General features: G+C 70.9%; 61 protein-coding genes and 2 pseudogenes (1 of these 63 running past the window's edge). 33 read left to right on the forward strand and 30 right to left on the reverse strand.

What is annotated here, in order from left to right:
* Window positions 1-66: 66 nt before the first annotated feature.
* From AC3EN4_RS25930 to AC3EN4_RS25945, 4 genes and pseudogenes are all read right to left on the reverse strand, one after another.
* Window positions 67-1,947: an ABC transporter ATP-binding protein gene (locus tag AC3EN4_RS25930; protein ID WP_435208514.1), complete on the reverse strand. Its 1,881-nt coding sequence runs from the start codon at window positions 1,945-1,947 to the stop codon at window positions 67-69.
* A 158-nt stretch (window positions 1,948-2,105) separates the two neighbouring features.
* A pseudogene (locus AC3EN4_RS25935) lies at window positions 2,106-3,953 on the reverse strand (ABC transporter ATP-binding protein); the annotation flags it as partial.
* 37 nt (window positions 3,954-3,990) lie between these two features.
* Window positions 3,991-4,500, reverse strand: coding sequence for a methylated-DNA--[protein]-cysteine S-methyltransferase (locus AC3EN4_RS25940; protein WP_435208516.1), 510 nt, complete (start codon window positions 4,498-4,500; stop codon window positions 3,991-3,993).
* Window positions 4,497-5,969, reverse strand: a complete 1,473-nt coding sequence (locus tag AC3EN4_RS25945; protein WP_435208518.1) for a DNA-3-methyladenine glycosylase 2 family protein — start codon at window positions 5,967-5,969, stop codon at window positions 4,497-4,499. Before AC3EN4_RS25945 ends, AC3EN4_RS25940 begins: the two co-directional genes overlap by 4 nt.
* 259 nt (window positions 5,970-6,228) lie before the next feature.
* On the opposite strand from AC3EN4_RS25945, the pseudogene AC3EN4_RS25950 reads away from it, so the two are divergent.
* Both AC3EN4_RS25950 and AC3EN4_RS25955 read left to right on the forward strand, forming a co-directional pair.
* Window positions 6,229-6,654, forward strand: a pseudogene (locus AC3EN4_RS25950) (hypothetical protein); the annotation flags it as partial.
* Window positions 6,655-6,915: 261 nt separating this feature from the next.
* The gene (locus AC3EN4_RS25955; protein WP_435208520.1) at window positions 6,916-7,650 is read left to right on the forward strand and encodes a Type 1 glutamine amidotransferase-like domain-containing protein; all 735 of its coding nucleotides are present in this window, start codon (window positions 6,916-6,918) and stop codon (window positions 7,648-7,650) included.
* 7 nt (window positions 7,651-7,657) lie between these two features.
* Here the strand turns inward: AC3EN4_RS25955 and AC3EN4_RS25960 are convergent, their stop codons facing one another.
* Genes AC3EN4_RS25960 through AC3EN4_RS25985 form a run of 6 tightly spaced genes read right to left on the reverse strand, consistent with a single transcriptional unit; the run spans window position 7,658 to window position 10,390 of the window.
* Window positions 7,658-8,005, reverse strand: coding sequence for a hypothetical protein (locus tag AC3EN4_RS25960; protein WP_435208522.1), 348 nt, complete (start codon window positions 8,003-8,005; stop codon window positions 7,658-7,660).
* Between the two features lie 29 nt (window positions 8,006-8,034).
* On the reverse strand, window positions 8,035-8,589 hold the full coding sequence (locus AC3EN4_RS25965; protein WP_435208524.1) for a nucleotidyltransferase domain-containing protein: 555 nt from the start codon (window positions 8,587-8,589) through the stop codon (window positions 8,035-8,037).
* Entirely contained in the window at window positions 8,586-9,155 is a 570-nt protein-coding gene (locus tag AC3EN4_RS25970) for an exonuclease (protein WP_435208526.1), read from the reverse strand. Before AC3EN4_RS25970 ends, AC3EN4_RS25965 begins: the two co-directional genes overlap by 4 nt.
* On the reverse strand, window positions 9,152-9,643 hold the full coding sequence (locus AC3EN4_RS25975; protein WP_435208528.1) for a WXG100-like domain-containing protein: 492 nt from the start codon (window positions 9,641-9,643) through the stop codon (window positions 9,152-9,154). Before AC3EN4_RS25975 ends, AC3EN4_RS25970 begins: the two co-directional genes overlap by 4 nt.
* Window positions 9,644-9,651: 8 nt before the next feature.
* A complete protein-coding gene (locus AC3EN4_RS25980; protein ID WP_435208530.1) occupies window positions 9,652-9,969 on the reverse strand; it encodes a WXG100 family type VII secretion target in 318 nt (105 codons plus the stop codon).
* A gap of 4 nt (window positions 9,970-9,973) precedes the next feature.
* Window positions 9,974-10,390 (reverse strand): YbaB/EbfC family nucleoid-associated protein, encoded by a 417-nt coding sequence (locus AC3EN4_RS25985; protein WP_435208532.1) that lies wholly within the window; start codon window positions 10,388-10,390, stop codon window positions 9,974-9,976.
* 161 nt (window positions 10,391-10,551) lie between these two features.
* Here AC3EN4_RS25985 and ychF point away from each other — a divergent pair, with 161 nt between their 5' ends.
* Window positions 10,552-11,637, forward strand: a complete 1,086-nt coding sequence (gene ychF, locus AC3EN4_RS25990) for a redox-regulated ATPase YchF (protein ID WP_435208534.1) — start codon at window positions 10,552-10,554, stop codon at window positions 11,635-11,637.
* A 124-nt stretch (window positions 11,638-11,761) separates the two neighbouring features.
* Window positions 11,762-12,517: a hypothetical protein gene (locus AC3EN4_RS25995; RefSeq protein WP_435208536.1), complete on the forward strand. Its 756-nt coding sequence runs from the start codon at window positions 11,762-11,764 to the stop codon at window positions 12,515-12,517.
* A gap of 54 nt (window positions 12,518-12,571) precedes the next feature.
* Here the strand turns inward: AC3EN4_RS25995 and AC3EN4_RS26000 are convergent, their stop codons facing one another.
* From AC3EN4_RS26000 to AC3EN4_RS26015, 4 genes are all read right to left on the reverse strand, one after another.
* The gene (locus AC3EN4_RS26000; RefSeq protein WP_435208538.1) at window positions 12,572-12,745 is read right to left on the reverse strand and encodes a hypothetical protein; all 174 of its coding nucleotides are present in this window, start codon (window positions 12,743-12,745) and stop codon (window positions 12,572-12,574) included.
* 67 nt (window positions 12,746-12,812) lie between these two features.
* Window positions 12,813-13,214 carry an arsenate reductase ArsC gene (locus AC3EN4_RS26005; RefSeq protein ID WP_435208540.1) on the reverse strand — a complete coding sequence of 134 codons (402 nt, stop codon included), beginning with the start codon at window positions 13,212-13,214 and terminating at the stop codon, window positions 12,813-12,815.
* Window positions 13,211-13,948, reverse strand: a complete 738-nt coding sequence (locus tag AC3EN4_RS26010) for an aquaporin (RefSeq protein ID WP_435208542.1) — start codon at window positions 13,946-13,948, stop codon at window positions 13,211-13,213. Before AC3EN4_RS26010 ends, AC3EN4_RS26005 begins: the two co-directional genes overlap by 4 nt.
* Window positions 13,945-14,316, reverse strand: a complete 372-nt coding sequence (locus AC3EN4_RS26015) for an ArsR/SmtB family transcription factor (protein ID WP_435208544.1) — start codon at window positions 14,314-14,316, stop codon at window positions 13,945-13,947. The genes AC3EN4_RS26010 and AC3EN4_RS26015 overlap by 4 nt, the downstream gene beginning before the upstream one ends.
* A gap of 91 nt (window positions 14,317-14,407) precedes the next feature.
* Between AC3EN4_RS26015 and AC3EN4_RS26020 the strand changes: the two genes are divergently transcribed.
* From AC3EN4_RS26020 to AC3EN4_RS26030, 3 genes are all read left to right on the forward strand, one after another.
* On the forward strand, window positions 14,408-14,839 hold the full coding sequence (locus AC3EN4_RS26020; protein WP_435208546.1) for an ArsI/CadI family heavy metal resistance metalloenzyme: 432 nt from the start codon (window positions 14,408-14,410) through the stop codon (window positions 14,837-14,839).
* 105 nt (window positions 14,840-14,944) lie between these two features.
* Window positions 14,945-15,706: a class I SAM-dependent methyltransferase gene (locus tag AC3EN4_RS26025; RefSeq protein ID WP_435208548.1), complete on the forward strand. Its 762-nt coding sequence runs from the start codon at window positions 14,945-14,947 to the stop codon at window positions 15,704-15,706.
* Between the two features lie 221 nt (window positions 15,707-15,927).
* Entirely contained in the window at window positions 15,928-16,368 is a 441-nt protein-coding gene (locus AC3EN4_RS26030) for an SRPBCC family protein (RefSeq protein ID WP_435208550.1), read from the forward strand.
* 231 nt (window positions 16,369-16,599) lie between these two features.
* Here AC3EN4_RS26030 and AC3EN4_RS26035 read toward each other — a convergent pair whose 3' ends face one another.
* From AC3EN4_RS26035 to AC3EN4_RS26045, 3 genes are all read right to left on the reverse strand, one after another.
* Window positions 16,600-17,331: a class I SAM-dependent methyltransferase gene (locus AC3EN4_RS26035; RefSeq protein WP_435208552.1), complete on the reverse strand. Its 732-nt coding sequence runs from the start codon at window positions 17,329-17,331 to the stop codon at window positions 16,600-16,602.
* A 207-nt stretch (window positions 17,332-17,538) separates the two neighbouring features.
* Window positions 17,539-17,901, reverse strand: a complete 363-nt coding sequence (locus tag AC3EN4_RS26040; protein WP_355050625.1) for a PH domain-containing protein — start codon at window positions 17,899-17,901, stop codon at window positions 17,539-17,541.
* A 10-nt stretch (window positions 17,902-17,911) separates the two neighbouring features.
* Window positions 17,912-18,808, reverse strand: coding sequence for a LysR family transcriptional regulator (locus AC3EN4_RS26045; RefSeq protein ID WP_435208555.1), 897 nt, complete (start codon window positions 18,806-18,808; stop codon window positions 17,912-17,914).
* 117 nt (window positions 18,809-18,925) lie between these two features.
* Here AC3EN4_RS26045 and AC3EN4_RS26050 point away from each other — a divergent pair, with 117 nt between their 5' ends.
* A complete protein-coding gene (locus tag AC3EN4_RS26050; RefSeq protein ID WP_435208557.1) occupies window positions 18,926-19,279 on the forward strand; it encodes a DUF1801 domain-containing protein in 354 nt (117 codons plus the stop codon).
* A complete protein-coding gene (locus tag AC3EN4_RS26055; protein WP_435208559.1) occupies window positions 19,276-19,698 on the forward strand; it encodes a VOC family protein in 423 nt (140 codons plus the stop codon). Before AC3EN4_RS26050 ends, AC3EN4_RS26055 begins: the two co-directional genes overlap by 4 nt.
* Here AC3EN4_RS26055 and AC3EN4_RS26060 read toward each other — a convergent pair.
* The gene (locus tag AC3EN4_RS26060; RefSeq protein ID WP_355050624.1) at window positions 19,685-19,993 is read right to left on the reverse strand and encodes a 4a-hydroxytetrahydrobiopterin dehydratase; all 309 of its coding nucleotides are present in this window, start codon (window positions 19,991-19,993) and stop codon (window positions 19,685-19,687) included. The two genes, AC3EN4_RS26055 and AC3EN4_RS26060, sit on opposite strands and share 14 nt — an antisense overlap.
* Window positions 19,994-20,177: 184 nt before the next feature.
* On the opposite strand from AC3EN4_RS26060, the gene AC3EN4_RS26065 reads away from it, so the two are divergent.
* Complete coding sequence (locus AC3EN4_RS26065; protein ID WP_422736832.1) at window positions 20,178-20,618, forward strand: (deoxy)nucleoside triphosphate pyrophosphohydrolase; 441 nt, start codon at window positions 20,178-20,180, stop codon at window positions 20,616-20,618.
* Between the two features lie 159 nt (window positions 20,619-20,777).
* On the opposite strand, the gene AC3EN4_RS26070 is transcribed toward AC3EN4_RS26065, so the two are convergent.
* The 6 genes from AC3EN4_RS26070 to AC3EN4_RS26095 form a co-directional block, all read right to left on the reverse strand.
* On the reverse strand, window positions 20,778-21,842 hold the full coding sequence (locus tag AC3EN4_RS26070; RefSeq protein ID WP_435208562.1) for a succinate dehydrogenase/fumarate reductase iron-sulfur subunit: 1,065 nt from the start codon (window positions 21,840-21,842) through the stop codon (window positions 20,778-20,780).
* Window positions 21,839-23,767, reverse strand: coding sequence for a fumarate reductase/succinate dehydrogenase flavoprotein subunit (locus AC3EN4_RS26075; RefSeq protein WP_422736830.1), 1,929 nt, complete (start codon window positions 23,765-23,767; stop codon window positions 21,839-21,841). Before AC3EN4_RS26075 ends, AC3EN4_RS26070 begins: the two co-directional genes overlap by 4 nt.
* 12 nt (window positions 23,768-23,779) lie before the next feature.
* Window positions 23,780-24,586: a hypothetical protein gene (locus AC3EN4_RS26080; RefSeq protein ID WP_435208564.1), complete on the reverse strand. Its 807-nt coding sequence runs from the start codon at window positions 24,584-24,586 to the stop codon at window positions 23,780-23,782.
* Between the two features lie 244 nt (window positions 24,587-24,830).
* Window positions 24,831-26,228 (reverse strand): TldD/PmbA family protein, encoded by a 1,398-nt coding sequence (locus AC3EN4_RS26085; RefSeq protein WP_435208566.1) that lies wholly within the window; start codon window positions 26,226-26,228, stop codon window positions 24,831-24,833.
* A gap of 118 nt (window positions 26,229-26,346) precedes the next feature.
* A complete protein-coding gene (locus AC3EN4_RS26090) occupies window positions 26,347-27,783 on the reverse strand; it encodes a TldD/PmbA family protein (RefSeq protein ID WP_435208568.1) in 1,437 nt (478 codons plus the stop codon).
* A 32-nt stretch (window positions 27,784-27,815) separates the two neighbouring features.
* Window positions 27,816-28,364 carry a Uma2 family endonuclease gene (locus AC3EN4_RS26095; protein ID WP_435208570.1) on the reverse strand — a complete coding sequence of 183 codons (549 nt, stop codon included), beginning with the start codon at window positions 28,362-28,364 and terminating at the stop codon, window positions 27,816-27,818.
* Between the two features lie 217 nt (window positions 28,365-28,581).
* Here AC3EN4_RS26095 and AC3EN4_RS26100 point away from each other — a divergent pair, with 217 nt between their 5' ends.
* From AC3EN4_RS26100 to AC3EN4_RS26120, 5 genes are all read left to right on the forward strand, one after another.
* Entirely contained in the window at window positions 28,582-29,625 is a 1,044-nt protein-coding gene (locus tag AC3EN4_RS26100) for an ABC transporter ATP-binding protein (RefSeq protein ID WP_435208572.1), read from the forward strand.
* Window positions 29,622-30,632 (forward strand): ABC transporter ATP-binding protein, encoded by a 1,011-nt coding sequence (locus AC3EN4_RS26105; protein WP_435208574.1) that lies wholly within the window; start codon window positions 29,622-29,624, stop codon window positions 30,630-30,632. The genes AC3EN4_RS26100 and AC3EN4_RS26105 overlap by 4 nt, the downstream gene beginning before the upstream one ends.
* Window positions 30,629-31,636, forward strand: a complete 1,008-nt coding sequence (locus AC3EN4_RS26110) for an ABC transporter permease (RefSeq protein WP_435208576.1) — start codon at window positions 30,629-30,631, stop codon at window positions 31,634-31,636. The genes AC3EN4_RS26105 and AC3EN4_RS26110 overlap by 4 nt, the downstream gene beginning before the upstream one ends.
* 8 nt (window positions 31,637-31,644) lie before the next feature.
* Window positions 31,645-32,631, forward strand: a complete 987-nt coding sequence (locus AC3EN4_RS26115; RefSeq protein ID WP_422736823.1) for an ABC transporter permease — start codon at window positions 31,645-31,647, stop codon at window positions 32,629-32,631.
* A gap of 147 nt (window positions 32,632-32,778) precedes the next feature.
* Window positions 32,779-34,521 (forward strand): ABC transporter substrate-binding protein, encoded by a 1,743-nt coding sequence (locus tag AC3EN4_RS26120; RefSeq protein WP_435208578.1) that lies wholly within the window; start codon window positions 32,779-32,781, stop codon window positions 34,519-34,521.
* Between the two features lie 85 nt (window positions 34,522-34,606).
* On the opposite strand, the gene AC3EN4_RS26125 is transcribed toward AC3EN4_RS26120, so the two are convergent.
* The gene (locus AC3EN4_RS26125) at window positions 34,607-35,371 is read right to left on the reverse strand and encodes a DUF427 domain-containing protein (RefSeq protein WP_435208579.1); all 765 of its coding nucleotides are present in this window, start codon (window positions 35,369-35,371) and stop codon (window positions 34,607-34,609) included.
* 229 nt (window positions 35,372-35,600) lie between these two features.
* Between AC3EN4_RS26125 and AC3EN4_RS26130 the strand changes: the two genes are divergently transcribed.
* From AC3EN4_RS26130 to AC3EN4_RS26145, 4 genes are all read left to right on the forward strand, one after another.
* Window positions 35,601-35,894: a hypothetical protein gene (locus AC3EN4_RS26130; RefSeq protein WP_435208581.1), complete on the forward strand. Its 294-nt coding sequence runs from the start codon at window positions 35,601-35,603 to the stop codon at window positions 35,892-35,894.
* A gap of 1 nt (window position 35,895) precedes the next feature.
* Complete coding sequence (locus AC3EN4_RS26135; RefSeq protein ID WP_435208582.1) at window positions 35,896-36,573, forward strand: nucleoside/nucleotide kinase family protein; 678 nt, start codon at window positions 35,896-35,898, stop codon at window positions 36,571-36,573.
* Window positions 36,574-36,589: 16 nt separating this feature from the next.
* Window positions 36,590-37,135, forward strand: coding sequence for an ATP-binding protein (locus AC3EN4_RS26140; protein ID WP_435208584.1), 546 nt, complete (start codon window positions 36,590-36,592; stop codon window positions 37,133-37,135).
* A gap of 110 nt (window positions 37,136-37,245) precedes the next feature.
* Window positions 37,246-37,698, forward strand: coding sequence for an NUDIX domain-containing protein (locus AC3EN4_RS26145; protein ID WP_435208586.1), 453 nt, complete (start codon window positions 37,246-37,248; stop codon window positions 37,696-37,698).
* On the opposite strand, the gene AC3EN4_RS26150 is transcribed toward AC3EN4_RS26145, so the two are convergent.
* Window positions 37,687-38,430, reverse strand: a complete 744-nt coding sequence (locus AC3EN4_RS26150) for a helix-turn-helix domain-containing protein (protein ID WP_435208588.1) — start codon at window positions 38,428-38,430, stop codon at window positions 37,687-37,689. The two genes, AC3EN4_RS26145 and AC3EN4_RS26150, sit on opposite strands and share 12 nt — an antisense overlap.
* A gap of 149 nt (window positions 38,431-38,579) precedes the next feature.
* On the opposite strand from AC3EN4_RS26150, the gene AC3EN4_RS26155 reads away from it, so the two are divergent.
* From AC3EN4_RS26155 to AC3EN4_RS26170, 4 genes are all read left to right on the forward strand, one after another.
* Complete coding sequence (locus AC3EN4_RS26155; RefSeq protein ID WP_435208590.1) at window positions 38,580-38,744, forward strand: hypothetical protein; 165 nt, start codon at window positions 38,580-38,582, stop codon at window positions 38,742-38,744.
* Window positions 38,734-39,906 carry a helix-turn-helix domain-containing protein gene (locus tag AC3EN4_RS26160; protein WP_435208591.1) on the forward strand — a complete coding sequence of 391 codons (1,173 nt, stop codon included), beginning with the start codon at window positions 38,734-38,736 and terminating at the stop codon, window positions 39,904-39,906. The genes AC3EN4_RS26155 and AC3EN4_RS26160 overlap by 11 nt, the downstream gene beginning before the upstream one ends.
* Before the next feature lie 101 nt (window positions 39,907-40,007).
* Entirely contained in the window at window positions 40,008-40,649 is a 642-nt protein-coding gene (locus AC3EN4_RS26165; RefSeq protein ID WP_435208593.1) for a DUF7003 family protein, read from the forward strand.
* 98 nt (window positions 40,650-40,747) lie between these two features.
* Window positions 40,748-41,122, forward strand: a complete 375-nt coding sequence (locus AC3EN4_RS26170) for a DUF805 domain-containing protein (RefSeq protein ID WP_422736812.1) — start codon at window positions 40,748-40,750, stop codon at window positions 41,120-41,122.
* A gap of 63 nt (window positions 41,123-41,185) precedes the next feature.
* Here AC3EN4_RS26170 and AC3EN4_RS26175 read toward each other — a convergent pair whose 3' ends face one another.
* On the reverse strand, window positions 41,186-43,330 hold the full coding sequence (locus tag AC3EN4_RS26175; RefSeq protein ID WP_435208595.1) for a S9 family peptidase: 2,145 nt from the start codon (window positions 43,328-43,330) through the stop codon (window positions 41,186-41,188).
* 87 nt (window positions 43,331-43,417) lie between these two features.
* On the opposite strand from AC3EN4_RS26175, the gene mshB reads away from it, so the two are divergent.
* The 3 genes from mshB (at window position 43,418) to AC3EN4_RS26190 (ending at window position 45,382) form a co-directional block, all read left to right on the forward strand.
* The gene (gene mshB / locus AC3EN4_RS26180) at window positions 43,418-44,383 is read left to right on the forward strand and encodes an N-acetyl-1-D-myo-inositol-2-amino-2-deoxy-alpha-D-glucopyranoside deacetylase (RefSeq protein ID WP_435208597.1); all 966 of its coding nucleotides are present in this window, start codon (window positions 43,418-43,420) and stop codon (window positions 44,381-44,383) included.
* 17 nt (window positions 44,384-44,400) lie between these two features.
* The gene (locus AC3EN4_RS26185) at window positions 44,401-44,838 is read left to right on the forward strand and encodes a hypothetical protein (RefSeq protein WP_435208644.1); all 438 of its coding nucleotides are present in this window, start codon (window positions 44,401-44,403) and stop codon (window positions 44,836-44,838) included.
* 79 nt (window positions 44,839-44,917) lie between these two features.
* Window positions 44,918-45,382: a hypothetical protein gene (locus tag AC3EN4_RS26190; protein WP_435208599.1), complete on the forward strand. Its 465-nt coding sequence runs from the start codon at window positions 44,918-44,920 to the stop codon at window positions 45,380-45,382.
* Window positions 45,383-45,806: 424 nt separating this feature from the next.
* Here the strand turns inward: AC3EN4_RS26190 and AC3EN4_RS26195 are convergent, their stop codons facing one another.
* Window positions 45,807-46,763, reverse strand: coding sequence for a GNAT family N-acetyltransferase (locus AC3EN4_RS26195; RefSeq protein WP_435208601.1), 957 nt, complete (start codon window positions 46,761-46,763; stop codon window positions 45,807-45,809).
* A 79-nt stretch (window positions 46,764-46,842) separates the two neighbouring features.
* Here AC3EN4_RS26195 and fdxA point away from each other — a divergent pair, with 79 nt between their 5' ends.
* Window positions 46,843-47,169, forward strand: a complete 327-nt coding sequence (gene fdxA / locus AC3EN4_RS26200) for a ferredoxin (RefSeq protein ID WP_007464872.1) — start codon at window positions 46,843-46,845, stop codon at window positions 47,167-47,169.
* Window positions 47,166-48,275, forward strand: a complete 1,110-nt coding sequence (dapC, locus tag AC3EN4_RS26205; protein WP_435208646.1) for a succinyldiaminopimelate transaminase — start codon at window positions 47,166-47,168, stop codon at window positions 48,273-48,275. Before fdxA ends, dapC begins: the two co-directional genes overlap by 4 nt.
* A 47-nt stretch (window positions 48,276-48,322) precedes the next feature.
* On the opposite strand, the gene AC3EN4_RS26210 is transcribed toward dapC, so the two are convergent.
* On the reverse strand, window positions 48,323-50,164 hold the full coding sequence (locus AC3EN4_RS26210; protein ID WP_435208602.1) for a M48 family metallopeptidase: 1,842 nt from the start codon (window positions 50,162-50,164) through the stop codon (window positions 48,323-48,325).
* Between the two features lie 151 nt (window positions 50,165-50,315).
* On the opposite strand from AC3EN4_RS26210, the gene AC3EN4_RS26215 reads away from it, so the two are divergent.
* From AC3EN4_RS26215 to AC3EN4_RS26230, 4 genes are all read left to right on the forward strand, one after another.
* On the forward strand, window positions 50,316-51,287 hold the full coding sequence (locus AC3EN4_RS26215) for a DUF4034 domain-containing protein (protein ID WP_435208604.1): 972 nt from the start codon (window positions 50,316-50,318) through the stop codon (window positions 51,285-51,287).
* Between the two features lie 93 nt (window positions 51,288-51,380).
* Window positions 51,381-52,400, forward strand: coding sequence for a prephenate dehydrogenase (locus AC3EN4_RS26220; RefSeq protein ID WP_435208605.1), 1,020 nt, complete (start codon window positions 51,381-51,383; stop codon window positions 52,398-52,400).
* A gap of 140 nt (window positions 52,401-52,540) precedes the next feature.
* Entirely contained in the window at window positions 52,541-53,191 is a 651-nt protein-coding gene (locus AC3EN4_RS26225) for an SIMPL domain-containing protein (RefSeq protein ID WP_435208607.1), read from the forward strand.
* Window positions 53,191-53,838, forward strand: coding sequence for a nucleoside/nucleotide kinase family protein (locus AC3EN4_RS26230; protein ID WP_435208609.1), 648 nt, complete (start codon window positions 53,191-53,193; stop codon window positions 53,836-53,838). Before AC3EN4_RS26225 ends, AC3EN4_RS26230 begins: the two co-directional genes overlap by 1 nt.
* Window positions 53,839-53,856: 18 nt before the next feature.
* On the opposite strand, the gene AC3EN4_RS26235 is transcribed toward AC3EN4_RS26230, so the two are convergent.
* Window positions 53,857-54,414, reverse strand: coding sequence for a sugar O-acetyltransferase (locus AC3EN4_RS26235; RefSeq protein WP_435208611.1), 558 nt, complete (start codon window positions 54,412-54,414; stop codon window positions 53,857-53,859).
* A gap of 177 nt (window positions 54,415-54,591) precedes the next feature.
* On the opposite strand from AC3EN4_RS26235, the gene AC3EN4_RS26240 reads away from it, so the two are divergent.
* On the forward strand, window positions 54,592-54,602 hold the beginning of the coding sequence (locus AC3EN4_RS26240; protein ID WP_435208648.1) for a S8 family serine peptidase. It continues 3,265 nt past the right edge of the window; the window shows 11 of its 3,276 coding nt (coding positions 1-11); it begins with the start codon at window positions 54,592-54,594; its stop codon lies beyond the right edge, outside the window.

Genomic DNA, 54,602 nt, shown 5'->3' on the forward strand with positions numbered 1-54,602 from the left:
GGCCTGTTTCTTAAGGGCGGTCGAGCCGGGCCCGCCGCAGGCCGGCCAGTTCTTATGAAACAGGCCCTAGACGAGCGAGTCGCGCCACTGCTGGTGCAGGACCGCGTACCGGCCGCCGGACGCGGCGAGCACGTCCGGCGGGCCGTCCTCGACGACCCGGCCGCCGTCGAGGACCAGCACCCGGTCGGCCGTCTCCACGGTGGAGAGACGGTGGGCGATCACCAGTGCCGTCCGGTCCCGCAGGATGGTGCCGAGCGCGCGCTGCACCAGCCGTTCCGTCGGCACGTCCAGCGACGACGTCGCCTCGTCGAGGATCAGCACGGTCGGGTCGGCGAGGAACGCCCGGGCGAACGCGACCAGTTGTCGCTGGCCGGCGGAGAGCCGGCCGCCGCGCCGGTGCACCTGGGTGGCGTACCCGTCGGGCAACGCGGCGATGAACTCGTGCGCGCCGATCGCCTGGGCGGCGGCCCGCACCTCGGCGTCGTCGGCGCCCGGCCGGCCGAACCGGATGTTCTCTGCCACGGTGCCGCTGAACAGGTGGTTCTCCTGCGTCACCAGCACCACGGCGCGGCGCAGGTCGGCGTCGCACACCGTGCGCAGGTCGATCCCGTCCAGCAGCACCGTGCCGGCGTCCGGGTCGTGGAACCGGGCCACCAGCTTGGCGATCGTCGATTTTCCCGCGCCGGTCGGCCCGATCAGCGCGACCGTCTGCCCGGCCGGCACCTCCAGGTCGAGCCGGGCGAGGATGGGGGTGTTCGCGCGGTAGCCGAACGAGACGCCCCGGAAGGTCAGCTCGCCGCGACCGGGGCCGCGGGGCAGCGGCACCGGCCGGGCCGGCTCGGCGACGCCGGGCCGCTCGTCGAGCACCCCGGCCAGCTTCTCCAGTGCCGCCGTCGCCGACTGCAACGAGTTGTAGAACTGGCTCAGCTCCTGCATCGGCTCGAAGAAGCGCCGCAGGTAGAGCAGGAACGCGGCGAGCACACCGACCTCGGTCCGCCCGCCGAGCACCCGCCACCCGCCGTAGCAGAGCACGATCGCGACCGTGAGGTTGCCGATCAACTTGATCGCCGGCGAGTACGTGGCGATCAGCCGGAAGGCGTGCAGGCTCGCCCGCCGGTAGTCGTCCCCGAGCGTCACGAAGATCCGTTGGTTGCGGGGTTCCCGACGGAACGTCTGCACCGCCCGGATGCCCCGCATCGACTCGACGAAGTGCACGATCACCAGCGCGACGGCCTCCCTGGTCCGTCGGTAGGCGGTGGCCGACGCCCGGGCGAACCAGCGGGAGAGCCAGAACAGCAAGGGGAACGCGAACAGCGTCACCGCGGCCAGCGGCAGGTCCAGCCAGAGCAGGATGGCGGCCACCGACAGGATCGACAGCGCGGCCAGCACCAGACTGTCGATCCCCCCGTCGACCAGTTCGGCGATGCTGTCCAGGTCGCTGGTGAGGCGGGACACCATCCGGCCCGATGTGTACCGCTCGTGGAAGCCCACCGACAGGCGCAGGAAGTGCCCGAACACCCGCTGCCGCAGGTCCAACAGGACGGCCTGGCCGATGCGGGCGGAGAGGGTGAGGAAGCCACGCCGGGCCGCGTACTCCGTCCCTGCGGCGACGGCGAACGCGCCGGCCACCGCGACCAGCGGGGTGGCGTTCCCGGCGCGCAGCGGGGCGATGGCCCGGTCGATGCCGACCATGACCAGGTACGGGCCGGCCATCGCGGCGGCGTTCTGCGCGAGCAGCAGCCCCACGGCGGCGGCGAGTCGCCCCCGGTGCGGGCGCAGCAGATCGGCCAGCAGGGCCCGACTGTGCCGGCGTAGCCGGGCGACGGCTTCCGGGGTGTTCTCCTCGGCCCGGCTCCGGTCGGCCTCCGGGTCGGTGGCCGTGCCCCGCCAGCGGGCCAGCTCCGGCTCCCCGTCGGGAGGCGGATCGCCCTGCTGCGGGGACGTCACGAGCGCACCAGCCCCCAGCCGTCCGAGGTGGACGCGCCCGGCCCGGCCGGCCCGACCCGCCCCGGCTCGGTTCCGCCCGCGCGGACGGCGGCCGGCCGTGCGGGCGGTTCGGTGGCGACCGGCTGCGGTGGTGGTCCGGCGGAGCCCGGTCGCGCGGGTGATTCGGCGGTTCCGCCCGGGCCCGGTCGCGTGGGCGGGTCGGCGGCTCCCGCCAGGTCCGGCCGCGCGGGTGGTTCGGCGGCGAGCAACGCCCGGTAGGCGGGCACCGTGGCGAGCAGTTCCGAGTGCCGGCCGACCGCGGCGATCCGTCCACCGTCGAGCAGGGCGACGCGGTCGGCCAGCGCGATCGTCGACGGCCGGTGCACCACCAGGAGCGCGGTGCTGGCCCGCAGCACCTGTCGCAGCGCCGCCTCCACCAGCGCCTCGGTGTGCACGTCGAGGGCGGACAGCGGGTCGTCGAGGACCAGCAGCGCCGGACGACCGAGCACCGCCCGGGCCAGCGCCAACCGCTGCCGCTGGCCGCCGGAGAGCGACAACCCCTGCTCACCCACCCGGGTCGCCAGGCCCCACGGCAGGTCGTACGCGAAATCGGCCTGCGCCAGCGCGAGGGCCGCGCGGACCTCGTCGTCGTCGGCGTCCGGACGGCCCAGGGTGAGGTTCTCCCACACCGACATGGAGAAGAGGGTGGGCTCCTCGAACGCCACCCCGACCAGCCGGCGAAGTGAGGCCAACCGCAGGTCACGCAGATCGTGCCCGTCGAGGGTGATCCGGCCGCCGGTCACCTCGTGCAGTCGGGGCACCAGCGAGAGCAGGGTGCTCTTGCCGCAGCCGGTGGCGCCGACCAGGGCCAGCGTCTCGCCCGGCTCGATGGTCAGGTCGATCTCGTGCAGGACGCCGGTGGCCGCGCCCGGGTAGCGGAAGGCGACCCGCTCGAAGCGGAGTCGACCCTGGACCGCGTCGCGGCTCAGGGTGAGCGCGTCGGGAGCGTCCACGATCTGCGGCGGAGTGTCCAGCACCTCCTGGATCCGGTCGGCGGCGGTGGCCGCCTCCTGACCGTTGGCGATGATCCAGCCCAGCGACTGCACCGGCCAGATGAGCATCAGTTGGAGGCTGGCGAACGCCACCAGCTCGCCGAGGGTGAGTACGCCCCGCGCGGCGGCGGCCGCCCCGGCCACCAGCACCACGCCCAGGGTCAGGTTGGGTACCAGGTCGAGCAGCGCCGCCGTGTTCGCCAGCAGCCGGCCCTTGCCCACGCCGGTGTCGTGTAGCGTCCGGGCCCCGTCGGCGAAGCGGGCGGCCAACTCCGGCCCCCGCCCGTACGCCTTCATGGTGCGCAGGCCCTGCGCGGTCTCCTCGACCAGCGTCGCCACGTCGCCCTGCTGGTCCTGCATCCGCCGGGAAGCGGTGTGGTAGTGCCGGCCGAACCGGCGGGCGATCAGCAGCAGCGGTACGGCGCTGGCCGCGACCAGCAGGCCGAGCGCCGCGTGCAGGTGGATCAGCAGCAGCACCACCACCACGTAGGTGGTCAGGTTGAGCACCAGGAAGAAGACACCGAAGGACAGAAACCGGCGGATCACCGACAGGTCGCTGGTGATCCGCGAGAGCAACTGGCCGGACTGCCAGCGGTCGTGGAAGCTGGCCGGCAGCCGTTGCAGGTGCGCGTAGATGTCGGCGCGCAGCGCCGCCTCCATGCCCACCGCCGAGGACGACTGCACCCACCGGCGGATGAAGATGAGCACCGCCTCGACCACGCCGAGCAGCAGCGCGAGAGCACCGAGCTGGAGCAGGCCGGCGGGCTCGTGGCGGGCCACCGGCCCGTCCACCACGCGCTGCACCACCAGGGGTACGGCGATCCCGGCGGCCGTGCCGGCCAGCCCCGCGACCAGCAGCCAGGCGAATTCGGCGGCGTACGGGCGCAGGTAGCGGCGCAACCGCCAGAGGTTGTGCACGGGGTGGCGGCCCGCGGCGACCGGGGCGGCCCGGTCGCCGTCGCTCTCCACAGGCACTACCCGACGGTAGCGTCATTGGGTGCCCGTGTAGTTGTCAGCTTGCCGTCAACCGCCGCTCATGACCGAGAAGCCACTTCTTCACGTCAAGTCCCCAGCGGTAGCCACCGAGGGTCCCGTCGGTACGCAGCACCCGGTGGCAGGGCACGAAGAGCGCCGCGGCGTTCCGCGCGCAGGCGGCGGCCGCGGCCCGTACCGCGGGTGGCCGACCGGCCAGCGCCGCGTACCCGGTGTAGGTGACCGGTGCGCCCGGCGGCACGTCCCGCAGCACCTGCCAGGCGTGCGCCATGAACTCGCCGCCGGTGTGCTGCCGTACCGGCACCGAGTCGATGGCGGCGAGGTCCCCGTCCAGGTAGAACCGGACGGCGTCGGTGGTCGGCCCGAGGTCGGCGCGTTGCCGTACCGGGGCCCGCAGACTGGGGTGGATCAGTGCCGGCAGTGCCTCCGGGTCGGGGGTGAAGCCGGCCGCCAGGACCTGCCCGTCGCGGTCGGCGAGGATACTCAGCGGACCGGTCGGGGTGGTCAGGACGGTGCTGTCGATGCTCATGCCGCTCTCCAGAGTCTGATCGTGGCGTAGGACCGCCAGGGGCGCCACCGTTCGGCGTGCGCGTCGAGGGTCGTGTCGGGTAGGCCGAGCGCCGCCGCGCCCCGGCGGATCGCGAGGTCGGTGTCGAGCAGGACGTCCGGGTCGCCGAGGGCGCGCAGGGCGAGGTAGTCGGCGGTCCACGGACCGATCCCGGGCAGCGCGAGCAGCCCTCGCCTGGTCTCCTGACGGTCACCTCCCGGCGCGAGGTCCACGGTGCCGTCCACCACGGCACGGGCCAGCCCGCGAATGGTCTCCCGCCGCCGCACCGGCATCCCGAACCCCGCATCCGGAATTCCCAAAACCTCCTCCGCGGTGAGGAACCCCCGCAGGTCATCCCGTTGATCATGAAGTTGTTGTCGCGACACGCCGTCGTCGGTGGCAACAACTTCATGATCAACGCGGGTGGCCAGGAGGCGGGTCAGGGTGGTTCTCGCGGAGCGGACCGAGACCTGTTGGCCCACGATCGCGCGGACGGCCATCTCGAAACCGTCGACCGCGCGGGGGACGCGGATGCCGGGCTCGGCGGCCACCGCCGGGGCCAGGGCCGGGTCCGCCGCCAGCGTGGCGTCGACCGCCTCCGGGTCCGCGTCGAGGTCGAGCAGGCGTCGGCAGCGGGCCACCGCCGGCGCCAGGTCGCGCAGGTCGGTCAGGCGCAGCGCCGCCGCCACGTACCCGTCCGCCGGGGTCAGGGCCACCTGGCCGGGGCCGTGCGGCAACCGCAACCCCCGCCGGTACGTCCCGTCGCGTACCTCCTCCACTCCGGGCAGCGCGCGCACCGCGAGGAAGTCCAGCAGCGCGTGGGCGTGCAGCGGCGGACGGTACGCCAGCCGGAGCGTGATCGTCCCCGCCCCGACCGCCGCCGGCTGTCGGCTGCGAGCGGTCCGCAGCTCCGAGGGGGCGCTCGCGTACACCTCGCGGACCGTGTCGTTGAACTGCCGCACGCTGCCGAAGCCGGCGGCGAACGCGATCTCGGCCATCCCCAGGCCGGTGGTCTCGATCAGGATCCGGGCGGTCTGCGCCCGCTGCGCCCGGGCCAACGCGAGCGGCCCGGCCCCCATCTCGGCGCGCAGCATCCGGTGCAGGTGCCGTTCGGTGTAGCCCAGCCGGGCGGCCAGCCCCGGTACGCCGTCCCGGTCGACCACCCCGTCGGCGATCAGCCGCATCGCCCGGCCCACCACGTCGGCACGGACGTCCCACTGCGGCGAGCCGGGCGCGGCGTCCGGCCGGCAGCGGCGGCAGGCACGCAACCCGGCGCCCTGCGCGGCGGCGGCCGACGGAAAGAACCGGACGTTCTGCCGCTTCGGGGTGACCGCCGGGCAGGACGGCCGGCAGTAGATCCCGGTCGACGTCACGCCGGTGTAGAACCAGCCGTCGAACCGCTGGTCGCGACTGTCCACCGCCCGATAGCACCGCTCGAAGTCCATCTCCACGCCACCGATGATGCCCCGCTGCTCACGCCGTCGGCTGGCGGAAATCAGACCTGACTCTGCCCACCCCGCGCTCCCACCGAGAACGTCCCCCGCCGAGGGCGTTCCCCCGGTGATCAAGAGATTGGCGTCACGACACGCCGCGCTTGGTGACGCGAACCTCTTGATCACGGCGGGAGAGCGCAGGGGTGGGGGTTTTCCGCCCGGAAGTGTCGGTCGTCCCGGGTAACGTCTCGCCACCAACTCAAGAAGGGGGGCGGCGATGGCGAGCGTTGCGGGTTGGGTGGCGGCGTCGACACAAGGCACGATTCCGCCGCTGCCCCGCGCCGTGGTGCAGGCCTTCTACCGCCGGATGCGCGCGGTGGCGCCGGCCGCCGTCGGCGCCATCGAGCGGGACCGGTCCGCCGACGAGACGGAGCCGTTCGCCGGCACCGCCTGCGGCCGGCTGGTCCGGTCGCTCGACGACGCGGGTCTGCGGGCGCTCGGCATGTGGACGCACCACTGGTGCATGCGTTTCTACGACGATGACACGACCGTCGGCCGGCGGCTGATCGGGGAGATCGCGGCCCGGCCCGGCCTCGGCTGGACGGCCGACGAGGTGCGCTGGATGCTGCGCGAATCGATCTTCGCCGGCCCGACGGCGGCGGACCGCTTCACCCTGCCGCGTGCCGCGTCCGCGCAACTGCCCGCGACGGAGCGGCCGTTCGACGACCTGCCCGCCGCCGATGCCGAGCCGCCCGCCGAGGGCTCGGCGGCGCGCCGCCGGTCCGCTCCGCAGGCGACTCCTTCGGGCGCGTCGAGCGCCACCACCGACCCGCCCGGCGCGCGGCCCGGCCTCGTTCCCCGCCAACGCCGCGCCGGCTGAGCGGTTCGGGTCGACACCGCTCCGGCGGGCCGATGATCGACTACGGCAGGATGGACACCAGACATTCCGACGGAAGGATCTCCCATGGCCGCCAGCGAACCGACCATCCTCGCCACCAGCATGGGCTTCTTCCGGGGTGACCGAGGGCCGTCCGACCTGCGCCCAGGCCCGATCTTCGAGTTGGCCGCCGAGCTGGCCGAGGCCGGCCCGCAGCCACGGATCTGCTATCTCGGGCAGGCCGTCGGTGACCAGCCGACCTCGTTCACCGCCGTCTACGGTGCGTTCGCCGACACGCGGTTCCGCCTGTCGCACCTGGCGCTGTTCCCGATGCCGAACGTGGACGACGTCCGCGCCCACCTGCTCGCGCAGGACGTGATCTGGGTCGGCGGCGGCAGCGTCGCCAACCTCGTCGCGGTCTGGCGGGTACACGGGCTGGACGAGATCCTGCACGAGTGCTGGCAGGCCGGCGTGGTGTTGGCCGGCGTCTCCGCCGGATCGATCTGCTGGCACCTGGGTGGCGCCACCGACAGTTTCGGACCCCGGCTGCGGGGCTACACCGAGGCGTTGGGTTGGCTGCCGTACGGCAATGGCGTGCACTACGACAGCGAGGGCCAGCGCCGGCCGCTGATGCACGAGCTGGTCGGCGACGGGACGCTGCCGACCAGCCACTGCACCGACGACGGCGTCGGCCTGGTCTACCGGGGGACCCGGCTGGTCGAGGCGGTCGCCGACCGCGAGGGGGTCTCGGCGTACGAGGTGAGTCGCGGCGCCGACGGCACCGTTCGGGAGACGGTCATCGCGCCCCGCCTGCTCGGCTGAGCGCGGGTCAGACCCGGTCCTCGAACGCGGCGCACACGGTCGCCCGGGCCTGCGGTCCGTCGATGGCGCGCAGCAGCTCCCGGGCCAGGGCGATCTGGTGGCTCTCGTCGATCGTCTTGTCCATCGGGGTCAGCTCCACCCGCCACCGGAAGTAGAGGTAGTCGTCCTCGTCGGTGGCGGCCAACCGTGGGTCGGCGTCCTCGTTGGCGTTGATCTCCAGCAGGTTGCCGCGGACGTCGACCGAGTCGCGGCGGTAGGGCACCGCGTCGGGCAGCCGGGTGCGGATCAGGTCCAGCAGATCCGCCGCCGTCAGCGGGCCGTCGACCATGATGAGGAACTGCAACGTCGTCTGCACGTCTGCCACCTTGCCAGATGCGGAACCGCTCAATCGAGCGGGAGGAACGGGCCGTTGTCGAACTTGCCGCCCCGGCGTAGCACCGAGAACTGCACCTTGTGCGGTACGTGGGTGTCCATCAGTTCCCGGCGCAGGTGGGTGAAGTCGGTGCCCAGGTCGAAGCTGGCGAGCTGACCGTTCTCGTTGATCCGGCGCAGCATGGTCTTGCGCAGTCGGGTGCCGTCCGGTGCCCGGGACAGGGAACGCTCGGCCAGGTCGAAGAAGGTCTTGTCGTCGACGATGAGCGCCACGTCGATGTCGGAGTCCGGACGGGCCGTGCCGCGTACCCGACTGCCGTGGGCCACCAGGTCGCCGTCCGGGAGGCCCGCCTGCCGCTGGGTCTGCCGGGCGCCCCGGGCGAACCGGGTCCACTGCCGCTCGGTGAAGCCCTGCGGGATTCGCCGGGCGGCCCGGGTGGCCGCCGCCTCGGCGGTCTCGCCCGCCACGTCGTCGGCCCGCCGCATCATGCTGCGGGCGGCCTGCGCCACGATGCCCCGGGCCGCCGTGGTGGCACCGTCGGGCAGGTCCCGCCGCCGCCCGGTCACGTCGGATCGCCCGACCGTCGGCGACGCAGTACGGCGTCGAAGACCTGCGCCAACTCGGCGGCGTCCTCGCCGGCGTGGTGGGTGTGCGGTACGTCGTGCAGACCCAGCTCGTGCTTGATCTTGCCCTTGCGGGTCTGGACCCACTCGCTGCCGGTGAGCCCCATCCAGTAGCTGCGCAGGTCGACGCCGGAACCGGTGGCGCCGAACGGGCTGTGGCCCACGAACCGGACGAAGTACCAGTGCACGAACATGCCGTCCCACACCGCGGGGGCGGCGAGGAAGACCGGCCGGCCGATCCGACGTAGCCCGTTGACCCAGGCGGCCGCCGCCGACATCGCGTCCGCCGCGCTGGGCGCCTCACGGAGCAGGCGCTCCCGATCCAGACCCGACACGGCGAGCGCCGCCGGAACGAACTCGTCGGAGATGGGCCGCAGTTCGGTGTAGAACGTCAGATCGGGACGACCGGCCACGGCCATGCCCAGCGAGATCATGCTGTACGGCCCGGGGATCGGCCCGTCCGCCTCGACGTCGACACCGATGTACAGCTCGGGCAGGGGAGCGCTCATCCCAGCACCACGCCGATCGCCTGGTCGATGAGCATGTTGAGCACGATGTCGGTGAGCTTCTTGAAGACGGGGATCTCCAACAGGGAGGCGCCGAACGTCGGTGCGGCCGTCGCGAGCGCCTGGATGATCTGCACCAGCAGGATGACCAGCTGCACGATCACGTTGATCTTCAGGGCGAGGACGATCAGCGCGCACACGAAGAGCGTCGCCGCCACCATCTGTGCGCCGGTGCCGCCGTCGCGCAGCACCGACATCGCCGAGCCGCCGGCCTCCCAGCGTTCCTGGAACGCGGTCAACGCGTCGCCCTGGTTGCCGGCCAGCACCCGCTGCGCGGCCGCCGTGCCCTCGGCCGCCGCGTTGTGCAACGAGTCGGCCATCTGCATCCACATCTGGCCCAGCTCGAACAACTTCGTCTCGTCCGACTTGGGCCAGGTGTAGCCCAGCTCATTGAGCAGGCCGGCGAGTTCGCCGGGAAGCATGATGCCCATCGATCCGCCTACCAGCTCATCGTCGTGAACTGGGCGTCGTTGTCCTGCTCGACCACGTCGTACTGGTCGGCCATCAGCGTCAACCCGTCGCCGAAGCCGCGCAGCCCGTCGATGACCGACCCGAGGCACTCCGCCGCGATCTCCTCGGCCACCTGGTACGACATGCCGATCAGACCACCCACGTCGTCGTCGCCGAAGATGTCACCCATCGAGGCCGCCTGCGCGCGCAGCGCCTCCCACTGCGCGGCGATCTGGTCGGCCACCTCGTTCAGGTGGCCTCCACCCTGACGTAGTGCGGGTGGGTGCACCTGGAGGTCGTCGTGCATGCCGTCACCTCGCTGCCTGCTGGATGCGCCGCACCGCGTCGGTGAGCGCATCGGTCATCGCCGCCATGCTGCGCACCGACTCGTTCTGCAACTCGTCGAGCTGCTGGCCCAGGGCCGCCGGATCCACGTCGGGCGCCTCGGCCGCCGTGCCGGCCTGGAGCCGCAGGTCGTCTAGTGCCGCGTTGACCGCCAGGGTGATCTGCTCGCCGAGCATCTCGGCACCCATCCGCAGTGCGCGCGGGTCCACCGTCACCGACTCGACACGCTGGCCGACCGCCACGACCTCCACCTGCCCGCCGGCAGCGGATCCGGTGCCCCGGGCCGGCTCGACGCCCAACTCGTCGTCAGGGGCCGGACCGGTCGACCGCATCGACGCCAACGCCCGCCGCGTCTGCTGGAACAGTCGGTCGAATTCCGTCACCTGATCCACAACGCCCCCTAACGCCGCACGCGACATCGAGAGGGTAGCAACGGGATTCCAGCGTCGGGACCCGCCGAGGCGCGACCGGTGACAGCGCCCGGCCCGGCCGAATCGGAGCCGGCTGGACCGGCCTGGCCGGCAACCGCGTAAGCTGGCCCGTCGTGAGTCTCACCATCGGCATCGTCGGCCTGCCCAACGTCGGCAAGAGCACGCTGTTCAACGCGTTGACCAAGAACGACGTGCTGGCGGCGAACTACCCGTTCGCCACCATCGAGCCCAACGTCGGTGTGGTCGGGCTGCCCGACGACCGGCTGGACAAGCTGGCCGAGATCTTCTCCTCGCAGAAGGTGCTGCCCGCTCCGGTGTCGTTCGTCGACATCGCCGGCCTGGTGCGCGGCGCGTCGAAGGGGCAGGGGCGGGGCAACGCCTTCCTGGCCAACATCCGTGACGCCTCCGCGATCTGCCAGGTGGTCCGGGCCTTCTCCGACCCGAACGTGGTGCACGTCGACGGCAAGGTCTCGCCGGCCGACGACATCGAGACGATCAACACCGAGCTGATCCTCGCCGACCTGCAGACCCTGGACAAGGCGCTGCCCCGGTTGGAGAAGGAGGCCAAGCTCCGCAAGGACCGGGCCGCCGCGGTCGCCGCCGCGAAGGCCGCGATCGAGGTGCTCGACGGCGGCACCACCCTCTACTCCGGGGCCGCCGCCGCGAAGATCGAGCTTGAGCATCTGCGCGAGCTGCACCTGCTCACCACCAAGCCGTTCCTGTACGTCTTCAACGTCGACGAGGCCGAGCTGGCCAACGAGGCGTTCCTCGACGAACTGCGTGCCCTGGTCGCCCCCGCCGAGGCCGTCTTCATGGACGCCAAGATCGAATCCGAGCTGGTGGACCTGCCCGAGGACGAGGCCCGCGAGCTGCTGGAGTCGATCGGCCAGAACGAGCCCGGCCTCAACCAGCTCGTCCGCGTCGGTTTCCGTACGCTCGGACTCCAGACGTACCTCACGGCCGGCCCCAAGGAGGCGCGGGCCTGGACCGTCCCGATCGGCGCGACCGCGCCGGAGGCCGCGGGTGTCATCCACAGCGACTTCCAGCGCGGCTTCATCAAGGCCGAGGTGGTCTCCTACGGCGACCTGGTCGAGGCCGGATCGATGGCGGCGGCCAAGGCGGCGGGCAAGGTCCGCATCGAGGGCAAGGAGTACGTCATGCAGGACGGCGACGTCGTGGAGTTCCGCTTCAACGTCTGAACGCGGTCTGTTTCCGCAGGTGTGACGGTGGCGTAGGTCGTCTGCCGTCCGGCAGGCTGAGCCGGACCACGGACGAGCGGCCGACGAACCGATACGTCAAGTGTCCGTGCGGGAGAATCGGCTGATGCGTTTCATGCGCGGCTGGTGGGGCTGTGACCTGGGCTCCCACCGCCAGGTCGCGGAACTGGACGACGACACGTACGGCAGCCTTCCGCTGCTGCCAGCCCACATCTTCGATGGCCGGTTCGGCTGGTTGACTCCACAGGCGGCCGGCGCGGACGCGCAGTACATGGAGGCCAACCCGGTTCCGACGGCGGGTCTCGCTCGGATCGACCGGCGGTTGGCCCGGGACGGCCTGGCGCTACCGAGCTCGTTCGTCACGTTCATGGGCAGCGAGACGCTGCAACGGGCAGTGCCCCATGTCGCGACGTGCTGGGAGATGTCGCCGACGCCCGTCCCCAGCCCGGTGGAGAAGCACGCCTACCTGGTGCGCTTCATGCATGACGTGCAGAGCTGTGCCTACTGGTACCTGTATCTGGGCTCGGATGGAAGCAGCCCGGTTGTCGCCAGCATCAATCTGTACGAGCCCACGGAGAGCGAAGAGGACGAGGATATGAGCACGGCAGACTTCCTCGACCAGACGGTGTGGCTGGCGCCGGACTTCGAGCACTTCGTGTATCGGTACTGGATCGAGAGCGTGGCTTGCTGTCAGGCGGACCAGAGCGGTGTGCGGTGGGACGACCTGCGACCCGAGGTGCGTGAATACCTTGATCACTACCGGCACACGGTGAGGGCGCAGCTCGATGTCTGGCCCTCCGCGTTCCCGGCTGCTGCGCTACGCAACGCCGACGCCATGCCAGGACAGGCGGCCCTGTGGTGAGTGGTCAGCTCTCCGCTTGAACGTCGGAACCTCGGGTCGAGGTTGCGTCCCGTCTCAGTTGAAGGGCAGGTCCGGCGACAGGGACCGGTACCAGAGGCAGGGGACGCAGCAGAGGAGCACCACGAGCGCCACGACGGCGATCAGAGCGATTCCGCTGAGACTGCCGATGGCGAACAGGCTTCTGAGCGCGTTCCTTCCGCGGCCCGCTCCATCGTCGTTTCCGGCCACGACGCTCCCATGATCGGCAGTGCTGGTGGCGACAATGTAGCTGTCGGGCCTTTCTTGCGCGATGGCGTCAGGGGCGTAGCTCTCGCAGTAGTGCGTGGACGCGATCCTTGATGTCGTCGCGGACCTCGCGGACGACGTCGATGGGCTGCCCGGCCGGGTCGGTGAGTTTCCAGTCCTCGTAGCGTTTGCCGGGGAAGACCGGGCAGGCGTCGCCGCAGCCCATGGTGACGATGACGTCGCTGGCTTCGGCGGCGTCCCAGGTGAGTCGGACCGGGCTCTGGTCGGTGATGTCGATGCCGACCTCGCGCATCGCGTCGACGGCGACCGGGTTGATCGTCTCGGCGGGTTCGCTGCCGGCGCTGCGGACCTCGACGGTGTCCCCGGCGAGGTGGCGGAGCCAACCGGCGGCCATCTGCGAGCGGCCGGCGTTGTGCACGCAGACGAACAGGACGCTGGGCTTGTCGCTCATCGGGTTTCCGGCTCCTGGGCGAGGTGGGGTACGAGGACATCGTCGGCGGCGCCTTTGGCGTGGGGATACCACGCGGCGAGTGCGGCGACGCCGACCAGGCCGCCGACGAGCTGGGCGGCCACGAAGCCGGGCACCGAGGTGGGGGCGATGCCGGCGAAGGTGTCGGTGAAGGCCCGGCCGATGGTGACGGCGGGGTTCGCGAACGACGTGGACGAGGTGAACCAGTAGGCCGCACCGATGTAGGCGCCGACTGCGGCGGGCGCGCTGGCCGTCCGGCCGCTGCGGGCGAGGGCGAAGACCAGGACGACCAGACCGGCGGTGGCGACGACCTCGGCGAGCCACAGGTTGCCGCCGGCGCGATCGGTGGCTGACCAGGTGGCCGCCGGCAGATCGAACATCAGGTTCGCCAGCACGGCTCCGGCGATCGCGCCGGTGATCTGCGCGACGGTGTAGGCGGCGAGGTCGGTGCCGGTCAGGCCGGTGCCGGCGCGACGGCCGAGCCACCAGTCCACGGCCGAGACGACGGGGTTGAGGTGCGCACCGGACACCGGTCCGAAGATCAGGATCAGCGCGCCCAGCGCGAACGCGGTGGCGACCGCGTTCTCCAGTAGTTGGAGCCCGACGTCGCCGGGGGAGAGGCGAGCCGCAGCGATCCCGGAGCCGACGACGGCGGCGACCAGGAGGGCCGTGCCGGCGAATTCGGCGGAGGCGCGGCGGGCGAGGGTGCGGCTCACGCGGTGGCAGGAGCGGTCGTGGCCGGCAGGTCGAGCAGTACGCCGAGCTGACGGAACGCCTCGGGCCTGACCGTGTACCACACCCAGGTGCCACGACGGTCGGCGTCGACGAGGCCGGCTTCCCGCAGCACCTTGAGGTGATGGGAGATGGTCGGTCCGGACAGGTCGAACGCCGGGGTCAGGTCGCACACGCAGATCTCCGGCACCGAGGCGATCATCGACATCAAGCGCAGTCGGACCGGGTCGCCGAGGGCCTTGAACATCGGCGCGACCACCGCCGCCTGCTCGGCGTCCATCGGGCGGACCGCGAGCGGCGCGCAGCAGGCTACCGCTTGCAGATCTACGACCGGCAGATTCTGTTTCGACACTCGTCTAGCTTGACAGGCATCGAATCAGGGTGCAACGGTGGGGTTGCTTCGAAATCCATCTAGACAGCAGTTCACCCCCAGGAGGTGCCCCATGTCCCGTGTCCAGCTCGCGCTGCGCGTCTCCGACCTCGACGGCTCGGTCGCGTTCTACTCGAAGCTGTTCGGCGTCGACCCGGCCAAGCGTCGGCCCGGCTACGCCAACTTCGCCGTCGAGAACCCGCCGCTGAAGCTCGTCCTCATCGAGGGCGAAGCCGACCAGCCCACCGCGCTGGACCACCTGGGCGTCGAGGTGTTCAGCACCGACGAGGTCACCGCCGCCACCAAGCGCCTCACCGACTCCGGCCTGATCACGTTGGAGGAGAACAACACCGAGTGCTGCTACGCCCTGCAGGACAAGGTCTGGGTACGCGGCCCGGGTGCCGAGCGTTGGGAGGTCTACACCGTGAAGGCCGACGCCGACACGCTCAGCAAGGCACCCGAAGCGGAGCCGGTGGTCAGCGGAGCCGGTTCACGCTGCTGCTGACGGCAGATCCGCTGGATGTCGGGGTGTCCGGCCGGGCTGGGGCACCCCGACGTCCAGGAACCGAGGGATGATGTGGACACCGGCAGCAGAGGAACGGTGGCATCGGTGGTGCTCAGCTCGTCGTTCGGTTCGGCGGCGTCCGCGTACGCCCGACATCGCCCCGACTACGCGCAGGCTGCGGCGCGGTGGGCGCTGGAGTGCGCGCCCGGCCCGCGAGTCCTCGACCTCGGCGCCGGTACCGGCAAGCTGTCCGCCACGCTTGTCGCGCTCGGCGTCGACGTCGTGGCGGTGGAACCTGACGCGGCGATGCTCGCCGAGTTGGGCCGCGCGCTTCCGACCGTGCGGGCGCTCCCGGGCAGCGCGGAGGCGATTCCGCTGCCGGACGCGTCCGTCGACGCGGTGCTGGCCGGCAACGCCCTGCACTGGTTCGACATGGCCGTCGCCGGGCCGGAGATCGCCCGGGTTTTGACCCCGAGTGGCGTCCTGGCCGGCCTGTGGAACGTTCTGGACGACCGGGTCGACTGGATCGCCGCACTCGAAGCGGTCAGCGGGAGCGCGGCCATCGGCCCGCGTGACACATTGCGCAGTTGGCGCGCGGCGACGGCGAACCTGCTCGATCCGAGCAGCGGGGTCGCCGCCCGGTTCGGTGCGCCCGAGCAGGCCGAGTTTCCCCACGGGCAGCGCCGGAGCGCCGACTCGCTGGTCGCGACGCTCGCCACCCGGGCCGGGTTGCTGGTCATGCCGGAGCCGGACCGGAGCGCCACGCTGGACCGGATCCGCGAGTTCCTGGCCGGGCGGCCCGAGACCGCCGAGGGCGACTTCACCCTGCCGATGCTGACCGGCGTCCTGCGCGCTCGCCGACTCTGACGGTCGTCCTCCGGGATCGGTCAGCCTCAAGGTGGGCCTTGGTGGCGGCCAGCGCGCGACTGCTCGGCCCAGGCGCCCAACCCTTTACCGCTCGGTGAAGTGGAACCGAAGGCCACCCGGGTACGACGGGATCGCCAAAGGCAACCAAAGGTTGCGCGACTGGTGTCATCGTCGTACGGTTGTGCAACTAAAGGTTGCGGGTTGAAAGGGGAGCTCAGGTGGTGGACATTCTGCATCAGGTCGGCGTCGTCGCCCCACTCGGCGACGTCTACCGAGCGGTGGCGACTCCCGAGGGCGTCGCGGGCTGGTGGTCGGTCGACACGACCGAGAAAGACGAGGGCGGCGTGCAGATGGCCGTCCGGTTCGGCGCCGACGACGGGTTCGATCTGGAGATCCTTGAGCGGGACCCGGCCGGGCGTGTGCGGTGGCGGGTCGTCGGTGGGCCCGACGAGTGGATCGGCACCGAGGTCAACTGGCGCTTCGACCAACGTGGGAAGTACACGATCGTAGATTTCACGCACGTGGGTTGGCGCGAGTCGACCGAACTCATGCGCGAGTGCAGCACCAAGTGGGCGATCTTCCTGATGAGTCTCAAGGAGCTGATGGAGACAGGGCGTGGGCGGCCGGCGCCGGACGACGTCCAGATTGGTGACGGGCACTGACCGCAAGGGCGGCGGAACCTCCCGTCCCGCCGCGGCTGAACCAGGGGCGAAGGTGAAAGCGCGAGCGCGGCTGCATCTCAGTCAGGGCCTCAGTCGGATTGCTTGAATGGTTCGTCTGCTCATGGCGGCGTCTCTTTGCGACGGAGGAGGGTGATCGACTCGGGTTCCGTGGAGTCGGGGTGTCGTCGTGCGATGACACCCGATTGTCCGAAACCCGAGTCGACCAGACCGCTACTGCACCCGGTAGACGGAGATATGTGACGGGCTCTCCGCCGTGAACGGCCGCCGGTCCCAGTCGGCGTACCGCTCGGTGAGCGCAAGGCCCGCCTGCCGTGCCATCTCGTCGATCTGGTGCGGCCAGGCGTAGCGCATGGCGAACGGCTTCAGGTGCACACCGTCGTTGTCGAAGGTGATGGTCTGCCGGATGAAGCGCTGCGCCGGCCGGTCGTACCGGTGCACCCGGATCGTCACGGAGTCCTCGGTCACCTCACGGACCTGTACCTGCTCGTCCGCGTCGAAGCTGCTCGGGTCGGGAACGAACGTCTCGATGACGAACGCCCCGCCGGGCGACAACACCCGGGCGACGTTGCGGAACAGGTCCGCCTGCCGCTCGGCATCCACCAGGTTGAACAGCGTGTTGAAGACCAGGTACGCCAGGCGGAACGGGCCCGGTACGCCCACGTCCGCCATATCACCGACGACCGTGGGGATCTGGTCGCCACCGGGCTTGGCCCGCATCAGCGCCAGCATCTCCTCGGACGCCTCGATGCCGTGCACGCTGAGCCCGCGGTCGGCCAGGGGCAGGGCGACCCGGCCGGTGCCGATCGCCAGTTCCAGGACCGGACCACCGTCGGCCAGGTCGGCCAGGAAGTCCACGGCCGGAGCCGGGTCGGGGTTGCCGGGGCTGTCGTATCCGGCGGCCCACAGCCGGCCGAAGAGGCCGGGATCGTCGAAGACCGACATCAGCGGCCTCCGGGGTGGGTGTCAGTGGCGCATGACTTTCTGCTCACGAAGCCTCGTTTCGTCGAGTCTGATGACGTTCGATCGGGGGGACTTCGTCGTTTCGGGCATGGCGCTGCTCCCTTCGCGTGGCTGTGCACCGAGGACACCAGAGACGCCGGAAGCCCGGCAAGGCATTTACGCCCGCCGGGCTCCCGGTCACGCGGAGGGTCAGGAGATGTGGTGCAGGATCACGTTGTGGACGTGGTGGCTCTTCTGCGCGCCGCGGAACTCCACCTCGTAGGTGTGCGTGCCGACGTGGATCGCGATCGCGCCGGTGGAGAAGAACGACCCACCCCAGGACTTGTTGCTGACCACGCTCACGCTGGTGATCTTCGAGTACGGGATGCTGGTGATCGCGTACCGCTTACCGACGAAGGAGCGGTCCTGGATGATCACGCGTCGGTCGGTCAGCCCGATGAACCCGGTGCCGGTGCCGACGGCGTCGTAGACGGCGATGATCTGCTCGCCGTCGAGTAGCCCGCTCTCGATCTGCTGGACCTGCTCCTTGCGGTCGTACGCGATGTTCGCCATACGATCCAGGCTAGAAAACCGGTGCCACCGCGCCGGCGTCGGCGGCGGCGCGGACGAACTCGCGTACCCGGTTCGTGGTGTTACTGGGCAGCCAGACCGGCCCGCGCTCGATGGGTGGCGCGTCGTGGATGGGCACGTAGGACACGTCGGAGCGCGGGTAGTAACGCCGCGTGTGTTCCCCCACCGGCAGTACGCCCCGGCCCAGTGCCACCAGGGACAACATCTCGGAGAAGGTGTTCCCGGTGGGCCCCTTCGGAACCGGTCGGCCGGACGGGGTGCGGTCCGGCGTGCGGTCCCGCTTGAACTCTGCCGACGTGACCGTCGGGTACTGCACCACCGGGTGGTCGGCGAGCACCTCCAGCGACACCGACGGTTCCCGCGTGAGCGGGTGACCCGCGGCCACCGCCAGTGCCCGGCCTTCGGAGAGCAGCGCCGGGCCGGTGGCCATTCCGTCGAAGGGGTACGAGGCGATGAGCACGTCCGTGGAACCGTCGAGCAGCCCGGCGCGGCTGTTGGACAACTGTGCCTCGTGCACCTCCACCCGGCAGTCGGGGTGCCGCTCGGTGAACAGGGCCACCGCCCGGAGCAGCACCGGCGCGGTCCACTCGCCGAGGAACGCCACCCGTAGCGTCCCGGTGACGCCCCGGCCGGCGTCGACAGCGCGCCGGAGAGCGTCGTTCATGCCGGCGACCAGCGGGGTCAGATCGTCGGCGAGTTGCCGGCCGATCGGGGTGAGCCGGACGACCCGACTGGTCCGCGCGAACAGCGGCGCCCCGACCTGGCGTTCCAACTTCTTGATCACGTGGCTGACCCGGCCGGTGCTGACCCTCAGCCGCTCGGCGGTGCGGCCGAAGTGCAACTCCTCGGCCAGGGTCAGGAACGTCTCGACCTCGTACCGCTCCAGCACCCCGCCCCCATCGTTGACCGACAGGCAACGATCGTAGCGAGATCACGTCTTGGTCCGGTTCTTCGGTCAGGGAATCGTGGGGTGCACACGAACACCGCTCGACCGAGAGGCACCGAGATGAGCATCGACGGTTACCTGGCCGGCCTGGCCGACCCAATGCGCGAGATCGGGGACAAGCTGACGCCCGTCATCGCGGACGCCCTGCCCGGGGCGACGGGGGCGATGTGGCACGGACACCCGGTCTGGGGTCTGGGCGACCGGCCCGGCCAGCGCCCGATCTGCCTGATCAAGGCCTACGGGTCCTACGTCACCTTCGGGCTGTGGCGGGGCCAGGAGATCGCGGACCCGTCCGGCCGGCTGGCGCCCGCCGCACGGGCGATGGCGACCGTGAAGCTGCGCGACGTCGCCGAAATCGACCCGGCCCTGTTCACGGGTTGGCTGAGCGCGGCGGCCGCGCTGGAGGAGGCGTGAACGCGGTGCGGGTGACCGGCTTCGACCACCTGGTGCTGACCGTCGCCGATGTGGAACGGTCCCTGGACTTCTACTGCGGTCGGCTCGGCCTGGCGCCGGTACGGGTCGACGAGTGGCGCGCCGGGTCCGCACCGTTCCCGTCGGTGCGGATCAGCCCCGACAGCATCATCGACCTCGTCCGAGGCGAGGCGCAGGGTACGAACGTCGACCACTTCTGCCTGGTGGTGGCACCGTTGGACTGGGCGCAGGTGGTCGAGTCCGGAGTCTTCACCGTGCTGACCGGGCCGGTCAGCCGGTTCGGCGCGCGCGGGTCGGCGACCTCGATTTACGTGCGGGACCCGGACGGCAACGTGGTGGAGTTGCGGTGGTATCCGCAGGACGCGGAGGGAGGCCCGGAAACGGCGGTCAGGACTCGGTGACCGCCCGGTACGCGTCCTCGATGCGGGCGGCCAACAGGACCTCGCCCTCGGTCAGCGGCTCACCGTTGCCGTGCCCGACGCGGATCAGCGTGCTGTCGGACCGGCGGCTGATCTCGGGGCGTAGGTGCAGGGCGTCCGCGACGACCTTGACCCGTTCAGTCAGCGCCGCGTGTTGGGTATCGTCGATCACCAGCGTGCGCCGGATCTGTTCACCGTCGCGCGTCCAACCAGATAGCAAGGTCAACGCGTCGGAAAGGTAGTCGTGTTTGGCTCGGCTGCTGAACAGCACGCGCATCACCGCACCCCCCAAGCGCCGTTGCCGGCTTGTGGCCAAATCGTCGCCATCCCGTGTCTTTGTCGGTGCCCTCTAGTCTGTCGTCGCTCAGTGGGGGTGTCCACGCCCACACTTCCGTGTTCTATTGGCCTAGCGGACGGTGTCGGTACCCAAACCGCCGATTGATCTGGCACCCTGGACGCCCGTGCAGACCGAACGGGCTAATGGTGGCGGGCAGGCCCAGCGACGGGACCTGAAGGTGATCGTGGGAGCGGCGATCATCCGGGACGGACGGGTGCTCGCCTGTGCGCGCTCCGCCCCGCCGGAGGTGGCCGGCATGTGGGAGTTCCCTGGCGGCAAGGTCGAGCCGGGTGAGGGCGAGACCGAGGCGCTGATCCGGGAGTGCGCCGAGGAACTGGCCGTACGCGTCGAGATCGGTGCCCGGGTCGGCCGCAACGTCCGGATGGCCCACGGCCGTTCGGTGCTCAAGGTGTACGCCGCCCGCCTGCTCCACGGCGACGAGCCGCAGGCGCTGGAACACCGGGCCCTGCGCTGGCTGACCGCCGACGAACTGGACTCGGTCACCTGGCTGCCGGCGGACGCCCCGATCGTGGCGGCCCTGCGCCCCCACCTGAAAACCCCCTGAACCCGCCCGGGGTCCGCCGGGACGTGGTTGATCATGAAGTTGTTGTCACGACACGCCGGACGCGGTGGCAATAACTCCATGATCAACGGGGCGGGGGTGGGTGGGAATGGGACGGGGGCGGTCGGCTATGCCGACAGCCCCCGTCCTTGCTGGTCTGGTTCAGTGCTTGTCGTCCTGGTCCGGGTGGGCGAAGTTGAGGTGCTCCGGAGGCAGCGGGAAGGTCACGTCGTCACCGAAGGGCGACGGCGCGGCCGGCCGGTCGAAGGTGAGCTCGGTCAGCGGCAGCTTGCCCCGGTCGTCGACCGCCGGAGCGGTCGGGTGGGGGACCTCGCGGTGCCAGTTGACACCGCTCTGCGCCTGCGCCTCGGCCTGCGGGTCGTGCGAGCCGCCCGCGTGCGAGTGGAACCCGCCGCGGGTCGCGCCTGACGCCGCCGAGCCCTGACGGGCGGTGGTCACGCTGGTCTGGGGCGTCTCGCCCCGGCGGAAGATCTTGCTACCAAGCCACACAAGGGGATCGTACCTGCGGTCGACGACGCGTTCCTTCATGGGGATGATCCCGTTGTCGGTGATCTTGATGTGCTCGGGGCAGACCTCGGTGCAGCACTTGGTGATGTTGCAGAAGCCGAGGCCCTGTTCCGCCTGCGCGTACTCCTTGCGGTCGGTCCGGGCGTCCAGCGGGTGCATGTCCAGCTCGGCCGCCCGGATGAAGTACCGCGGCCCGGAGAACGCCTGCTTGTTCTCCTCGTGGTCACGGATCACGTGGCAGACGTTCTGGCACAGGAAGCACTCGATGCACTTGCGGAACTCCTGCGAGCGCTCGACGTCGACCTGCTGCATCCGGTAGTCGCCCGGCGCCACGTCCGCCGGCGGGGCGAACGCGGGCGTCTCCCGCGCCTTCTCGTAGTTGAACGAGACGTCGGTGACCAGGTCCCGGATGACCGGGAACGTCCGCAGCGGCGTGACCGTCACCGTCTCGTCGTCGCCGAAGGTCGACATCCGGGTCATGCAACCCAGCCGGGGCTTGCCGTTGATCTCCATGGAGCAGGAGCCGCACTTGCCGGCCTTGCAGTTCCACCGGCAGGCCAGGTCGGGCGCGTCGGTCGCCTGGAGGCGGTGGATGACGTCGAGGACGACCTCGCCCTCGTTCACCTCGACCATGTAGTCCTGCAGGTCGCCGCCGGTCTCGTCGCCCCGCCAGATCCGGAACTGACGCTTCGCGCTCATCGGTTGTCCGCCTCTCCAGCGTCGGCGACGAGAGCGTCGAAGTCGGCGAGCTCCTCGTCGGTGAGGTACTTGGCCAGCTCTGCCCGGTCGAAGAGGCCGATCAGCTCCGGTCGCATCTTCGGCAGCGGCTTGCGGGTGAGCCGTACGGCGTCGCCGTCCAGGGAGCAGACGAGGTTCACCCGCCGCCAGGCCGGGTCCATCGTCGGATAGTCCTCGCGGGTGTGCCCGCCGCGCGACTCCTGCCGTTCCAGCGCCGCCTTCGCGGTGCACTCGGAGACGACAAGCATGTTGCGCAGGTCCAGGGCGAGGTGCCAGCCCGGGTTGTAGCGCCGGCCGCCGGCCGCGCTCACCTTGGCCACCCGCTCGCGCAGCTCGGCGAGCCTGACCAGGGCGTCCGCCAGCTCACCCTCCCGGCGGATGATCCCTACCAGATCTCCCATGACCGCCTGGAGATCCTGCTGCAGGGTGTACGGGCTCTCGCCGGTGTCCCGCTGCAACGGGGCCAGGGCGGTCTCCACGGCGGCCTCGACCGCGTCCACGGCCACCTTCGGCCGGGCGGACAGCCCGTCGGCGTAGCTGGCCGCGTGTCCGCCCGCCCGCTTGCCGAACACCAGCAGGTCGGACAGGGAGTTGCCGCCGAGGCGGTTGGAGCCGTGCATGCCACCGGACACCTCGCCGGCGGCGAACAGGCCGCGGACGTGGCCGAAGGCGGCGCCCGAGTCCGGGTCCACCTCCACGCCGCCCATCACGTAGTGGCAGGTCGGCCCGACCTCCATCGGCTCGGCGGTGATGTCGACGTCGGCCAGCTCCTTGAACTGGTGGTACATCGAGGGCAACCGGCGGCGGATCTCGTCGGCCGAGCGCCGGCTCGCGATGTCCAGGAAGACGCCGCCGGCGGGGGAGCCCCGACCGGCCTTGACCTCGCTGTTGATCGCGCGGGCCACCTCGTCGCGGGGCAGCAGCTCCGGTGGACGCCGGTTGTTGTCCGGGTCGGTGTACCAGCGGTCCGCCTCCTCCTCCGTCTCCGCGTACTGCTTGCGGAAGACGTCGGGGACGTAGTCGAACATGAACCGCTTGCCCTCGGAGTTCTTGAGGACACCACCGTCGCCCCGGACCGACTCGGTGACCAGGATGCCCTTCACCGAAGGCGGCCAGACCATGCCGGTCGGGTGGAACTGGAGGAACTCCATGTTGATCAGCGTCGCCCCGGCGCGCAGCGCCAGCGCGTGGCCGTCCCCGGTGTACTCCCAGGAGTTCGAGGTGACCTTGTAGGAGCGTCCGACGCCGCCGGTGGCCAGCACCACGGCCGGCGCCTCGAAGAGGATGAACTCGCCGGACTCGCGGTAGTAGCCGAACGCGCCCGCGACCCGGTCGCCGTCGAGCAGCAGCTCGGTGATGGTCGTCTCGGAGAAGACCCGGATCCGGGCGTCGTACGAGCCGAACTCGCGCTTGTCCTCCTGCTGCAGCGAGACGATCTTCTGCTGGAGGGTACGGATCAGCTCCAGACCGGTCCGGTCGCCTACGTGCGCCAGTCGGGGGTACTCGTGCCCACCGAAGTTGCGCTGGGAGATCTTGCCGTCCTTGGTCCGGTCGAAGAGCGCGCCGTACGTCTCCAGCTCCCAGATGCGCTGCGGCGACTCCTTCGCGTGCAGCTCGGCCATCCGGAAGTTGTTGAGGAACTTGCCGCCGCGCATCGTGTCGCGGAAGTGCACCTGCCAGTTGTCCCGGCTGTTCACGTTCCCCATGGCGGCGGCGGCGCCGCCCTCGGCCATCACCGTGTGCGCCTTGCCGAACAGCGACTTCGAGATGATCGCCGTCTTCTTCCCGGCGAGGCGGGCCTCGATGGCCGCGCGCAGACCGGCGCCGCCGGCCCCGATGACGACGACGTCGTAGTGGTGTCGTTCGATGCGAGTGGTAGTGGTCATGTCAGGGGCCCTTTAGTTGATGAACCGCAGGTCGTTGAACCAGCCGATCGACAGCGCCATCACGTAGAAGTCGGTCAGCGCGAGGGTGCCGAGGGTGATCCAGGCGAGCTGCATGTGCCGGACGTTCAACGCCGAGACGAAGGTCCACGCCCGGTAGCGCACCGGGTGCTTGGAGAAGTGCTTGAGCCGGCCGCCGATGATGTGCCGGCAGGAGTGGCAGGAGATCGTGTACGCCCAGAGCATCACCACGTTGACCAGCAGGATGATGTTGCCCAGACCGAAGCCGAAGCCCTTGGGCGAGTGGAAGGCGAGGATCGCGTCCCAGGTGTTGATCAGCGAGATGATCGCGGCGGCGTAGAAGAAGTAGCGGTGCAGGTTCTGCCCGAGCAGCGGGAAACGGGTCTCCCCGCCGTACTCCTTGTGCCCGTCCGGGACGGCGCAGGCCGGCGGCGACAGCCAGAACGACCGGTAGTACGCCTTGCGGTAGTAGTAGCAGGTGAGCCGGAACAACAGCAGGAACGGCAGGGTCAGCGCGGCGTCCGGGATGATCCACCAGCCGGGCAGGAACCGGCCGAAGTGCGCGGCCTGCTCGACGCACCGGTCGGTCACGCACGGGGAGTAGAACGGCGTCAGGTAGTGGTAGGCATCGACCCAGTAGTGGTCGTGCATGAACACCCGGACCGTCGCGTACGCCACCCAGGCGCCGAGCCCGATCACCGTGATCAGCGGGGCGAACCACCATCGGTCGGTACGCAACGTCTTCGCCGCGATGGCGGCGCGCGCCCGCGCCCCCCGCGGCCTCGTTGCCGTTGAAGTCATTCGAGTCGTCTCCTCGACGGGCCCGTACGGGCGGGCTGCTCTGTCCGGTCGGCACGCGGTCCGGCGAACCCGCACCCGCTGCCACGTCATGCGCACACCAACGACCACGCCGGATCGACCGACGCAGCTAAGTGACACACGTTACGCCGATCTCTGCGAGCCGTCCGCGCAAGGGACCGTCCCGTGTGTCTGGCCTGCGGAAACGCCGCCGATTCCGCCGGTTCGCGGCGCGTCGCCGCGAGCGTCAGCCGGACGCGCCGCCGGTGAAGTGCCAGGACGCCAGCCGCACCGAGGGCGCCGCCCACCAGGCACCGTCCACCCGATCCGGTTGACGCACCGTCCGCGCGCCCAGCCCGAGCACCGCGCCCGGCCCCAGCGCCCGGGGGTACGACTCGGTGAACCGCAGGTCACGGACCGCCCGGACGACCGTGCCGTCCTCGATCAGCCACACCCCGTTGCGGGTCAACCCGGTGACGACCAGGCTCTTCGGGTCGAGCACCCGGGTGTACCAGAGGTCGGTGACCAGCAGCCCTCGTCGTACCCCGGCGACCAGCGCCGCGGTGTCCGCGTCGACCACCGCGCCGGCCGCCGCGCCCGTGGTGTTGCGGCCCACCGCGCTGGCCGGGCCGGCCACGGCGGGCGAGAGTCGCAGGTTGCGGGCCATCGGGCCCCAGGTGGCGCCGCCCGCGATCGCGTGCCCGGTGGACTCCGCGCCCGCTTCGACGGCGGTCCGTCGGTCGTGCGCGACGGCCCGCGTGGTGCCCGCCTCGACCAGGGTCACCGCCCGCCGGCCGGTGCCCTCGGCGTCGAACGGCAGGCCGGACGCGCCGAGCGGATCGTCCACCAGGGTCACCAGCGGGTCGAACTGGGCCGCCCCCGGCTCGGCGAAGGACTGCCGCTCGGCGTACCGCTTGCCGTTGAAGCCGTACCACGCCAGGTTCTGCAACAGGTCCGCCACGGCGGCCGGCTCGAACACCACCTCGTAGCGCCCCGGCGGCAACTCGACCGGATCGGCTGCCGCCTGCGCCTTCGCGGCGGCGTGCGCGCCCAGTTCGGCCCCGTCGAGATCGGACAACCGGTCCGCGCTGCGCCGCGCTACGCCGTCCGCGCCGTCGCGCCGGGCGATGCCGTCCATCGCCGCCTCCGCCGAGCGGCCGTGCGCGCTGTGCCCCGCCGAGTTGGCGAACGCCGACGAGCGGTACGCGGTACGGCAGTATCCCGCCGTGCTGAGGGGCCCGGCGGCGGCCACGAACGCGCCCACCCGGTCGGCCCGCTGGTCCGGCTCGGCGTGGGCGGTCGCCTCGTCGACCGGCGGCGCGACCGGCGCGGGCGTGGGCGGCGTCAGTCCCGGCCAACCCGGATCGCGCGGGGCGAGCCGGGAGGCGGCCAGGGTGCGTTCGACGAGCGCCCGCAACCCGTCGGCGGTGACCACGCTGCCGCTGCCGGCGGCCGTCCGTCCGTCGGCGTGCACCCGCAGCCGGACCCCGACGGTCGACTCGGAGACGTTCTGGTGGATGGCCGAGTTGGCGAAGCGGGTGAGCGCCAGATCCGCCCGGGTCGCCACCACCTCGGCCTGCGCGTCCGGGCCACCGAGCCGCCGGACCAACTCGACGACCTGCCCCGCCAGCTCCAACTCACTCACGCTGGGCCACCTTTCGTTCGCGACTGCGGGGCTCGCAGGACCGGCTCACTCCTCGCGCTCACCGATCCACCTTTCGTTCGCGACTGCGGGGCTCGCAAAACCGGCTCGCTCCTCGCGCTCACGCGGACACCCCCACCCGGACGTTCTTGAAGCGGGCCGGCGCGGCTGGGTGGCCGGTGTGCCCGATCTGACCCGGCTGCCCCTTGCCGCAGTTGGGCGTCCCCCAGGGCACCGTCTCGCCGGAGAGCATGTCCATCGACCGCCAGAACAGCGGCCCGATCCCGGTGTACGTCGGATTGCGCAGCATCCGCCCCCGCCGACCGTTCTTGATCTCCCAGCCGATCTCGCACCCGAACTGGAAGTTGAGCCGCTTGTCGTCGATCGACCAGGACCGGTTGAGATCCATCAGCACGCCGTCGTCGGTGGCCGAGATGATCTCCTCCAGAGTGTGCGGTCCGGGTTCCAGGCCCACGTTCGTCATCCGCACCATCGGCAGCCGGGCCCACCCGTCGGCGCGTACGCTGCCGCCGTAGTCGAGGCCCGCCATGGCCGCCGAGTCGCGGCCGGCGAGCACGCCCACCCACCGGCCCTCGCGCACCGCGTCCCGCTTGACCGCCGGTGAGCCCTCGTCGTCGAAGCCGAAGCTGCCCAGCGCGCCCGGGATCGTCGGGTCGATGGTGATGTTCATCAGCTCGGAGCCGTAGCGCAGCGAACCGAGCCGGGCCAGGTCCAGCCAGGACGTGCCGGCGAACGCCGCCTCCCAGCCGAGGATCCGGTCCAGTTCGATGGCGTGGCCCACCGACTCGTGGATCTGTAGGGCCAACTGTTCGCTGCCGAGGATCAGATCCGTCTCGCCGGCCGGACACTGTGGCGCGGTGAGCAGCGCCCGCGACTCCTCGGCGATCTGCGCGGCGTGCGCGGCCAGGTCGAGCGATTCGACAAGTTCCCAGCCGGTGGTGCCGTACTGCCCCCGGTAACTGGGCCAGGACCGCCGTTGTGTCTCGCCGTCGCCGATCGAGGTGGCCGAGATGCCGCCGCCGCACTCGCGGATGCGCTGGTCGATGCGGTGCCCCTCGCTGGAGACGAACCACTTCGCGGTGTCCCAGATCTGGTACAGCCCCTCGGCCAGGTCCGCGCCGTGCTCGGTCATGGCGCGGGTCGCGCCGACCAGCAGGTCGCCCTTGTCGGACAACGGAACCCCGAGCGGGTCGATGCGGCAGTCCGAGGACCAGCTCGCCGTCACGGCCTCGACCGCGACCAGGTCGACCGCGGGCCCGGGCACCCGAGCGCTGGCCATCGCGGTCCGGGTCGCCCGCCGGCCGGCCTCGCGGGCGGCGGCGTCCGACAGATCGGGTACGGCGTGGAAGCCCCAACTCGCGCCGACCAGCGCGCGTACGCCGAGCCCGATGCTCTCGTCCTGGGTCAACTCCTCCACGTCGCCGTTGCGCGCGGTCATCGACTCGTAGCGGCGGTGCATCACCCGCGCGTCGGCGTACCGGGCGCCCGCGTCGAGAGCGGCTTGGACGGCGGTGGTGGCCGCGTCGAACTCGGTCATGCGACGACCCTAGGGCAGCCGACCGACACCCGTCAGGAAAGAAGTTCTTCCGGCCGGATCGTCGCCCGCACCGGCTCGGTCAGTTCCAGCACCTCGCCGCGCTTCGCGGCCGCCGCTTCGACGTAGTGGCCACCTTGGCGCCGGTAGAGGCGCAGCGCGCCGGTCTCCTGTTCCACCAACAGGTACCACCCGATGCCGGCGGCGGCGTAATAGTGCATCTTCAACACCTTGTCGGTGGAAGCATTGCTCGGCGAGATGATCTCGCACACCAACCGTACGTCACCCGCTTCGACGTTGAGTTCGTCGAAGTCGATCGGACCGGTGATCACAAGATCAGGGATCGGGATTCGACCGGGCCGGAGTCGGACGTTCACCGCCTCCAGTAACTCGAGCCCGGCGGCTCCGGACGCTGCTTCGAGGATGTTGCCGAGCCTGCGGGAGATGCGCTGGTGCCGAGGGGTGGGGGCTGGGGTCACGTGAAGGCTCCCGTCGAAGAGTTCGACGCGTTGCTGCGTCTCGCCGAGGGCGAGGTAATCCTCTTCGGTCCACGGGCCTTCGTGGTTGAACACTGCCGCGGTCATCGTCACCTCCACCTCATGTCACGGGCATCCTCTGCTGGCTGCGCGCCCAATGATCGCACCTCACGTGCGTTCGAGGCCATGAACGGACGAGGTGACGGGCGTGCGGGGCCGATGCGGACTCGTTACGCTCGGGCCCGCTGACACGTGCCGAACTTGTAGCTTATTTTCACCCTCTCGACATTGCTGTAAGTTCTCTTCGTCACTGAGGGAGGTGGCCGTGGACAGCTCGGATGCCTACCTGCGGGTGCGTGACCTGCGGGTCCGGTTCGACACCTCGGACGGCGTGGTGCGCGCGGTCGACGGGGTGTCCTTCGCCGTCGAGCGGGGGCGCACGCTCGGCATCGTCGGCGAGTCCGGCTCCGGCAAGAGCGTCACCTCGCTTGCCATCCTCGGTCTGCACGATCCCAAGCGGGCCACGATCACCGGGGAGATCTCGGTCGGCGGCCGGCAGCTCGTCGGCCTGCCCGACGAGGAGGTACGCCGGCTGCGCGGCCGGGACATGGCGATGATCTTCCAGGACCCGCTCTCCGCGCTGCACCCGTACTACACGGTCGGTCGGCAGATCGCCGAGGCGTACCGGGTGCACCACCCGGAGGCCGATCGGCGTGCGGCCCGGCAGCGGGCGGTGGACATGTTGGACCGGGTCGGCATTCCGCAGCCCGCCCGCCGCTTCGATCAGTACCCGCACGAGTTCTCCGGCGGCATGCGCCAACGGGCGATGATCGCCATGGCGCTGGTCAACGACCCGGCGTTGCTGATCGCCGACGAGCCGACCACCGCGCTGGACGTCACCGTGCAGGCGCAGATCCTCGACCTGCTCGCCGACCTGCAGGCCGAGTTCCATTCCGCGATCATCCTGATCACCCACGATCTCGGTGTGGTCGGCCAGGTCGCCGACGACGTACTGGTGATGTACGGGGGACGGGCCGTGGAGCACGGCAGCGTCGAGCAGGTGCTCCGCTCGCCGCAGCATCCGTACACCTGGGGGTTGCTCTCCAGCGTGCCGTCGCTGCACGGCGACGCGGACGCGGACCTGGTGCCGATTCCCGGCAATCCGCCCAGCCTGATCAACCTGCCGTCCGGGTGCGCGTTCCACCCGCGCTGCCGCTACGACGACCGGGCCGGCGACCGCTCCCGCACCGAGGTGCCCGAGCTGCGACCGGCGGGCGGCGACGGCCACCTGGTCGCCTGCCATCTGAGCGCCGAGGAGCGTGCGGCGATCTACGCCGAGAGCGTGCGATCCGTGGGGGTGGCCCGATGAGCGACGAACCACTGCTGCGGGTCCGCGGGCTGACCAAGCACTTTCCGGTACGGCAGGGACTGCGCGCCACCGGCGTCGTGCGGGCGGTAGACGGGCTCGACTTCGACGTGCGCCCCGGCGAGACGCTGGGCCTGGTGGGGGAGTCGGGCTGTGGCAAGACGACCACCGGCCGGATGCTGGTGCGGCTGCTGGAGGCGACGAGCGGCAGCATCGAGTTCGCCGGGCGGGACATCACCCACGCGAGCCGGCGGGAGCTGCGCCCGCTGCGGCAGGAACTCCAGATCATCTTCCAGGACCCGTACGCGTCGTTGAACCCCCGGCACACCGTGGGTCGGATCGTGGCAATGCCGTTGCAGGTCAACGGCATCAAGCCGCCCGGCGGGATCAAGGCGCGGGTGCAGGAGCTGCTGGAACTGGTCGGGCTGAACCCGGAGCACTACAACCGGTATCCGCACGAGTTCTCCGGCGGGCAGCGCCAGCGCATCGGCATCGCCCGCGCGCTGGCGCTGCGGCCGAAGCTGATCGTCGCCGACGAGCCGGTGAGCGCGCTGGACGTCTCGATCCAGGCGCAGGTGGTCAACCTGCTGCGCGACCTGCAACGAGAACTCGGGCTGGCGTTCGTGTTCATCGCGCACGACCTGGCCGTGGTCCGGCACTTCTGCCAGCGGGTCGCGGTCATGTACCTGGGCCGGATCGTGGAGATCGGCGACCGGGAGGACATCTACGAGCGCCCGCAGCACCCGTACACCCGGGCGCTGCTCTCGGCGATCCCGGACGTCACGCAGCTCGGCCCGGCGGGCCGGATCCGACTGACCGGTGACGTGCCCACCCCGCTCGACCCGCCGTCGGGCTGCCGGTTCCGGACCCGCTGCTGGAAGGCGCAGGACGTCTGCGCCACCGAGGAGCCCGCGCTGGTGCCGCGCGACGGCGGCCGGCAGGCCACCGCGTGTCACTTCCCGGAGCCAGCCGGGTCGATCAGCCAGGTCGTCGAGGAGGTGTCGTCGTGAGCCTGTCCCCGGTGGAGGGTGTCGCGCTGGCCGAGATCGAGTCCGACCCGGACGCGAGCACGCCCGCCGGGAAGGGCGTCGTCGGCCGCTCGCCCGGTCAGCTCGCCTGGCTGCGGCTGCGCCGCGACCGTACGGCCGTGGTCAGCGGCGTACTCCTGGTGTTCTTCGTGGTTTTGGGGTTGTCCGCCCCGCTGATCGAGATGGCCTACGGCGTCGGGCCGCGCGAGCAGTTCCAGAACCTGCTCGACGGTAACGGCATGCCGCTCGGCTACGTCGGCGGCGTCAGCGGCGACCACTGGTTCGGGCTGGAGCCGGCGCTGGGCCGGGACATCTTCGTCCGGTTGATCTACGGGCTGCGTACGTCCCTGTTCATCGCGATCGCCGCGGCTCTGATCACCGCCGCGATCGGCATCGCGCTCGGCGCGCTGGCGGGTTACCTCGGCGGCTGGCTCGACGCGGTGATCAACTGGATCACCGACCTGACCCTGGCCATGCCGTTCCTGATCATCGCGTTGGCCCTCACCCCCGCCATCACGCTGCGCTTCTACGGGGAGCGGGGGCAGGTGTCGTCCGCGTTCGGGGTGGGTGTGCTGATCGCCGTGTTCGCGATCTTCGGCTGGACCAGCACGGCCCGGCTGGTACGCGGGCAGGTGATCGCACTGCGCGAACGGGAGTTCGTGGAGGCCGCCAAGGCCAGCGGCGCCGGGCTGGGGCACATCATCTTCCGGCAGCTCCTGCCGAACATCTGGGCGCCGATCCTGGTGTCGTTCTCCCTGGCGGTGCCGCAGTTCATCACCAGCGAGGCCGCGCTGTCCTTCATCGGCGTCGGGCTGAGCGACGAGACGCCGAGCTTCGGCCGGATGATCTACGACAGTCTGGACTACCTCCAGACCGACCCGGCGTACGTGTTCTTCCCGGGCATCACGATCTTCGCGCTGGTGTTCGCCTTCAACCTCTTCGGCGACGCGTTGCGGGACGCGCTCGACCCGAAGTCGTCCCGGTAGGGGTCCCCATGACGCGATTTCTGATCAAGCGGCTCTTCTCGGCGGTGCTGACCCTCTTCGCGGTGAGCGTGTTGACGTTCCTGATGTTCTTCGCGCTGCCGCGCGACCCGGTGAGCAGCATCTGCTCCAAGAACTGCAACCCGGAGCGGCTGGAACGGGTCCGTGACGACCTGGGCCTCAACGACCCGTTGGTCAGCCAGTACGCCGGCTACATGAAGGGCATCGTCACCGGTCGGGACCTGGGCAGCGCCCAGGGTGGCCGGTGCGACGCGCCCTGCCTGGGCTGGTCGTACGTCACCAACGAGGCGGTCTCGGACACCATCGCCCGGGTGCTGCCGGTGACGCTGAGCATCGTGATCCCGGCGGCCATCCTCTGGCTGCTGCTCGGGGTGGGGCTGGGCATGGTCTCGGCGCTGCGCCGGGGCACCTGGCTGGACCGGGCCGCCATCGGCTTCTCGCTGACCGGCGCGTCGTTGCAGCTCTACTTCGTGGGCGCGGTGCTGCTGCTGGTGTTCGTCTACAACCTGCGCTGGCTGCCGGTACCGAGCTACACGTCCCTGTTCGACAATCCGGCGAAGTGGGCCAGTGGGCTGGTGCTCGCCTGGGTGGCGTTGGCCTTCCTGTTCTCGGCGATCTACGCCCGGCTGTCGCGGGCGCAGATGCTGGAGACGCTGTCGGAGGACTTCGTCCGCACCGCACGGGCCAAGGGCCTGTCCAAACCCAAGGTGTACGGGCGACACGCGCTGCGCGCGGCGATCACTCCGGTGGTGACCATCGCGGGGCTGGACGTGGGTGGGGCGCTGGGCGGCACGGTGATCACTGAGACGACGTTCGGCATCCAGGGGTTGGGGCGTACGGCGGTGGACGCGGTGAAGTCCGGAGACCTGCCCACCATCATGGCCACCGTGCTGATCGCCGCCGTCTTCGTGGTGCTGGCGAACATGCTGGTGGACCTGCTGTACGCGGCCATCGACCCGCGGGTCCGGCTGCGCTGACCCGTACCGCCGTGCCGTGCGTGGCTGCTGGCGAAATTTATCGACAACTGTTACACAACTCGTAGGTTTTCTTCCTTACGATCCTCGGGACGTCGGCGGTTCCCGCCCCGACGGAACCGCTCGGCAGATGGGTGAAGGAGGTACTTCATGCGACCACGCGTGGCGGTTGCCGCAGGCGGCGCGATCGCTCTGGTTGTGGCGTTGGGTGCGTGCTCGAAGAACACCGGCGAGGGCACCACGGTGGACAACAACCGGCAGCAGACCGGGGTCATCGCGACCGACCCCAAGGACTCGCAGGGGCCGGCGGCCGAGGTGAGCGGCGCCACGAAGGGTGGCACCTTCACCATCATCCGGGAGTCGCCGATCTCCCACCTCGACCCGCAGCGGACGTACTCGTTCGCGGGCCTCATGACGAACCCGCTCTTCGCCCGCTACCTGACCACCTGGAAGGACGACGGCAAGGGCGGCCTGGTCCTCGTCGGTGACCTCGCCGAGACGCCCGGCAAGAACGTCAACAACGACTGCAAGGTCTGGGAATTCACCATCAAGGACGGGGTGAAGTTCGAGGACGGCCGGCCGATCACCGCCAAGGAGATCGCGTACGGCATCGCCCGCTCCTTCGACCCCGACCTCTCCGGTGGCCCGACCTACATCCAGGAGTGGCTGGCCGACACCCCGCAGTTCGACACCAAGTGGGACTTCAAGAAGAACAAGACGTCCCTGCCCCCCGGGCTGACCACGCCGGACGCGAAGACGCTGCGGTTCGAGTTCGCCAAGCCGCGCTGTGACCTGCCGTTCGCCGTCTCGCTGCCGACCACCGCGCCGCTGCCCCCGGACAAGGACACCGGCATCGACCTGGACAAGCAGCCGTTCTCGTCCGGCCCCTACAAGGTCGCCAAGAACCAGGTCGGCGTGCAGATCACGCTCGATCGCAACCCGAACTGGGACCCGAACACCGACCCGGTCCGGCACCAGTACCCGGACCAGTTCGTCTGGAGCTTCGGCCCGACCGCGGACGCCGCCAACAACCGGGTGATCGCGGACAACGGCGCCGACCAGAGCGCGCTCGCCTTCAACGCCGTACCCGCCTCGCTGGTCGCCAAGGTGGCTGGGGACGCCGCGCTGAAGTCGCGCAGCATCCTCTCGCCGACGCCGAGCGCCAACCAGCTCGTCATCAACAACCAGCGGGTCAAGGACCTCAAGATCCGCCAGGCGCTCAACTACGCCATCGACCGCGAGGGCATGGTCAAGGCGCTCGGCGGCCAGAACGTCGCCGCCCCGCTGACCACGCTGATGCCGCCGGCCACGATCGGCTACAAGGCGTACGAGGCGTACCCGGCGGGCCCCAACGGCGACGTCGCCAAGGCCAAGGAGCTGCTCGGCGGGCAGACGCCGGAGCTGGTCCTCGGTGTCGCCGACAACTCGACCGAGCAGCAGCAGGGCGCCCAGCTCAAGGCCAACCTGGAGCGTGCCGGCTTCAAGATCACGCTGCGGAACATCTCGGACGACGCGAAGCTCGACGAGATCAAGAAGAAGGACAACCCGTGGGACCTGTACATCGGTAACTGGGCGGCGGACTGGCCGAGCGGCGCGGCGATCCTGCCGGTGCTGTACGACGGCCGCAGCATCAAGGCCGAGGGGAACAGCAACCAGTCCTACTTCAACGACCCGACGATCAACGCCGAGATGGACCGGATCCTGGCGCTCGCCCCGTCCGAGCAGGGCCCGGAGTGGGCCAAGCTGGACGAGCGGATCATGAAGGAGCACGCGCCCGTGGTGCCGATGTACGTCGACGTGGCCTACCACGTGCACGGCTCTAAGGCCGGCGGGGTCTTCGTCTCCAGCGTCTTCGGCTACCCGTCGTTCGTCAACGCGTTCGTCAAGCCGTAGGTCGTCGTACCGCAGGCGGGGCCCCTTTCGACAGTCTCGTTGAAAGGGGCCCTTGCCGGCTTTTTGAGCAGTCCAGTGCGTTGGTTCAGTGGAAGGGCGTTTTCGGCCGGCTCAGTCGCTCGCCGTCGACGAAGAGATCGACTTTTTCGTTGTAGAAGGCGATCAGGCCGGCGATCGGCAGGAGCGCGGCGGTCGGGAAGTTGTACGACCAGGCCAGATCCGGGTGGGTCTGGTCATCGAGGCGGATGGACCAGTAGTCGCTGGTCTGGCCCTTGTACGGGCAGCCGGTCCTCGTCGCCGACGCCACGAGGTGCTCGAAGTTCACGTCGGTCCGGTTCAGGTAGTAGCGGGGTGGTAGGCCGGTTTCGAAGACCAGCACGGGCGATGTCGACTCGGCCAGGACGACCCCTTCCAGTTCCACCCTGACGCTGCGGGTGGAACGCACCGCGTCCACCCGCGCGAACGGGTTGCGGGGGTGCACGAAGACCTCTTCGTCCTCCTCGAACCAGGCATCCATGGCTGCCCAGTCGAACCGGATCGTGTTCGCCAACCCGGCCAGCGCGTCGTCTCCGTACAACCGCCCGCAGGAAGGACGGATCGTCTCGCCGACCTGCAGTCCGTGCAGCCGCGCGGTCCCGCGCCGGGACGCCTCGGTGCCCTGGCCCTCGATCAACAGGTTGCGATTCAGGTCGTCGACGGGGATGTAGTACTGCGGGAAGAACGGCCATTCCCACACGTACAACGCCCGCGTGGTGTCCAGTACCTGTTCGCCGCCGAGGAAGGCTCGGATCCGGCGAGGCACCGGCTCGATGTGGTCGACCGGGACGATCATCTTCGGGTAATCCGACACGTTGTCCTCCCGTGCGGTGACGGCCGGCTCGGGCAGGTGCCGGTTCAACGATCAGGGCGGCCCCCGCGTTGTCACATGCGTTTGTTGCAGAGACCGTAACCGATGCCGCAGTTCGTGACGAGCCCTTCGCGGCGGAGGTTGGGTGGTGCCGTCGTACCGCAGGCAGGGCCTCTTTCGACAGCGTCGTAGGGGGCCTGCGGTTTGGGTCGTTTCGCGGGAAGATGGCCGGGTGAAGCCGATCTACCCGGATGGCGGCGGTGTCGACCCGGGCGCCGTACCCGGTCTGCGCCCGGTACCCACGGACGACGCCACCTCGGTCATCGTCGACGTCGACGGAGAGACGTTCGCCCTGCGTCCGAACGAGTGCGACGGCACCGACTACACCTGGCTCAGCGGGCCGAACCCCGGCTACGGATTCGGCGTTGGCCCGACTGCCGGCCTGTCGCTCGACGGGCACAAGGAGAACATCCGCGACTTCCTGGCCATGGTCGATCCGACCACCGGGCGCATCGAGGACGACTGACATGAGGCCGGGACCGCGCCGTGCGGAGCTGCTCGGGCGTCTCGCCGAGGCGGTCGGCGCCGTTGATGTCGCACACCCGGTACGGGTCGCCGTTGACGGTCCACCAGCAAGCGGCAAGACCACCCTCGCCGACGAACTCGCCGTCGTCCTGCGACGTCAGGGCCGTTACGTCATCCGCGCGACGGTCGACGATTTCCTCTTTCCCCGGACGCGACGCTATCCGCGGGGCGAGTACTCGGCCGAAGGCTGCTATTTCGACACCCACGACTGGGCGGCGCTGAACCGGGTTCTGCTCGATCCCCTCGGACCGGGCGGCGATCGGGGCTTCCAACCAGCGGTGTACGACCGCAACACGGATGCCGTGCTGTCCCCGCCGGCCATGACGGCACCCGCCGACGCCGTGCTGGTGTTCGACGGCGTCTTCCTCATGCGCCCGGAAGTGGTCGATCGGTGGGAGCTGCGCATTCTCGTGTCCACGGCGATCGATACGACGGTGGACCGTGCCGTGATCCGAGAGCGGCGGGTGTCCTCCCAGGCGGATGTCGAAAGGCGCTGGCGGGAGCGTTTAATCCCCGCCCAGCAGCTCTACTTCGACATCGTGCGCCCGAGCGATCAGGCCGACTTCGTCGTGCACAATGACGAGCCGCAGAAGCCGGTTTGGCAGACCCGGGCACGCTGACCGTAGAGGAGCCGTGATGACGCGACCGACACTGTTCCTGACGGTGGGGCTCCCGTGTACCGGAAAGACCACTGCCGCGCGGCGGATCGAGATCGAGCAGAAGGCGCTTCGCCTGACCAAGGACGAGTGGGTGAAGGCCCTCTACGGTGCCGATAATCCGCCTGCGGCCTCGGACGTGATCGAGGGGCGGCTCATCGCGATCGGGCTGCGCGCGCTCGAACTCGGCAACAATGTGGTGATCGACTTTGGCCTCTGGAGTCGGGACGAGCGCTCCGCTCTGCGGCAGGCCGCGGCCGACCTCGGCGCGGAGGTGGAGCTGCGCTATTTCGAACTCACCCCGGCCGAGCAGCGCGAACGGCTCGACCAGCGCCAGGCGGACGCTCCCCACACGACGTGGCCGATGTCCGACGAGGAACTCGCCGAGTGGGCCGCCCAGATGGACGTCCCGACGCCGGGGGAACTCGACGGATCCGAACCCGTCGACGCCCCGCCGGCCGGTTTCGCGACCTGGAACGACTGGCGCGCCGACCGTTGGCCGCCAAGCCGGCGCGATCTTCCGTGATCGCCACGGTGCTGGCTGCTGCGCCCCGCAGGCAGCAACAACCCGGATGTTGTGACGAGCTTGAGCGGGCGTGCCCACCACTGAGCCGCCACAGGTGACACGATGCGGCCGTGTCGAACTCCCTCGAAAGCGCTGCCAAGGCACGCATCGTCACCGGTCTGCTGCGCGACGGCGACCGGGTGCTGCTGTGTCACCGGTCCCCGCAGCGTCGGTGGTACCCCGACGTCTGGGACATGCCCGGTGGACATGTGGAGCCCGGGGAACTACCTGGCGAGGCGCTTGCCCGGGAGTTGCGGGAGGAGGTGGGCGTCGACGTCACGGCGCCCTCGGGGCCGCCCGTGCACGAGGTTCATACCGACACGTTCGACATGCAGATCTGGCTGATCGAAGCGTGGACGGGGTCTCCGGTCAACGCCGCACCGGACGAGCACGATGCCATCGGCTGGTTCACCGAAAACGAGCTTGGCGGCCTGTCCCTGGCCCACGACAGCTACCTCGCCCTGTTCACCAGGGCTCTTGCCGATCACCGAGCCCGACCCAAGGGACAAGCCCTATTCGGGTGACGTGTTGTAGCGGTCGAGCGTCGCCTTGGACGTGGAGGCATCGCGGAATGTCAGCTCCCATGGACCGGTGTTGACGTCCATGTCTTTGCCGAACCCGACCCATTTTCCGGCCATCCGCCGGCCTGTCGGCTCCACCAGAAGCTGAATCGCGCCGTGGTAGCGGGCTCCACGGTAGTAGCCGGCGGGATCCGTCTGTTCCACCCACGTCCCGGTGACCACGGCACCGTCCACGGTGAGGTCCAGCGACAGTGACGATGCCGCCGAGCCAGGCAGACTGCGCACGGTCAGGCGGTCGCCGTGCTGGAGTACGACAACGAAATGCTGGCCGGCGAATGATTCGCTGCGGCCGCTGGAGTGGTACTGGTAGCGACTGAGCCACACCCCCTCGTAGGACTTGTGGACCATGCGTGGCTTGGGCGTCGGGGTGGCCAGGGTGGACATGGGCGAGGTCAGGTCGTGACCACCCTGTTGGTCGCTGGCGGCATGGCCGTCGGGGATCGCGGCGAAGCCCAGTAGGGAGACCGGTAGGCCGGTAACGACCTCCAACGCGCGGGCGTACACGGGCCGGGGTGCGGCGATCACGCCGGCCTCCCAGCGTTGGACGAGCCTCTTGTTGGCGTCGTTGGGCTCGCCGACGCGCAGGCCAGCGGCTTGGAGCGCGCGGGCGAAGTCGTCCTGGCTCATGCGCATCCCGAGGCGGACCGAGCGCAAGGCGGTATTCGGGGCGTTCATGTTCGCCACGATAACTCTAAGTCGCCTAAATGTCGCCCTGCATGTATCCCTTATGTCATTTCCTGTGCCGTCGCATCCGACGACTGATCGGCGTCATCGTGGTCAGCGACGACGGCGGATGTGCCGATGCGCCCAGCAGCGAGGTGATGATGTCCAAGCGCGACGACGAGATGCCCAACACGGGCGAGCAGATCGACGCCGCCGAACGAGAGGCGGCCAAGCGCCGGTTGCTCGCGCAGGCCGAGTCGGAGCGGATACCGGTGGAGGAGACGACTCGGGCGGTGCCGGATCGGCGGTGGCGACGTGGGCGGTGATCCGGTTCCCATCGGTCGGCGTGTCGCGTACCTCCGGGTTCGGCGGAGGTTGTCGCAGCAGTCGTTCGCCGATCGGTTGGGAAAGTCGAAGAGCTGGGTGGACAAGGTTGAGCGAGGGGTTCGCTCGCTGGAGCGGGTGTCGACCATCCGGGAGGTCGCGGCGGTGCTGCGAGTCGATCCCGCCGCGCTGCTCGGGCGAGATGCGCAGCCCGCTGGGGTGGCCGAGTGCCGCGATGGCGTTGCGCGGATCCGGGCAGCGCTGTCCGCGTACCCCACGGCCTTTCATCGTCCGGCGGACCAGGCGGTGATGTCGCCGGAGCAGTTGGCGCGGGAGGTATGGCAGGCGTGGATGACCTACCAGTACGCCCGGTACCCGCGTCTGGTCGAACTGCTGCCCGCGTTGGTCACCGAGGTTCATCGCGTGGACACGCAGGAGCTGCCGGCTGGGCGGGAAGCAGTGGTTGAGGTCTACCGGGTGACGGCGGCGCTGTTGGTCAAGCTGGGCGAGGGGAGTCTGGCGTGGTTGGCCGCTGATCGGGCGATGTCCGCCGCCGTCGGTGACCGGGTGCTGCTCGCCTGCGCGGCGGTGCAGCTTGGCCAGGTGCTGCGGGCAGCGGCGCGGACCAGGCCGGTGCTGCTAGCCGCCGCCTCCCAGCTCACCCCGGAGACGCCCCAGGAATTGTCGCTGTACGGATCGCTGCTCGTACAAGCTGCTCTGACGGCAGCCGTGGCGGGTGATGACCGGGCGAGCGGTGACCTGCTGGCCGAGGCCGCCGGGCTGGCCGTTCGAGTGGGTGATGGACACGACCATCACCGGACGGCGTTCGGGCCGACGGCTGTCGAGCTGGCGCGGGTCACCGCCGCGGTGGAACTGGGCGACGGTCCGCAGGCGGTAGCCCGACATCGGGAGGCTGTCGGGCGCGACGGCTGGCGGTGGCTGCCGGTCGAACATCGCGCCGCGCACCTCCTCGACGCGGCGCGTGCCTACCTCCATATCAACGACCCCGGCAACGCGGCCCGGCTTCTGGTGCGGGTCGACGGCGTCGCGCCCGCCGAGATCCGCCACCGGCCTTGTGCGCGGCACGTTGTTGCCCAGGTCGCCCGCCACCCGGCCGCCCCACCCACGATCACCCAGCTCGCCATCAACCTTGGGGTGCTCTAAGCATGGCGGTCCGCCCCGGATCGGTATCGCGCCCCAGGAGAGCTGACGTAAGGATGAGGTGAATGCCCTGGTCACCGCGCGACGCACTACAGTGCTCGGCTGTGCGCCCGGCCGACATCCTCGATCAACTCGACGCCGCAGCCGAGGACTTCCACTTTCCGGACCTCGACAACGGCTACTCCTACGCCGTTGACGCCCGGCTGCACGGATATCGGGATGCCGGGCGATGGGCGCTCGTCGTCGAGACAATCGGCTACTCGCCACGGGCCGGCAACCTCACTGACGTGCTCCACGTGTTCGGCAACTGCCTGACCAGCGGCGAACCTGGCACCGACAACGGCGACTTCCTCGACCGGGTCGACAACTGGGACGAGATCGAGGACCCGGACGAGCCAGAGACGTACCGGGGAGGCCCCGTGGTGCTTCGCGGTCGGGACATCGGCGTTGCCGGCGAGTCAGGTGAGGATCTGGTCGACGTGCTGCGTCGGCTTGTCCCGCGTCATCGCGAGCTTCTCCTGGCGGACGAACGGGAACTGCGCCGCCGAATCCCCGTCGACCTGCCCGAGGTCCTGCGGCTGGACGAATGGCACCACCCCGACCTGGCCGGCGGTACCCGTCCGAGTCAGTCCGAGACGTTCCGCCAGATCGCCGATGTCCTGGCGACCGGCGATCTCGGGCTCTACGCGCCCGAAGCGCAGCCGAACACACACTGGTCCCACTGGCCGGAGTCGGGGAGCCTGTAGTCGCCGATCACCGCCGATGGTCAGGCGCTTGACCGCGTGACATTGATTCGCTTGGCTACCCTCGCGCTTGAGACCCCCCTCAAGAGCGGGAGACAGCCATGTCCTTCGGTACCGCCGTGAAATCGGTCCTCAGTCAGTACGTCGGCTTCACAGGTCGAGCCCGCCGCTCTGAGTACTGGTGGTTCTTTCTGTTCACCGTCCTTGTCAGTATCGTCGCCTCCGTCCTGGACAACGCACTGGGACTGACCTTTGCCGACGATTCGTCAAACGGTTTCATCGGTCTTGTCGTCTCCCTGGCGCTGCTGCTGCCGACGCTGGCTGTCGCGGTGCGACGCCTGCACGACACCGACAAGACGGGGTGGTGGCTGCTGATCGGCCTCGTGCCGATCGTGGGCGCCATTGTCCTGATCGTGTTCTTCGTTCAGGACGGCACGCCCGGGGCGAACCGGTTCGGTCCCAGCCCCAAGCACTGACCTGTCCGCACCCCTGAATACCCCCGTTCCGGCAGCGCCGCTGGAACGGGGGACGCCTCCGTTTCAGCCCAGGTGCGTACGCAGGAATTCCAGTTCCAGCGGGAGCAGCCGCTCGGCGGTGCCGTTCGCGGCCATGTGGGTGGCGCCGGTCAGCGGCAGCACGGCGTGCGGTCGGCCGGTCGACAGCAGCGCCGCCGACAGTCGCAGCGTGTGCGCGGCCACCACGTTGTCGTCGGCCAGGCCGTGTACCAGCAGCAGCGGACGGGCCTGGTCCGGGCCGGTGACCGGCTCGGCGGCCAACTCGATGAGCGAGTGGTGCGCGTACACGTCCATGCCGTCCTCCGGCAGGCCGAGATACCGCTCGGTGTACGCGGTGTCGTACAGCGTCCAGTCGGTGACCGGGGCGCCGGCGATGCCGCACTTGAACAGTTCCGGATGGCGCAGCACGGCCAATCCGGCCAGCCACCCGCCGAACGACCAGCCGCGGACGGCCACCCGGCCGAGGTCCAGGTCCGGGTGCTTGCCGGCGAGCGCGGTCAACGCGTCGATCTGGTCGGTGAGGATCACGTCGGCCAGTCGCCGGTGGATCGCCTTCTCGAACGAGGGGGCCACTCCCGGCGTACCCCGGTTGTCGATGGTGACCACCGCGAACCCGGCGTCGGCCCACCACTGCCGCTCCAACCACGCGGCCCGCGCCGCCACCACCTCCTGGTGGCCCGGCCCGCCGTAGATGTCCAGCAGCACCGGCAGCCGCCGGCCCGTCACATGGTTGTCCGGGTAGAGCACCGCCGCCGGCAGCCGCCGGTCGGTCACCCGTTCCAGCAGCGGCAGCGGAGAGTACGGCGGCTCGGCGGCCAGCGACCGCAGCTCGGTGAGTTCCTGGCCGCCGCGCGACACGGTCCAGCGCACCCCGGCGTGGTCCAGCGATGCAGTCCCGACCACCAGCACGTCCCCGCCGACGGCCGCCGTGTGCCAGCCCGAGTCGGTGGTGAGCCGCCGGGCGTCCACCCCGCCGCCGATGGTGGTACGGACCCGGAACAGGTGCCGCTCGCTGGGCTCGCCGTCGCTCGCCTCCACCAGCAGGTCGGCGGGACCGCTGACGGCCGGCAGCCGACCGACCACCCGCCGCACGTAGAGCGAGGGTGGGGTGAGCAGCGTGCCGTCGGCGAACAGGCACCGCGCGTCGTACCCGTCATGGGCCAGCTCGCCGCCGACCAGCACCCGGCCGTCGGGCAGGTGCGCCGGCGTGCCGGCGATCGGCTCCACCCAGCGCGGGTCGGCCAGCTCGGCGTGCACCTGCGTCTCGCCGGTGCGCGGGTCCACCGCGAGGACCAGGCCGTGCTGCTGCGAGCGGCGCAGCACGGTGATCAGCGGACTGCCCTCGGCCCAGCTCACCCCGGTCAGGTACGGGTAGGTCTCGCGGTCCCAGTGCACGTCGACCCAGCCGTCGTCGAGGTCCAGCAGGTGCAGACTCACCTCGGCGTTCGGGCCGCCGGCCCGGGGGTACGCGACGGCGGTCGGCGGGCTGCCCGGCTCGGCCGGGTCGTGCAGGTGCCAGCGGTCCAGCCGCGACTCGTCCACCCGTGCGGCGAGCACCGTGCGCCCGTCCGGCGCCCACCAGTAGCCCCGGTACCGGCCGAACTCCTCGGCCGCGATGTGCTCGGCCAACCCCCAGCTCACGCCCGCGTCCTCGCCGGCCAGCAGGGTGTCGGTGCCGTCCGCCTCGATGACCCGCAGCTCACCCCGGCGTACGCCGTCGGCCGCGTCGGTCACGTACGCCAGGCGCTCGCCGGTCGGGTCCGGCCGCGGGTCGAGCACCGGGCCGACCGTGGCCACCTCCACCACGTCGCCGTGCACCAGGTCGGCCCGGAACAGGCGGCCGGCCAGGGCGAACACGGCCACCCGGCCGGCGGCGTCCAACGCGTACGAGCCGATGCCGGCGGCGCTGAGCCGGAGCCGCTCCCGCAGCGCCCGCTCACCGGGGCTGAGCGCCCGCACGTCGCCGTCGTCGCCCAGCAGCGCCGCCGGGTCGGCCACCAGTTGTTCCTCGCCGGTCGCCACGTTCAACAGCCAGAGCGCGTCCGCCGGATCCTCCGGGCCGGCCGAGCGCAGGAAGATCACCCGGGAGCCGTCTGCGGCCACGGAGACAGCCCGTGGCGCGCCGTGGCTGAACCGGCGGGTACGGGCGGCCAGCTCCGGAAAGTCCACAGGCCAAATCGTAGAGCCGCGCCGGACGTGATGTGGCCGACCTGGGCGGACGCGTCCAACGACTCCCGGGCCGGGCTGCCGGTTAGAGTGACCGTCGTGACGACGCTGCCCGACCGCCGCCTGCTGCTGGTCCACGCGCACCCCGACGACGAGTCGATCGGCACCGGCTCGACGATGGCCCACTACGCCGCCGCCGCCGCGCACGTCACGTTGGTGACCTGCACGCTCGGCGAGGAGGGCGAGATCCACGTACCGGCGCTCGCGCAACTCGCCGCCGCCGAGGCCGACCAGCTCGGCGGGTACCGGATCGCGGAGCTGGCCGCCGCCTGCGCGGCGCTCGGCGTCGCCGACCACCGCTTCCTCGGCGGCGCCGGTCGCTACCGCGACTCGGGGATGATGGGCCTCGCGACGAACGAGCACCCCCGGGCCTTCTGGCAGGCCGACCTCGACGAGGCCGCCGGGCACCTGGTGGAGATCATTCGGGAGGTACGCCCGCAGGTGCTCATCACGTACGACCCGAACGGCTTCTACGGCCACCCCGACCACATCCAGGCGCACCGGGTGGCGATGCGCGCCGTCGAGCTGGCCGCCGCCGAGGGCTGCGCCCCGGCCAAGGTCTACTGGACGGCCATGCCGCTCAGCGTGCTGGAGGCCGGCATGTCGCACTTCGCGGAATCCTCGGACAATCCGTTCGCCGGCATCCAGGACCTGGCCGAGCTGCCCTTCGGCACTCCGGACGAGCAGATCGCCGCCCGCATCGACGGCACCGACCAGCACGCGGCCAAGGAGGCGGCGATGCGGGCGCACGCCACCCAGATCCCGGCCACCTCGTGGCTCTACTCGATCGCCGGTAACTTCGGTGGCGAGTTCATGGGCGTGGAGTTCTTCACCCTCGCCGTCGGCACGAAGGGCCCGGGCTTCGGCCCGTACGGTTGGGAGGACGACCTCTTCGCCGGGCTGCCCTCGGCCGGTGCCCAGGATTCCTCGGCCGCAGCGGACGGTCCCTCGCCCGGCACGGACCGCTCCCCGGTCGCGGCGGCCGGTCTCCGGTGACGTTGCCCGCCGCGCCGATGTCGGTCGTGAACGACCAGGACGCCCCGCCCCCGGCGGGGCCGCCCCCGCGAATGCTGGACCTGAGCCTGCGGGTGGCCGGCGCGATCGTGGTGGTGGTGGCCGGCGTGGTGACCGGGGTGTTGGAGCTGCTGCTCGCCACCCTCCGGGTCGGCGGACAGCTCATCGGCGTCTCCGTGCTGCTCGCCGTCGGCGCGAACATCCTGCTGAGCTGGTTCGCGCACGAGGCGGTCGGCCGCCGCTGGGCGGTGGCGCTGCCGGCGGTGCCGTGGTTCGCCCTGATGGCGGTGGCGGCCATCCGCACCACCGAGGGCGACCTGCTGCTGGCCGGCGACAACTGGGTCGGCCTGGCGATGATCGTGGCCGGCGCGATGACGTTCGCGGTGATGGGTTTCCGGCAGATCCTCGCCCCACCGGCGACGCTCGGCGGCTGGTGACGTCACACAGGTCCGAGTGGTAGATATTCCTGCCAGGGAAGCGGCCCCGCGAACGGGGCGTACGGCAGGAGGTCGTGCGATGGACAGACGGTGGCGGACCATCGGGGCGCTCGCGGGAGGACTCTTCGCGGTCAACGTGGTCGCCCGCCTCATCACCCGGTTCGGTTTCGACAGCGACGACGCTGCGGCCGACCGGGTCTCACTGGCGATGTTCGTGGTGATCGGGCTGACCCTGGCCGTGGTCGCGTTCCGCTGGGGACGCGTCCGGCCGCTGGCCGTCTGGGCGGGTGACGTGACCATCGCGGTGGTGCTCGCCATGGCCCTGACCGTGCTGGTCGGGCCGCTGGTCGTCGCGCACAACCCCTTCGCCGGCGGCGCGGGCACGTTCTTCGCCCAGATCTGGCTCTACCTGCTGGCCACCGGCCTCGGGACGCTGGGCGGTTACCTGGTGGCGACGGCCCTCGGTCTCGACTACCGCTCCCAGCAGCTGAAGCGCTACACGGAGGTCAAGGCCGCCAAGCCCCGCCGAGTCGTCCGCCGCTGACCCCGCCCGCGCCGAGCCTGCACTCCGCGCGGAGCCGGAACCTCGCGCCGAGCAGAACCTCGCGCGGAGCCGGAACTTCGCGCGGAGCCGGAACCTCGCGCCGAGCCAGAACCTCGCGCCGAGCCAGAACCTCGCGCCGAGCCGGAACCTCGCGCCGAGCCGGAACCTCGCGCCGATCTTGCACTTTCGGTCGCCGACTTGGGCAGGTCTGCCCTTTTCGTCGCCGCAGAAAGTGCAAGATCGGCGGAGCGAGGAGTCAGCCCTGCGCGGAGCCAGCCCCGCGCGGAGCCAGAACCTCGCGCCGAGCCAAACTCCCTCGCCGATCTTGCACTTTCGGTCGCCGACATGGGCAGATATGCCCTCTTCGTCGCCACAGAAAGTGCAAGATCGGCAGGGCGAGGGCGAGGGCGAGGGCGAGGGTGGCTTAGTGCGGGGCTACTCGGGTTAGGTAGGTGTGGTGGGTGGTGAAGCCCAGGGATTGGTAGAGCGCCAGGGCGGGCGTGTTGCGTTGTTCCACCTGGAGAAACGCGTGGGTCGCGCCGGCCGACCCGCCCCAGGCGGCCAGCTCGCCGATGACGCGCCGGGCCAGTCCCTGCCGGCGGGCGGACGGCAGCACCTCGATCAGGCTGAGGCCCAACCAGCGGCCCTCGCCGGTCACCGTGCCTCGGCCGATCGCCACCAGCGTGCCGTCGACGTACGCGTGGGCGAAGCGGACCTGGCCCACCGCGGTGAGCACGTGTCGGGCGGCGTCCGGTAGCCCGCCCTTGCGGCCGGCCGCGATGGCGAGCCAGTCCGCGCTCGGCGTCGCCACCACCTCGACGACGGCAGCGTCCGGCCTGCCCAGCCCGGCGGCGGCGAGGGGCAGCGGGGCGGTCTGGACGAGGGTCGGTGGGCGGGTGGTCCAGCCGCGCTCGTCCAGTTCGGCGCCGACCGGCGCGGCGAGCGGCAGCGGCGTGTTGATGATCGCGGGCTGACCCCGTTCGGCGTACCAGCGCTCGACCGCGTCGACGGCCGCCGGCAGCGGTCGGTCGGGATCGCCGACCGGCAGCGCCGAATTGGCCCGGCCGGTCCAACCCTCGGCCGAGCGCAGCAGCCAGTCGCCGAGCCGACCGCGGGTCGGGGCGGGCCACGCCTCGTCGGCGGCCCGCTCGAGCGCCACCACCGCCGCGGCCGTCGGCCGGCGGGTCGGCGGTACCCGCTTGGCGCGGTGCACCTGCGCCACCGGGACGCGGAGCGGGCCCTGCGCCGTGGCGAGAGTGAGATGGGTCTCGCTCAGCTCGACCAACTCGCCGAGGGCGTCGGAGAACAGCGGTCGGCCTTCGCGAATCCCCACAATCCGGCGGACTACGATCCGATGTCCCACATCCTGCTGTCGGAGCACGATCGACCCCCTCCCCGGCGAGATACTAGGCTCTTACCGTCGCGGGAGATCGCGGCGCGTCTTGCGGAGGAGAAGACCGGTGACCTACATCATCGCCGAGCCGTGCGTGGATGTGCTCGACAAGGCATGCATCGAGGAATGCCCGGTCGACTGCATTTACGAGGGCAACCGGATGCTCTACATCCACCCCGACGAGTGCGTCGACTGTGGTGCCTGTGAGCCCGTCTGCCCGGTGGAGGCGATCTTCTACGAGGACGACGTCCCGGAGCAGTGGAAGGACTACACCGGCGCGAACTACGAGTTCTTCGAGGACCTGGGCTCGCCCGGGGGCGCCTCGAAGATCGGCAAGGTGGAGAAGGACGCCACCTTCGTCGCCGCGCAGCCGCCGCGCGGCGAGGGCCACTGAACCGGCCCGCGCCGGTCTCGGCACGGCTGCCCGAGTTCACCTGGGACACCCTGGACGCCGCGGCCACACTGGCCGCGGCGCATCCGGATGGCCTGATCAACCTCTCCATGGGCACACCGGTCGACCCGGTCCCGGCGGTGATCCGACAGGCGTTGGCCGACGCGTCCGACGCTCCGGGCTACCCGCTGACCGCCGGGACCCCGGCGCTGCGCGACGCCATCGCCGCGTGGGTGGCCCGGGCCTGTGGCACGGGGGTCGACGGTCTCGGCGTGCTGCCGACCATCGGCTCCAAGGAGTTGGTCGCCTGGCTGCCCACCCTGCTCGGCATCGGCCCCGGCGACGTGGTGGTCGTGCCGTCGATCGCGTACCCGACGTACGAGGACGGTGCCCGGCTGGCCGGCGCGACCGTGGTCCGCGCCGACTCGCTCACCTCGGTCGGGCCGACCTCACGGGTCCGGTTGGTCTGGGTCAACTCGCCCGGTAACCCGACCGGCCGGGTGCTGCCCGCGGCGCACCTGCGCAAGGTTGTCGACTGGGCCCGGGAGCGCGGCGCGGTGGTCGCCAGCGACGAGTGTTACCTGCCGCTGGGCTGGTCGGCCGAGCCGGTCTCGGTGCTGTCACCGCAGGTTTGCGGCGGCGACTACACCGGCGTGCTCGCCGTGCACTCGCTCTCCAAGCGGTCCAACCTCGCCGGGTACCGGGCCGGGTTCGTGGCCGGCGATCCGGCCCTCGTCGCCGAGCTGCTGAAGATCCGCAAGCACGCCGGCATGATCGTGCCCGCGCCGGTGCAGGCCGCGATGGTGGCCGCCCTGCGGGACGAGGAGCACGCCGTCGAGCAGCGGGAGCGTTACCGCGCCCGGCGTGAGGTGTTGAGCGCGGCGTTCACCGAGGCCGGTTTCACGATCGAGCACTCGGAGGCGGGCCTCTACCTCTGGCTCACCCGGGACGAGGACTGCTGGCAGACCGTCGACTGGCTGGCCCGGCGCGGCATCCTGGTCGCTGCCGGCGTCTTCTACGGTCCCGCCGCCCAGCGGTACGTGCGGGTGGCGCTGACCGAGTCCGACGAGCACGTCGCCGCGGTCGCGGCACGCCTCGCCGAAGCCTGACCGCGCTCCGGGCGGCCGACCCCGTGCGGTCGAACGCCCGGCGGGCGTCAGTCGCTGATCCGGCCGAAGACCCGCAGCAGGGTGTCCCGGCTCTGCTTCTCCAGCAGCTCGCTGCTCATCAGCTCCTGCATGGCGACCACCCGGCCGTCGTGCAGGGTCAGCTCCGCCTTCAGCGGCACCTGCCGCTTGACGTCCACGGAGGCGATCTCCTCGTACGGCAGGAACGTGTGCCGGGTCGCCAGCTCCGCGATCGGCACCGACTCGACGAGTGCGCGCAGCCGCGTCTCGCCCTGGCTGGCCTTGCCGGGGTCGGCGACCAGGACCAGCCCTCGGTCGAGGATGAGCACGTCGTGCTCGATGCCGTCGATCTTGATGTTGGCCAGCGCGCCGATCAGGTCGGCGTCCCGCCCGGAGACCCGCTCCTCCACCACGGTCGCGTCGGACGGGTCGACGCCCAGCTCCGCCAGGCGGGCCAGCGCCACGTCCAGGGTCTGCGGCGCGACGGCCAGCTTGGCGATCTCGGCGAGGTCCCAGGGTTGCCCGTCCGGGCCCACGAGCTGCGCCGGACCGGACCAGGAGAGCTGCCAGTGGGCCCCACCGGAGCGGACGGCCGCGTTGTCCAGCAGCGTCTCCATCGGTCCGGCGAACCGGGCGGCCGCCTCCTTGCGGGTCGCGTCGTCGAAGAACTGCTCGGCGAACTCACCCAGCCGACCGGAGTTGACCAGCTCCAGCACGGTCGTGAGGCCCGGCGTGGTGACACCGGTGAAGCGCCCCGCGGCCCGGTAGATGCCGTCCGCCCGCTGCTGCACCATGGCCGCCACCGCCGCGGCGGTGAACTGCGTCCAGGGAAGCACCTCACGGCTGCCGTGGTCGACCACGAGACCCTGCAACTGCCGGCCGGCGTTGTCGATGTCGGCGAGCAGCAGCGCGGCCGGCCGGTCGTCCGGCGTGACCGCCCCGGCCGGCAGGTCCGCCATCGCGGCAACCCGGACGCCGATCGGCGGGTGGGTGTCCCACGGCGACGGCTTCCGCTCGGGGGCGTTCTCCCGCACCTCGGCCAGCTCGTCCCGGCGGGCGTCGAGCAGCTTGCCGAAGCCGCCGAAGAGGTCGTCCGGCGCGAACCCGGCAGACCAGCCTCCCTCGACGTACCGGCGCATGAAGAAGGCCCAGGCGGCGCCCAGCGCCGGCAGCGTACGCAGCGCGGAGGCCGCGGCGTCGTGGCCGGCCAGCAGTACGGAGGAACGGTCGGCCTCCAGCTCCTGCCGGCGTGACGCGGCGTTGTCGACCATCAGGTAGAGCTTCGAGTAACCCTTGAAGACCCAGCCGATCGGGTTGCGCGAACTGATCCGGTCCAGCGTCTCCGCGATGGCCAGCCGACCCCGGTACGCCACGCCGCCGAGCCGGGTGTGCTTGCCGGAGTAGTGGCCCAGCTCGTGGGCGAGCACCGAGCGGAGCTGGTCCACCCGCATCGCCTGGAGCAACGGCAGTCCGACGTACAGGGTGCGCCGCCCGCCGACCAGGCCGAGCAGTCGGCTCTGCTCGGCGACCGCGGCGTTCACCTCGGGCACCAGCCGGATCTCGTCCGGGGCGCGGGTACCGACCGCGGTGGCCAGCTCCCGCACGGTGGCCCACAGGTCCGGCGCCGCATCCTCGGTGAGGACCAGGCCGGGCGCCGGCTCGTTCTTCGTTCGGATCGCGCGCCACAGCCCGGCGGCGACCGCCCCCAGCGCGACGACCAGGGGCAGCAACAGCTTCCCGGTGACGAGCCCGTTGGTGTGGCCGTACAGCCAGAACCCGAGCGCGACGACGGCGGCGAGCTGTAGGAGCGCGACGACGTAGAAGCCGATCAACATGACCACCGAGGCGAGTGCCCGGTATGTCGCGGACATTTGATTTCCTCCCGCTGTTCGCCCGCATCCAGACGGCGGGCGGCGGAGCGGACCGTACGACGATGATCAGCAGTGGACAACCCCCTTCCGGATCGGCCTTCGCAAGATCTACGATCTGCCGGGTCTTCGACGGGGTGAGAGGAAACACGGCATGTGGCCGTTCCGACGTAGTGGCAAGCAGGTGGCCGTTCCCACGTTGGTCGTGGACCCGGCGGAGGGCGACCCGACCGCGCGGGCGCTGCGGGAGGCGGGTGAACGCCGGGACTGGGGCACCATCCGCGATCTCCTCACCCCGGTGACCGACCCGGACGACCACGCCTTCTACGTCTCGGCGCTCGCCGACACCGACGGCCTCCAGGACTGGATCGGCGAGTGGGTCGAGGCCGAGCCCCGCTCGACGCTGCCGGTGCTGGTGCGTGGGGCGCACGCGGTCTACTGGGCCTGGGAGGCGCGCAGCGGCGCCCGCGCCTCGCAGGTGAGCCAGGATCAGTTCAAGGAGTTCTGGCGACGGCTGCGGATGGCCGAGAACTCCCTGGACGAGGTGGCCGACCGCGACCCGGACGACACCACCGCGCGCACGTTCCTGGTCACCTCGGCGCGTGGCCGGCAGGTGGACCCGGAAGAGGCCACCCGGCGCTTCGACGAGGTGGTGGCCCGGCATCCGGCGCACCGGATCGCGCACGAGCAGATGCTCCAGTACCGCTGCCACAAGTGGTTCGGCAGCCACGAGGAGATGTTCGAGTTCGCCCGGGAGGCCGTGGCGAAGTCGCCGGCCGGCTCGCCGCTGGGGCACCTGATCGTCGTCGCGCACCTGGAGAAGTGGCTGGACCTGCCCGTCGGCGAGGACGAGGAGTACCTGGACGACGACGCCGTACGCGCGGAGATCAACGCCGCCGCCGACCACTCCGTACGCCACCCCGACTACCGACGCCGGCCTGGCTGGGCGAGTGTGCACAACACCTTCGCCATGGGCTTCTCGAAGGTGGGGGACCTGCGCTCCGCGGCCGGCCAGTTCGAGGTGATCGGCGACCAGGTGACCAGTTGGCCCTGGCAGTACATCAACCGAAATCCGGTGATCCCGTTCGTCGCGTGGCGGGACGACGCGATGGCCGCCGAGGACTGACCGGCGTCCGGGTCTCCGAGCGATATCCTCAGCGCCGGACCTGGTCGGGGCCGTGCCGGTCCCGTACCCCAGCAGGAACGTCGAGGTGTGCGGATGGTGGACAGGCCCGGCGCACGGGTACGGGCGGCGGTGGTCGGCACCGGCCTGATCGGTGGCTCGGTGCTGCTCCGGATGCACGCCGCGGGCGTCGACGTGACCGGTTGGGATCCTGACGAGGAGACCCGGCGACGGGCCCGAGGGCTGGGCGTACCCGCTCCGGACCTGTTGGCCGAGGCGGTGGCCGACCGGGACGTGGTGTTCCTGTGCGGGCCGCTGCCCACCCTGCCGGCGACGCTTGTCGAGATGGTGGCGATGACCGGCGAGAGTTGCGTGCTGACCGACGTCGGCAGCACCAAGGAGGAGGTGGCGGCGATCGCCGCCACGTCCGGCCTGACGGACCGGTTCGTGCCGGGGCACCCGATGGCCGGCACCGACCGGGCGGGCCTGACGGCCGCCGGGCCGGATCTGCTGGCCGGTGCCGCCTGGGTGCTGTGTCCGGCACCGGGCGCGGCGACACCCGCCTTCCGTTGGCTGACCGGCCTGCTGGTGGAGCTGTTCGACGCGCGGGTGGTGCCGATGTCCCCGTCCGCGCACGACGCGGTGGCCGCGCTCGCCTCGCACGTGCCACACCTGCTGGCCGGCGCTTTGGCCGGGGCGACGCAGCGGTCGCCGCTGCGCGACGCGGTGTTGGCGCTGGCCGCGGGCAGCTTCTCCGACGGCACCCGGGTCGCCGGGACGCCGGCCGAGCGGACGGCCAACATGCTGCTCGGCAACCGGGCGCGGGTGCTGGACGGGTTGGCCGAGGTGCGGGTACTCCTGGACGAGCTGGCGGACGCGCTGCGGTCCGCCGACGCGACCGGGTTGACCGCGAGGTACGCGCAGGCCGGCGCGGCGCGGTCGGCGCTGCGGGAGCGACGGTTCGCCCCGGCGGACCGGGACTTCCCGGCCGACGGGGACCATACCGACGAGGTGGCCTGGCTGTGCGAGCTGGGCGCTGCCGGCGGTCACCTGACGGGCTGCCGGGTCGGTCCGGACGTCGTCTCGTATCCGGCGCTGCTGCCGCTGGCTGACTAGGGCCTGCTGCAAAGAAACTGGCGGGCCGGCGGCTTCGGATACCGCACCGGTCTCCGAACGCGACCGAGCCTTGCCGGCTCGCCGCCCGGACTTCGCCTCGGCTCGACCGCCCTCATGAAACAGGCCCTAGGCTGGCAGGCATGGCGACGGACAGCCCGGTGGTACAGGTGCGCGGAGAGGCGACCCGGGAGGTGCCGCCCGAGTTGGCCCGGTTCGCGGTCACCGTGACGGCTCGCGGCCGGGATCGGGAGGCGACGCTCACCCAGTTGGCCGAGGGAGCAGCCGCCGTCCGGGTGCTGCTGGACGGTTCCGAGCCGGCGGTGGCCCGGCGGGAGACCGGCGACCTGTGGGTCCGGCCGCAGACCAAGCGCTCGGGCGAACGCGTGGTGGGCTGGCTCGGCAGCGTCACCACCACGGTGACGGTCACGGACTTCACCGCGCTCGGTGAGCTGATGCTCCGGCTCGCCGACCAGGACCAGGTCCAGGTTTCCGGCCCCTGGTGGGAGCTGCGCCCGGACAGCCCGGCGTACCGCGAGGCGCGACACGCAGCGATCGGCGACGCGCTGCTGCGCGCCCGGGAGTACGCCGAGGCGCTGGGCGCCCGGGTCACCGCGCTCGTCGAGCTGGCCGACGCCGGTCCGGCCGACCGCCCGATGTTCGCCCGCGCGGCGTACGACGTCGGGGGCGGTGCCGGCGGTGGTGTCCCCGAGTTGGAGTTGGATCCGCAGCCGCAGACCGTGCAGGCGGCGGTGCAGGCCCGGTTCACGATCAGCGATCCGGTGCTCGGCTGATGCCGCCGGCCCGGGTGCTGGCCATCGACGAGCTGGTGGCGCGGGCGCGGTCACTGGCCGATGCCGGTCCGCGGCAACTGCTCGGCATCACCGGGGCGCCCGGTGCGGGGAAGTCCACCCTGGCCGAGCGGATCGTGGCCGAGGTCGGCGCGACCGCGCGGCTGGTGCCCATGGACGGCTTCCACCTGGCCCAGGCCCAGCTGGAACGGTTGGGCCGTGCCGACCGCAAGGGCGCCATCGACACCTTCGACGCCAACGGGTACGCCTCGCTGCTGCGCCGGCTGCGTCGGCTGGAGCCGACCTCGGTGTACGCGCCGGAGTTCCGCCGGGAGCTGGAGGAGCCGGTGGCCGGGGCGATCGAGGTGCCGCCGTCGGTTCGCCTCGTGGTGACCGAGGGCAACTACCTGCTGGTGCCGGACCCGCCCTGGGAGGAGGTCCGCACGTTGCTGCACGAGGTGTGGTTCCTCGACCTGGACGCCGAGCTGCGCCAGCGTCGGTTGACCGCCCGGCACGAGGCGTACGGGCGGACACCCGAGGAGGCCCGGGCCTGGGCGCTGGGCAGCGACGAGACCAACGCCGCTCTCATCACCCCGACGGCCGTGCACGCCGACCTGGTGGTCCGCCTGCCGGAGGCGCCGGCACCCTGATCGCGCGGCGGGCGCGGGTCAGTCGAGGTCGCGGACCGGTCGGGCCGGGTTGCCGACGGCGACGACGTTGGCGGGTAGGTCCCGGGTGACCACCGCGCCCGCGCCCACCACGGTGTTCGCGCCGACCGTGACTCCCGCCAGGACGATCGCACCGCCGCCGAGCCAGGCGTTGTCGCCGATGGTGATCGGCTTGGCGGCCTCCCACTTGTCGCGGCGCGGGCCCGGCTCCACCGGGTGGGTCGGGGTGAGCAGCTGCACGTTCGGTCCCACCTGGACGTCCGCGCCGAGGGTGATCGGGGCGACGTCGAGGAAGACCGCGTGGTAGTTGACGAAGGTGCGTGGCCCGATCCGGATGTTCCAGCCGTAGTCGCAGTAGAACGGCGGCCGGATCCAGGTGTCCTCGCCCAGCTCGCCGAGCAGGTCGTCCAGGGCCGCGAGTCGGGCCGCCGGGTCGGCCGCCGAGCTGGTGTTGAAGCGTTCCATCAGGCGGGCGGCCCGGTCCAGGTCGGCGACGAGTTCGGGGTCGTCGGCGAGGTAGGGCTCACCCGCCAGCATCCGGTCCTTCATCGAGGTCACCCGGTCGATGATGCCGGCTGGCCGTCGGGTCGGTTGGTCGCTCCGTCATATTTTGGACCCCAATTTTGCATACCAAGTATGCAACCATGACGGTGGTCAATGCGTCTCCACTGGTATCGACGCTCCACCGAGGAGGATCCGTTGCATCGACGTCGAAGGATTTCCGCCGCCATCGCCGTGGCCGCCCT

The sequence above is a fragment of the Micromonospora sp. bgisy143 genome, from assembly GCF_057708145.1.

Bases quoted from the DNA above. Each gene is read 5' to 3' on its own strand.
- AC3EN4_RS25940 (WP_435208516.1), bottom strand. From the start codon at position 4,500: ATGAGCATCGACAGCACCGTCCTGACCACCCCGACCGGTCCGCTGAGT.
- AC3EN4_RS25955 (WP_435208520.1), top strand. From the start codon at position 6,916: ATGGCCGCCAGCGAACCGACCATCCTCGCCACCAGCATGGGCTTCTTC.
- AC3EN4_RS25970 (WP_435208526.1), bottom strand. From the start codon at position 9,155: ATGAGCGCTCCCCTGCCCGAGCTGTACATCGGTGTCGACGTCGAGGCG.
- AC3EN4_RS25975 (WP_435208528.1), bottom strand. From the start codon at position 9,643: ATGGGCATCATGCTTCCCGGCGAACTCGCCGGCCTGCTCAATGAGCTG.
- AC3EN4_RS25980 (WP_435208530.1), bottom strand. From the start codon at position 9,969: ATGCACGACGACCTCCAGGTGCACCCACCCGCACTACGTCAGGGTGGA.
- AC3EN4_RS25995 (WP_435208536.1), top strand. From the start codon at position 11,762: ATGCGTTTCATGCGCGGCTGGTGGGGCTGTGACCTGGGCTCCCACCGC.
- AC3EN4_RS26005 (WP_435208540.1), bottom strand. From the start codon at position 13,214: ATGAGCGACAAGCCCAGCGTCCTGTTCGTCTGCGTGCACAACGCCGGC.
- AC3EN4_RS26020 (WP_435208546.1), top strand. From the start codon at position 14,408: ATGTCCCGTGTCCAGCTCGCGCTGCGCGTCTCCGACCTCGACGGCTCG.
- AC3EN4_RS26035 (WP_435208552.1), bottom strand. From the start codon at position 17,331: ATGTCGGTCTTCGACGATCCCGGCCTCTTCGGCCGGCTGTGGGCCGCC.
- AC3EN4_RS26040 (WP_355050625.1), bottom strand. From the start codon at position 17,901: ATGGCGAACATCGCGTACGACCGCAAGGAGCAGGTCCAGCAGATCGAG.
- AC3EN4_RS26050 (WP_435208557.1), top strand. From the start codon at position 18,926: ATGAGCATCGACGGTTACCTGGCCGGCCTGGCCGACCCAATGCGCGAG.
- AC3EN4_RS26060 (WP_355050624.1), bottom strand. From the start codon at position 19,993: ATGCGCGTGCTGTTCAGCAGCCGAGCCAAACACGACTACCTTTCCGAC.
- AC3EN4_RS26070 (WP_435208562.1), bottom strand. From the start codon at position 21,842: ATGAGCGCGAAGCGTCAGTTCCGGATCTGGCGGGGCGACGAGACCGGC.
- AC3EN4_RS26075 (WP_422736830.1), bottom strand. From the start codon at position 23,767: ATGACCACTACCACTCGCATCGAACGACACCACTACGACGTCGTCGTC.
- AC3EN4_RS26080 (WP_435208564.1), bottom strand. From the start codon at position 24,586: ATGACTTCAACGGCAACGAGGCCGCGGGGGGCGCGGGCGCGCGCCGCC.
- AC3EN4_RS26090 (WP_435208568.1), bottom strand. From the start codon at position 27,783: ATGACCGAGTTCGACGCGGCCACCACCGCCGTCCAAGCCGCTCTCGAC.
- AC3EN4_RS26095 (WP_435208570.1), bottom strand. From the start codon at position 28,364: ATGACCGCGGCAGTGTTCAACCACGAAGGCCCGTGGACCGAAGAGGAT.
- AC3EN4_RS26105 (WP_435208574.1), top strand. From the start codon at position 29,622: ATGAGCGACGAACCACTGCTGCGGGTCCGCGGGCTGACCAAGCACTTT.
- AC3EN4_RS26115 (WP_422736823.1), top strand. From the start codon at position 31,645: ATGACGCGATTTCTGATCAAGCGGCTCTTCTCGGCGGTGCTGACCCTC.
- AC3EN4_RS26120 (WP_435208578.1), top strand. From the start codon at position 32,779: ATGCGACCACGCGTGGCGGTTGCCGCAGGCGGCGCGATCGCTCTGGTT.
- AC3EN4_RS26135 (WP_435208582.1), top strand. From the start codon at position 35,896: ATGAGGCCGGGACCGCGCCGTGCGGAGCTGCTCGGGCGTCTCGCCGAG.
- AC3EN4_RS26140 (WP_435208584.1), top strand. From the start codon at position 36,590: ATGACGCGACCGACACTGTTCCTGACGGTGGGGCTCCCGTGTACCGGA.
- AC3EN4_RS26150 (WP_435208588.1), bottom strand. From the start codon at position 38,430: ATGAACGCCCCGAATACCGCCTTGCGCTCGGTCCGCCTCGGGATGCGC.
- AC3EN4_RS26155 (WP_435208590.1), top strand. From the start codon at position 38,580: ATGTCCAAGCGCGACGACGAGATGCCCAACACGGGCGAGCAGATCGAC.
- AC3EN4_RS26170 (WP_422736812.1), top strand. From the start codon at position 40,748: ATGTCCTTCGGTACCGCCGTGAAATCGGTCCTCAGTCAGTACGTCGGC.
- AC3EN4_RS26185 (WP_435208644.1), top strand. From the start codon at position 44,401: ATGTCGGTCGTGAACGACCAGGACGCCCCGCCCCCGGCGGGGCCGCCC.
- AC3EN4_RS26190 (WP_435208599.1), top strand. From the start codon at position 44,918: ATGGACAGACGGTGGCGGACCATCGGGGCGCTCGCGGGAGGACTCTTC.
- AC3EN4_RS26210 (WP_435208602.1), bottom strand. From the start codon at position 50,164: ATGTCCGCGACATACCGGGCACTCGCCTCGGTGGTCATGTTGATCGGC.
- AC3EN4_RS26215 (WP_435208604.1), top strand. From the start codon at position 50,316: ATGTGGCCGTTCCGACGTAGTGGCAAGCAGGTGGCCGTTCCCACGTTG.
- AC3EN4_RS26220 (WP_435208605.1), top strand. From the start codon at position 51,381: ATGGTGGACAGGCCCGGCGCACGGGTACGGGCGGCGGTGGTCGGCACC.
- AC3EN4_RS26225 (WP_435208607.1), top strand. From the start codon at position 52,541: ATGGCGACGGACAGCCCGGTGGTACAGGTGCGCGGAGAGGCGACCCGG.
- AC3EN4_RS26230 (WP_435208609.1), top strand. From the start codon at position 53,191: ATGCCGCCGGCCCGGGTGCTGGCCATCGACGAGCTGGTGGCGCGGGCG.